Here is a 57,671-nt window from a genome sequence, read left to right on the forward strand (position 1 = left end):
GGAAAGCCGCGATGAACCATAAAAAAGGCACCGTTATCAACAGTGCCTTTACGGAAATTATTTATTATTCAGTCAATTACGCTTTGAATCTCATTGATAGGTCCATTGCTTTTAGGTGCTTAGTTAATGCGCCTACCGAGATGTAATCAACGCCTGTTTCAGCGAACTCAGCAATGGTATCTAGAGTCACGTTGCCAGAGTTTTCTAGTGCTGCACGTCCTGCGTTGATTTTCACAGCTTCGCGCATCATGTCTGTGGTGAAGTTATCTAGCATGATGATGTCTGCGCCAGCGCTGATCGCTTGCTCTAGCTCTTCTAGGCTCTCAGTTTCCACTTCTACAGGCTTACCCGGGTTTAGCTCTTTTGCTGTTGAAATAGCTTTCTCAATACCACCACAAGCGATGATGTGGTTTTCTTTGATTAGGTAAGCATCGAAAACCCCAATACGGTGGTTGAAACCGCCGCCACAAGCGACTGCGTATTTTAGTGCGCTGCGCAGGCCAGGTATCGTTTTACGAGTATCTAACAGGCGGCACTCTGTGTGTTTGATTTTGTCCGCGTAGGTAGCCGTCGTAGTCGCACAACCAGATAGCGTTTGAATGAAGTTCATTGCGTTGCGCTCACCCGTTAATAGCGCGCGTGCTGGACCTGTTAAGGTACAAAGTGTTTGGTTTGGTTCAACCTTGTCGCCATCTTCTACATTCCACTCGATAGTCACTTCACCGCCCAGTTGCTTAAACACTTCATCAGCCCAAGCTTTACCACAGAACACACCGTGCTCACGAGTAATGATGGTTGCGCTGTTGATTGCGTCTGCTGGGATTAGACTTGCTGTGATGTCAGCCGCTGGATCTAACGTGCCACCTAGGTCTTCTTTGATAGTCTCGGCTACTGCACGAGTGATCTCTAGAGGCAGTTGCTCTTTTAAGTAGTCAAGGCGTTGGTGGCTGTTATGTGTGTTTTTCATCGCAAATCTAATCTTGAAAGGGAGTGGGAATGGAATGATACTCTTGCTTAACTTCAAATTAAAGAGGCTAGCGCGACTGCTCTATGGGCAAGGTCACATCTTATTGTGCTAGCAGAAACGAAAGTGAGACCAAGATGACGATCAGCTCTAACGGATGGTACGACAACGCTCGGCATGTTCCTTCCCCGTATTTTGATGCTAGGCCGAGTGCCGACGATATCTCTCTGCTGGTGGTGCACAACATTAGCTTGCCTCCGGGTCAATTTGGTGGCCCTTACATCGAACAGTTTTTTACGGGTAAGCTAGACCCGTCGGAACACCCGTTTTTTAAGGTGATTCACCAAATGGGCGTATCAGCGCACTGTTTGATTCGTCGAGATGGGGAAGTGGTGCAATTCGTTTCTTTCTTCGACCGAGCTTGGCATGCTGGCCAGTCGAGTTTTGCAGGGCGTGAAAGGTGTAATGACTATTCGATTGGTATTGAACTGGAAGGCAGTGACTTTGTGGCTTATAGCGAGCAGCAGTATCAAGCGCTTAGCCAACTAACAGCAACGATCGTATCTACGTTCCCTCAAATCACCAGCGAACGTATCACTGGCCATCAATACATAGCGCCTCTGCGTAAAACTGACCCTGGCTTGGTGTTCGATTGGCAGAAGTTTAAAAAAAATCTCAAAGTTTAAGCCTCCGTTTTTGACGATGGCCTTACCGCTGGTGGGCGTTGAATAGTCAACGCCTGGCATAATGACTTGTGAATTTTTGTTGTTGCGATGTAAAGAAAGTGGTGGAGAGAAGCGCATCAATAAATTGAGAGTGTGACGAACTTATCAAACACTCATTTATTAAAATTTATGAACAGAATTTCCACCCTAAATGTGCGCTTGGTTCGGTTTTTAAACAAGTGACGCTAATCTTTCTGAAACAATTCATTTTTATCCTGAAACTTTCTAGCACGAACACTCCCCAAAAGTATTACCCCTGTAAATGGTAAGACCAATTTGGTTGCTGTTTTAAATTTCATTTGTTAAATCATGGTTAATTCACGCTGTATTCTATGATGCAGGTCAATTTTAGGCTGGACAGTGGCGTTTTAATTATGTTAATTTCTGCCCAACTTAAAATTGGTATTACCAATTGTCAGCGAAGAAAAAGAAGAACAACAAACTATGGCTTATCAAAGGATTCGTCAGCCAAAACTCTCCGATGTTATCGAACAAGAGTTAGAAAGGTTGATAGTGGAAGGAACACTGGCTCCAGGGCAGCAGCTGCCGCCTGAGCGCGAACTGGCGAAACAGTTCGATGTGTCTCGTCCTTCAATCCGAGAAGCGATACAACGTTTAGAAGCAAAACGCTTGCTTACTCGCCGTCAAGGTGGAGGTACGTTTGTTAGCGAAAATATCTGGAAAAGCTTTTCAGATCCTTTGCTTAATTTGTTGTCGTCCCATTCTGAAACCCAACTAGACTTGTTGGAATCGCGTCATGCGATGGAAGGGATTTCGGCTTACTTCGCGGCATTGCGTGGAACTGATGAAGACTTTGCTCGAATTCAAGCATGCCAAGAAAAAATTCGCGGTGCGCAAGAAAAGGGTGATATTGAAGCCGAATCTGCAGCGGTGATGGCTTTTCTTATTGCTTTAACAGAGGCAGCGCACAATGTGGTGTTATTGCACATTGTTCGTAGTTTGGCTCCGTTACTCGAACAAAACGTCTTAGAAAATTTAAAGCTGTTGCATCGTCGTAAAGACGTTGTGGAGAAAGTGAGTATACATCGAGCTAACATTGTGGATGCGATCGTTTCAGGACAGCCAGAACAGGCACGTGAAATGTCACACTCTCATTTAGCTTACATCGAAGAAACATTGATGGATTTGACCAAAGAAGAGTCGCGCCGCGAACGTTCTTTACGTCGAATTCAACAGGGTAAATAGCCGTAATACTTCGGCTATTTACGTGTTTAGTAGAATCCAACTAACAAAAAGGATAGATCGCCATGTCTGACATGAAGCATGACGTTGATGCTCTGGAAACTCAAGATTGGTTAGAAGCTCTTGAGTCAGTAGTACGTGAAGAAGGTGTAGAACGTGCACAGTTTTTACTAGAACAAGTTCTAGATAAAGCGCGTTTAGATGGTGTTGATATGGCTACAGGCATCAACACAAACTACATCAACACAATTCCAGCAGCACAAGAGCCAGCTTACCCTGGTGACGTAACTCTTGAGCGTCGTATTCGTTCGATTATTCGCTGGAACGCAATCATGATCGTATTGCGTGCTTCTAAGAAAGACCTAGACCTTGGTGGTCACATGGCTTCTTACCAGTCAGCAGCAGCGTTCTACGAAGTATGTTTCAACCACTTCTTCCGTGCTCCAAACGAGACAGACGGTGGCGATCTAGTTTACTACCAAGGTCACATCTCTCCAGGTATCTACTCTCGTGCATTCGTTGAAGGTCGTCTAACTGAAGAGCAGCTAGATAACTTCCGTCAAGAAGTTGATGGTAAAGGTATCCCTTCTTACCCGCACCCTAAACTGATGCCTGAGTTCTGGCAATTCCCGACAGTATCTATGGGTCTTGGTCCTATTTCTGCGATCTACCAAGCGCGCTTCCTTAAGTACCTTGACGGCCGTGGCCTGAAAGAAACTTCAGCGCAACGCGTATACGCGTTCCTAGGTGACGGTGAGATGGATGAGCCAGAATCACGTGGTGCTATCTCTTTCGCTGCGCGTGAGAAGCTAGACAACCTATGTTTCCTAATCAACTGTAACCTACAGCGTCTAGACGGTCCTGTAATGGGTAACGGTAGCATCATTCAAGAACTTGAAGGCCTATTCAAAGGCGCAGGTTGGAACGTTGTTAAAGTTATCTGGGGTAGCAACTGGGATTCACTACTGGCTAAAGACACTACTGGTAAGCTTCTTCAACTAATGAACGAAACTATCGATGGTGATTACCAAACATTTAAATCTAAAGATGGCGCATACGTACGTGAGCACTTCTTTGGTAAGTACCCAGAAACAGCTGCACTCGTTGCTGATATGACTGATGACGAAATCTTCGCTCTTAAGCGTGGTGGTCACGATTCTTCTAAACTGTTTGCTGCATTCAACAATGCAAAAGAGACAAACGGTAAGCCAACGGTAATCCTAGCTAAAACTGTTAAAGGTTACGGCATGGGTGATGCAGCTGAAGGTAAGAACATTGCACACGGTGTTAAGAAAATGGACATGACTCATGTTCAACACCTGCGTGATCGCCTAGGCCTTGAAGACCTACTATCAGATGAGAAAATCGCTGAACTTCCATATCTAAAACTGGAAGAAGGTTCTGCTGAATACGAATACATGCACGCGCGTCGTAACGCTCTACACGGTTACACTCCAGCACGTCTTCCTAAGTTTACACAAGAGTTCAAGGTTCCTGAGCTAGACGCATTCGCACCTCTACTAGGTGAGCAGAAGCGTGATATCTCTACAACTATGGCTTATGTACGTACGCTAAACATCCTCCTTAAAGATAAGAACATTGGTAAGAACATCGTTCCTATCATCTGTGATGAAGCACGTACATTCGGTATGGAAGGTCTATTCCGTCAGGTTGGTATCTACAACCCACACGGTCAAGATTACACTCCAGAAGATAAAGGCATCGTTTCTTACTACAAAGAAGCAACGTCTGGTCAAGTTCTTCAAGAAGGTATCAACGAACTAGGTTCTATGGCTTCATGGGTTGCTGCTGCAACGTCATACAGCACAAACGATCTACCGATGATCCCGTTCTACATCTACTACTCAATGTTCGGTTTCCAACGTATTGGCGACATGGCATGGCTAGCAGGTGACCAACAAGCTCGTGGCTTCCTATTGGGTGCTACTGCTGGTCGTACAACGCTAAACGGCGAAGGTCTACAGCACGAAGATGGTCACTCGCACATCATGGCGAACACAGTACCTAACTGTATCTCTTACGACCCAACGTTTGCTTACGAGTTAGCGGTAATCATGCAAGACGGTATCCGTCGCATGTACGGTCCTGAGCAAGAAAACGTTTACTACTACTTAACAGTAATGAACGAGAACTACGCAATGCCAGCAATGCCAGAAGGCGCTGAAGAAGGCATCCGTAAAGGTATCTACAAGCTTGAATCTCACGCTGGTGCTAAGGGCAAAGTTCAACTAATGAGCTCTGGTACTATCATGAACGAAGCGCGTAAAGCGGCTGAAATTCTAAGCGAAGAGTACGGCGTAGCATCTGACGTATTCTCAGTAACGTCGTTCAACGAACTAACTCGTGACGGCCAAGCGGTAGAGCGTGACAACATGCTTCACCCAGAAGCTGAAGAGAAAGTACCGTACATCACGACTGTTCTTGGTAAAGAACCTGCAATCGCAGTGACTGACTACATGAAGAACTACGCTGAGCAAGTACGTGCGTACATGCCAACTGAGTCTTACAAAGTACTTGGTACAGATGGTTTCGGCCGCTCTGACAGCCGTGCAAACCTACGTCGTCACTTCGAAGTTAACGCTGGCTACATCGTAGTTGCAGCTCTAACTGAACTGGCTAAACGTGGTGACATCGAGAAATCTGTAGTTGTTGAAGCAATTGCTAAATTCGATATCGACACTGAAAAAACTAACCCGCAATACGCATAAGACTGGCATTAAGGTAGGTAAATACAATGACAATCGAAATTAATGTACCAGACATCGGTGCTGACGAGGTTGAAGTAACTGAGATTCTTGTAAACGTTGGCGACAAGGTTGAAGAAGAGCAGTCACTGATCACTGTTGAAGGCGACAAAGCTTCAATGGAAGTTCCAGCGTCTCAAGCGGGTATCGTTAAAGAAATCAAAGTAGCAGAAGGCGATTCTGTTTCTACTGGTTCTCTTATCATGATCTTTGAAGAGGCAGGCTCTCCTGCGGAAGGTGCTGCAGCAGCACCGGCTGCTCCAGCAGTTGAAGCGGCGGCACCAGTTGCAGCTGCTCCTGCAGCGGCAGCTGAGCTTAAAGAAGTTCACGTTCCTGACATCGGCGGTGATGAAGTTGAAGTAACTGAAATCATGGTTGCTATCGGTGACGCAGTAGAAGAAGAGCAATCTCTTCTTACTGTTGAAGGTGACAAGGCTTCAATGGAAGTTCCTGCACCATTCGCTGGTATCGTTAAAGAAATCAAGATCGCTTCTGGTGACTCAGTATCGACTGGTTCTCTAGTAATGATTTTCTCTGTAGAAACAGGTGAAGTAGCGGGCTCTGGCGCTCCAGTTGCAGCAGCTCCTGCTCCAGCGGCGGCACCAGTTGCAGCGGCTCCAGCAGCATCAGCTGAAAAAGAAGTAAACGTTCCTGATATCGGTGGTGACGAAGTAGAAGTTACTGAAATCATGGTAGCGGTTGGCGATACAGTAGAAGAAGAGCAATCTCTAATTACTGTTGAAGGCGACAAAGCTTCAATGGAAGTTCCTGCACCATTCGCTGGTACAGTAAAAGAGATCAAGATTGCAGCTGGCGACAAAGTGTCAACTGGCTCTCTAATCATGACTTTCGTCGTGGCCGGCACTCCGGTTGAAGGCGCAGCGCCTGCTCCTGTTGCAGCACCTGCACAAGCAGCAGCTCCAGCGGCGGCACCTGCTCCTAAAGCAGAAGCACCTGCAGCAGCTGGCGACTTCCAAGAGAACGGTGACTACGCGCACGCTTCTCCAGTAGTTCGTCGTCTAGCTCGTGAATTTGGCGTTAACCTTTCTAAGGTTAAAGGTACTGGTCGTAAGAGCCGTATCCTTAAAGAAGACGTTCAGTCTTACGTTAAAGATGCACTTAAGCGTCTTGAGTCTGGTGCAGCTGCATCTGGCAAAGGCGGCGACGGTTCTGCACTTGGTCTACTACCATGGCCAAAAGTTGACTTCAGCAAGTTCGGCGAAACTGAAGTTCAGAAGCTTTCTAAGATTAAGAAGATCTCTGGCGCTAACCTGCACCGTAACTGGGTAATGATCCCTCACGTTACACAGTGGGACAATGCAGACATCACTGAGCTAGAAGCATTCCGTAAAGAACAGAACGCAATCGAAGCGAAGAAAGACACTGGCATGAAGATCACTCCACTTGTGTTCATCATGAAAGCTGTTGCTAAAGCGCTAGAAGCATTCCCAGCGTTTAACTCTTCTCTTTCTGAAGATGGCGAAAGCATCATTCTTAAGAAGTACGTAAACGTGGGTATCGCTGTTGATACACCAAACGGTCTAGTTGTTCCTGTCTTCAAAGACGTGAACAAGAAAGGCATTTACGAGCTATCTGAAGAGCTAATGGCTGTTTCTAAGAAAGCACGTTCTGGTAAGCTAACAGCGGCAGACATGCAAGGCGGTTGTTTCACAATCTCTAGCCTTGGTGGTATTGGCGGCACTGCATTTACTCCAATCGTAAATGCTCCAGAAGTAGGTATCCTAGGTGTATCTAAGTCTGAAATTAAGCCAGTTTGGAATGGTAAAGAGTTCCAACCACGTCTACAGCTTCCACTGTCTCTATCATACGACCACCGTGTGATCGATGGTGCTGAAGGTGCACGCTTCATTACTTTCCTAAACAGCGCACTATCTGACATTCGTCGTCTAGTACTGTAATTGAGAAAGTAATTATTAAGGTGACTTTCGGGTCACCTTAATTCTTTATATAAAGACTATTTTTAGACAACAGTTTCCTGCATTTCTCATAATCTGATGGGGAATTGTTGTCTAGCTCACAGGCTAACTTAAAGCTACTTTCACACTGTTAACATCTCTGTAAAATGTTTCCTGTTTGAAAGCCCAATAATTTTAAGAACATCTACTCAGCCTGTTAGGGATAATGACTACAAGAGGTCACAATGAGCAAAGAAATTAAAGCCCAAGTTGTTGTACTTGGTTCAGGTCCTGCTGGTTACTCAGCGGCATTCCGTTGTGCGGATTTAGGTCTAGAAACAGTACTAGTTGAACGTTACAGCACTCTTGGTGGTGTATGTCTAAACGTTGGTTGTATTCCATCAAAAGCACTTCTTCACGTTTCTAAAGTAATCGAAGAAGCTAAAGCGATGGCAGAGCACGGCGTTGTATTCGGCGAGCCACAAACGGACATCAACAAGATCCGTATCTGGAAAGAAAAAGTAGTTGATCAACTAACTGGCGGTCTTGGCGGTATGGCTAAGATGCGTAACGTTACTGTTGTTAACGGTTTCGGTAAGTTCACTGGTCCTAACAGCATTCTTGTTGAAGGCGAAGGCGAAGCAACAACTGTTAACTTCGACAACGCAATCATTGCTGCGGGTTCTCGCCCAATCAAACTTCCTTTCATCCCACATGAAGACCCACGTATTTGGGATTCTACGGATGCACTAGAACTAAACGAAGTACCTGAAAAACTGCTTATCATGGGCGGCGGTATCATCGGTCTTGAGATGGGTACGGTTTACCACTCTCTAGGTTCTAAAGTTGAAGTTGTAGAGATGTTCGATCAAGTTATCCCTGCTGCGGATAAAGACATCGTTAAAGTTTTCACTAAGCGCATTAAGAACAAGTTCAAGCTAATGCTTGAAACTAAAGTGACTGCTGTTGAAGCAAAAGAAGACGGTATCTACGTTTCAATGGAAGGCAAAAAAGCACCAGCTGAAGCTGAACGCTACGATGCTGTTCTTGTTGCTATCGGTCGTGTTCCAAACGGTGCACTTATCGACGCTGAAAAAGCGGGTATCGAAGTTGATGAGCGTGGTTTCATCAATGTTGATAAGCAAATGCGTACTAACGTTCCTCACATCCACGCGATCGGTGACGTTGTTGGTCAACCAATGCTTGCTCACAAAGGTGTGCATGAAGGTCACGTAGCTGCTGAAGTTATCTCTGGTAAGAAGCACTACTTCGACCCTAAAGTAATCCCATCAATTGCGTACACTGAGCCAGAAGTTGCTTGGGTAGGTAAGACTGAGAAAGAAGCGAAAGCGGAAGGCATCAACTACGAAGTTGCTACTTTCCCTTGGGCTGCTTCTGGTCGTGCAATCGCTTCTGACTGTGCAGATGGCGTTACTAAGATGATCTTCGATAAAGATACTCATCGCGTAATCGGTGGTGCTGTTGTTGGTACTAACGGTGGTGAACTTCTTGGCGAAATCGGCCTAGCAATCGAAATGGGTTGTGATGCAGAAGATATCGCACTTACTATCCACGCTCACCCAACTCTACACGAGTCTGTTGGTCTAGCTGCGGAAGTATTCGAAGGTTCAATCACTGACCTTCCAAACAAGAAAGCAGTGAAAAAGAAGAAGTAATCCTTCTTTAGCCACTCGCTAATGTTTTTAAAAGCCGCTGATTCGTCAGCGGTTTTTTTATGTCTGAAGAAAAGAGCAGGAACGTTTCACTCCGAGATGCGAGTACGCTGCGCTTCGGGATGCGAAGAGACATTCCATTCTACAAAAAAGGGTTGGCCCATTAGGCCAACCCTTAAATTATTTACTCGAATCTCGAATCTCGAATCTCGAATCTCGAATCTACTTATAAATGCACAGCATGTTCAAGTAGCTATCCGTTAAGCTTGAAAGCTCTTCTGGCGTTTCTACACGTTTTGCTTGGATGAATAGCGAGTAGCAAATGCCGTGGAATAGATTGGCTAGATGTTTAGGATCGTGATCGTCACAAACTTCGCCACGTTCAATCGCTTTGCTAAACATGTTTTGTACTAACATTTGGTTAGTGCGGTTCGTTGTTACGAATAGCGGCCATACTTCATCACGAGTCGAAGCGCTCCATTCGAACCACACATTTAACCAATGGCTATCTTGAGCCACTAACGTCACCATTTCAGTCGCAATATTATGTAGGTTTTGTTTTGCGTGAATATCCAGATCGATATTGTCTGAAAGGAAGTTAGAGAATTGGCGTACAACGTGATTTAGTACTTCATCAACCAGATCTTCACGGGTAGGGAAGTAGTTAAATACAGTTGCGACAGACACCTGAGCGATGTCTGCAATATCAGCGTGTCCACCACGACCGATACCGCGGCGAGAGAATACCTCAAGAGCGATTTCCATCAATTGAAGTTTTCTTTTTAAAGGTGAAAGCCTAGTTCTAGGTCTCTTAGATATTGAGTCCATTTTATTTTCCTTGCCAACGAAATTTTTATATTAATGATTTTATTATTATTTAAGCCAAGATGAGTGTAATGGTGCATATGCGAATGGTCAATCCTTTCAGCTTGTTTTATAGACAGTTACATCAAACTTGATACATAAAGCGTGATCCACATTGATGTGAAAGGAGACGAGTATTGGATAAGGCACCAGCGCACATTTCGTGGAGAATCTGACAGTAAATTCGAACCATAAGGTGGTGTGGGTATTTGAGCAGTGCTAGACTTACGCACAAAATTGAGCGACACAACTGACGAAACTGTCAACATTCGTCGCAATCACCAAATAGAATGAGAGCAGTATGAAGCATACAGTTGAAGTCATGATCTCTGAGCAAGAAGTTCAGGATCGAGTGAACGAACTAGGCAAACAGATCACGGAACACTACAACGGTAGTGAAGATCTAGTTTTAGTTGGCTTATTGCGTGGATCTTTTGTCTTTATGGCAGATCTTGCTCGTGCTATCGATTTAACTCACCAAGTTGATTTCATGACCGCGTCTAGCTACGGCAACGGCATGGAAAGCTCACGTGATGTTCGTATTTTGAAAGATCTTGATGATGATATCCAAGGTAAAGACGTTCTACTTGTAGAGGATATTATCGATACAGGTAACACGCTGACTAAAGTAAAAGAGATTCTGAGCCTACGTGGTCCTAAGTCTATCGAAATTTGTACGCTATTAGACAAGCCTTCTCGCCGTGAAATGACTGTAGATACAAAATGGATTGGTTTTGAAATCCCAGACGAGTTTGTTGTTGGTGTTGGTATCGACTACGCACAAAAATATCGTCACCTACCGTACATCGGTAAGGTAGTACCTCAAGAGTAATCATTACGCTTGTGGTTTAGAAGTCATTAAAAAGCCCGCATCAAGCGGGCTTTTTGTATATATGACGGAATGGGTTAGCTTTGTTGACTAAGAAGAGGCGTCGTTAAGATCTTGTTTAATGCATCTAAGTGACTGTTCTCTAAAGTATCGTTACTTGAGCAACGTACGCCAAGGTCCTGCAGCTTGCCATCGCCAATACCATAAACCACACCATGGATTTCAACGTCTTGGCCACGCTCCCACGCATTTTGCATAATGGTTGAGTTGCCTAGGTTATAAACCTGTTCTGCGACGTTAATTTCGCACAACTTGTCACCCCATTGCTCACGAGGAAGCCCCTCGATTTGCTTACGGTATTTTAGGTAATTGTCACGGATGTGCAGTAACCAGTTGTTGATAAGACCAAGTTTAGGGTTATCAATCGCCGCGTTAACACCGCCACAGCCATAGTGACCGCAGACAATAATGTGTTTAACTTTGAGTACATCGACGGCGTACTGTACCACTGAGAGGCAGTTTAGGTCGGTATGAACCACTTGGTTTGCCACATTTCGGTGAACAAACAGTTCGCCAGAGTACAAACCAGTGAGACGCTCGGCCGGAACACGGCTATCTGAGCAGCCAATCCATAGAAAACCAGGGCTTTGACCCTCTTCAAGCGTTGTAAAATACTCAGGTCGTTGAGATCGAATTTCTTCTGACCATTTAGAGTTGTTTTCAAAAAGCTGTTTAATCTCTGGCATTTTGCGTCTTACATCCCTTAATTAAGAATCTCAACTATACACAATGTTACAAATTCAATCTCGTAAAAACTGTGTCAAATAGTACTCATCTGACGTGTACTCATCGTTAAAATCATTAACTTAGCGTAGAAGCTATGATCCGGTTATAAGACATGAATAATGTGATTGAATTAACACTTTCTGAACACTTGATACATTTGTTAAAGTGATAAGGTTTGTCATTTCATCATCAGGAAGGTGTGTTTTGTTTGGAAGTCGTTTTACGGATATCAATCTCAAAGGGGATATGTTTGGTGGTGTTACTACAGCCATCATCTCATTGCCTTTAGCATTGGCATTTGGTGTTGCTTCTGGTGCGGGCGCGGAAGCTGGCCTCTGGGGCGCCATCATGGTTGGTCTATTTGCGGCATTGTTTGGTGGCTCGAGCAGCCTGATCTCTGAACCGACTGGCCCGATGACGGTGATCATGACAGCCGTAATGACCAGCATGGTCGCCAAGTATCCTGAAACCGGAATGGCAATGACCTTTACCGTGGTAATGATGGCAGGTGCTTTTCAGATATTACTCGGTACATTAAAGCTTGGAAAATACGTTACTTTGATGCCATATAGCGTGATCTCCGGATTTATGTCGGGTATCGGTGTTATTTTAATTATTCTTCAGTTGTCTCCTTTATTAGGACATGCCGCACCTTCTGGTGGGGTGATGGGCACGCTCTCTGCACTTCCAGATACATTGGCTAATCTTAAAATCAGCGAGCTATTTTTAGGAGCATTGACGCTCGGTATTCTTTTCGGTTTTCCAGCCAAATATCGTAAGTATGTGCCTGCTCAACTGGTCGCTTTGGTTGCTGTGACACTCTTGTCCGTCATTATTTTTGATACCGACTCTATTCGCCGTATTGGTGAAATCCCAGCTGGTTTGCCTACTCTCGTTATCCCTACGATCAGCGCTGAACAGTTCACTACTATGGTTATTGATGCCTTGGTGCTTGGTACATTAGGTTGTATTGATACGCTTTTGACCGCGGTTATCGGAGATTCATTGACTCGTAAAGAGCATGACTCAGACAAAGAGCTTCGTGGCCAAGGCATTGCCAATATGATCTCTGGCCTGTTTGGTGCACTACCTGGCGCGGGTGCCACTATGGGGACTGTAACCAATATTCAGGTGGGAGCGCGTTCTCCGCTTTCAGGTGTTATTCGAGCTTTAGTACTTGCGCTCGTGGTATTGGTTGCAGGTGGTTTAACAGAACCGATTCCTATGGCAGTGCTGGCTGGTATCGCGATGTATGTTGGTTTCAATATCCTAGATTGGAGCTTTATCCAGCGCGCGCACAAGGTTAGCTATGCCGGCATGGGCGTGATGTACGGCGTGATGCTATTGACTGTGTTTGTTGACTTGATTATTGCCGTTGGACTGGGTGTGTTTATCTCGAATATTCTGATTATTGAAAGATTAAGCCGAGAGCAAGCCAGACAAGTTAAGGCGATCAGTGATGGTGATGATGAAGACGATATCCCATTGACTGATAGCGAACGTCAGTTACTCGATAGTGCCAATGGTAAGGTGCTATTCTTCTACCTATCAGGGCCGATGATATTCAGCGTTTCAAAGGCGATTTCACGTCAGCACTCAAGTATCTCTGACTATGAAGCGATGATTCTAGACCTGACAGATGTACCTATGATTGATGTCACTGTTGGCCTAGCGCTAGAGAATGCGATTAAAGATGCATTGGATGCGCAGTGTGAGGTGTATCTGCTGTGTCCTAATGAGAATACTCGTCAACAACTAGAGAAGTTCCACGTGATTGACCTAGTACCTGAATCCAACACTTATCGATTCAGATATGAAGCCCTGACGGCAGCAACAAGCTATGTCGACAGAGATGAGCATCAATTTGAGTCAGTTTAATTTTTCAGTAATAAGCTGATATGAATGACCTGATATGAATAAGCCATAGACGCTCACTTCAAGACTGATCATTAATGCCGTTAAGTGAATCACTTAGCGGCATTTTTATATTTATTGAACGTTGATTTAGTCTTCACGTAGCCAAGACGCTTATTTGTTTTCGAAAGAAACTCTCACACGATATTTGTATTCATCGTCAATCAACGATAAACTTGTTCGCAAAATGGCCGAGTAAACAAATCTTGGGTTAGCTTTCAGCTAGTTCGTTTTAAGCATTACTCTCTTCCTCAAGCTCGGCCGTCTACATCTTATCTATAGCAAATGGCAGTCTATCTCTATGTATGCATTAGAAATTGAGCAATTAAGAAAAACTTATGCTGGGGGCTTCGAGGCTCTTAAGGGCGTTAGTTTACAAGTAGAAAAAGGCGACTTTTACGCACTACTTGGTCCCAATGGTGCGGGTAAATCAACCACCATTGGTGTTATCTCTTCACTGGTAAATAAAACGTCAGGCAAGGTTAAAGTGTTCGGCTACGACATTGATACCGATCTGGAATTGGCGAAGCAGAACTTAGGCCTTGTGCCTCAAGAGTTTAACTTTAACCCGTTTGAAACCGTTGAACAGATCGTGCTGCAACAAGCGGGTTATTACGGCGTGCCAAAAGCATTAGCGAAAGAGCGAGCGAAAAAGTACCTATCTCAACTCGATCTGTGGGAAAAGCGTGGCGAACGCGCGCGTAACTTGTCTGGTGGTATGAAGCGTCGTTTGATGATCGCGCGTGCATTGATGCATGAACCTCATTTGTTGATCCTTGATGAACCGACAGCAGGCGTTGATATTGAACTACGTCGTTCAATGTGGGAATTCCTAAAAGAGATCAATGAGAAGCAGGGCATTACCATTATCTTGACCACGCACTACCTAGAAGAAGCAGAAATGCTGTGTCGCAACATTGGTATCATCAATCGCGGTGAGCTGATTGAGAACACAACAATGAAAGCGCTGTTGGGCAAATTGAGTGCTGAGACCTTTATTCTGGATCTGGAAGAGGGCACGACTGAACCTAAGCTTGAAGGCGTGAATAGCCAAGTGATGGTCAATGGCTCGCTAGAAATCGAAATCGACAAGAACCTAGGTTTGAATACCATCTTTGCTCAATTGAGCGAGCAACAGGTTAAAGTCCTCTCTATGCGTAACAAAGCAAACCGTCTAGAAGAGCTATTTGTGAGTATCGTCCGTGAGGGGAGTAAATAATATGTACAGCCTATATTGGACCGCTTTCTGCAGTTTGTTGACCAAAGAGATCAATCGCTTTACTCGTATCTGGGTGCAGACTCTGGTGCCGCCAGCGATTACCATGACGCTTTACTTCATCATCTTCGGTAACCTGATTGGTGCGCGTATTGGTGAAATGAACGGCTTTAGCTACATGGAATACATTGTTCCAGGTCTGATCATGATGTCGGTGATCACCAACTCATATTCCAACGTTGCTTCATCGTTCTTTAGTACCAAGTTCCAGAAGAACATTGAAGAGCTGCTTGTAGCGCCTGTTCCTAACTACGTGATTATCGCCGGCTTCGTAATGGGTGGTGTGGTTCGTGGCTTGTTAGTGGGTACCATAGTAACCTTCGTGTCGTTGTTCTTTGTCGACTTACAAGTTGACCATTGGGGCGTGATCATTGCGACGGTATTTTTAACGTCGGTAGTATTCGCTTTGGGTGGCTTGATTAACGCGGTATTCGCACGCACGTTTGATGATATCTCTATTATCCCAACCTTTATCTTAACGCCGCTGACGTACCTTGGTGGTGTGTTCTACTCGATCAGTCTATTGCCTGAATTCTGGCAAGGTGTATCGAAGTTGAACCCTATCGTGTACATGGTTAACGCGTTCAGATATGGCTTCTTGGGTGTGTCTGATGTGGGGATAGTGACGTCGTTTGGCGTACTAGGTGTGTTTATCGTGCTGTTGTATGGCATTGCACACTACCTAGTGACAAAGGGTATTGGCTTACGTAGCTAACCTTTGGTTCATCTAAGTAACAGGTAAAGAAAAAGGTCGATATAACATCGACCTTTTTTTGTTTTGCGTTAAGAGCAGAAGCCGACTATTCAGTCGTTTCTTCTTTCACTTCTTCTTTGGTTTCCGTTACCAAATCGAGAACTTGGTTATCGATAAGACGCGTCTTACCTAGGAAAGCCGACATTAGAATCACTGCTTGAGTTGATTCTGAAGTGATCGCTTGCAGAGTTTTAGCATCACAAATGAAGATTTCGTCAGGTTGAAGATCTGCAGCGCGTAGCTGGTCAGTAGCATCTTCAATCACTGATGCGTAATCATCGCGACCACCACGAATAGCGCTGCTGATCCAGCGCATAGTACGCGCTAAAACGGGCGCTCGTTGGCGCTCGTCAATCGTTAGGTTGCTATTGCGAGAGCTCATTGCCAAACCATCCATTTCACGAACGGTCGCAACGCCGACAACTTCAATGTCTAATGCTAAATCAGTGGTCATCTGGCGAATAACAGCAAGTTGCTGAAAGTCTTTCTCGCCGAAGCATGCAAAGTCTGGCTGAACGATATTAAACAGTTTAGTGACAATGGTTGATACACCACGGAAGTGACCTGGACGAGAGGCACCTTCAAGCATGTGAGATATGCCAGGGACCTCAACAAACGTCTGCTTGTCTAATCCATCTGGGTACATCACCTCTGGCGTTGGTGTAAATACTAGCTCAACCCCTTCACCTGTTAGTTTGCTTAAATCTGCTTCTAACGTTCGAGGGTAGTTGTTTAGGTCGTCTGCACGGTCAAACTGCATTGGGTTTACAAAGATGCTTACCACAACGATGTCGGCCAGTTCACGAGCTTTCTTTACCAGAGTCAGGTGGCCTTCATGCAGGTTTCCCATTGTCGGTACAAAAGCAACCGTACGTCCATCACGCTTAAACTGTTTAATCTGCTCACGAAGAGCCGCTATTTCAGCAAAAGTTTGCATACTTACTCCTAAGCGATTGTATGAGCTTCATCAGGGAAGCGCGCGCTCTCTACTTCTTCTTTGTATAGAGCTACTGCCTTACGCATATCACCTGTTTCTGCTAGGAAGTTCTTAGAGAACTTCGGCATGTAGTTCGCAGAAATACCGAACATGTCATGCATAACCAAGATCTGACCATCGGTAACATTACCTGCGCCGATACCGATAACCGGTACGTCACAAGCTTCTGTAATTCGTTTTGCCAATGAAGCTGGCACACATTCAAGTAGAACGATTTGAGCGCCTGCGTTTTGCAGTGCTAACGCGTCAGCAACCATTTTGTCGGCTTGCTCGTCGTCACGACCTTGAATCTTGTAACCACCAAAAATGTTCACAGACTGGGGCGTCAAGCCTAAGTGTGCACATACTGGTACTGCACGTTCTGTTAGCATCTTCACAGTATCAACCAACCAGCTTCCGCCTTCGATTTTTACCATGTTCGCACCAGCACGCATCAAAGTCGCTGCGCTCTCACAAGCTTGTTCTGGCGTCGCGTAGCTCATGAAAGGCATGTCAGCCATAAGAAGACAATTTGGGCTACCAGCACGCACTGAGCGAGTATGGTAAGCAATGTCTTCAACGGTTACTGGTAATGTATCGTTATGGCCTTGTAAAACCATACCCAGTGAATCACCGACAAGCAGAACTGGCATTTCTTGGCTTTCGAATAATTGAGCAAAGCTCGCATCATAAGCTGTCGAAGTCGCAAATTTACGGCCTTCACGTTTGCATTTGATCAGGTCGTTAATGGTTACTTTTTTCATTGGTTTTCCTTAATGCGCTTGGCTATTGTTGCCAAACATTGAGCCCGTTCTTATCTACTATTTTCAGTAGTTCTGTCAGCTCAGTCCCATCAGGGAGTTGTAAACTTGGTGCGATTTCAGCAAGCGGGTAGAGTACAAACTCTCGTTCTTTCATTCCATAATGAGGAACGATTAAGCGCTCTGAATCGATCACCTCATTGCCGTATAGCACAATGTCGAGATCCAAGGTTCTTGGTCCCCAACGTTCGTCTTTACGGACGCGCCCTTGCTCTAGTTCGATCTTTTGAGTGCAATCAAGCAGTTCAATTGGCGTTAATTCGGTTTGGATAGCGACTACCGCGTTGATGTAGTCTGGTTGATTTTGCGGTCCCATTGGAGTGCTACTATATAGCTGAGAGGTCGCAATAAACGTTGATCGCGGTAGGCTTTTTAGCGTTTCGATAGCCAAATTTGCTTGGCTAACTGGGTCGGCAAGGTTGCTGCCGACCGCAATGTAAGCAGTTATCATTCGGATTGCTTACTCTTTTTGTTTCGGTAAGTCTTACGGCGACGATGGCCTGACTTTGATGGTGCTGCAACGTCGTTAGCCATTGCTTGACGCATGTTGCGACCCGCAGTCTGATAACGCTCCCACCATTTTGCTAACTCTTTGGTTTCGCCACCTTCAATCTCACCACGCATTTCTAGGAAATCGTAGCCTGCACGGAACTTGTTGAGCTCCATTAGACGAACAGCGCGTTTACCGTTACGGCGAGGCAGTCGAAGTTGCAGTTGCCAAACTTCGCGAATGGTGGCGGTGTGACGACGAGGAATCGCAATAGATTTTACTTGCTGATCAAGAATGATGTTACTCGCTTCCATGATCGCATCGTAGTGTGCCATACCCTGTTCAGCGACAAGTTTGTCTGCCAGCTTGTTCATTGGGTACCAAAGCATCGCTGCGAACATGAATGCTGGGTTTACTCGCTTACCATCTTCGATGCGAAGGTCGGTTGAATCGAGAACCAAATCAAGCATCTGCTCTGTGTGAGAGTCGTAATCTTCGGTGAAGTGCTCAGCTACCGCTGGGAACATCTGTTGGAATAGATTGTACTCGCGCATCAGGTGGTAGGTTTCTAAACCGTGACCTGATTGCAGTAATTTCAGAGACTCTTCGTAAAGGCGCGCTGCTGGGATATCTCTTAGAAGGTGAGCTAACTCTTCAATCGGGTCAGCCGTGTCTTCTTCGATGTCGAAATCCAGTTTAGCGGCGAAGCGCATTGCACGTAGCATACGCACTGGGTCTTCGCGGTAACGCGTTTCTGGATCGCCAATCAGGCGGATCAGTTTATCTTCTAAATCTTCTACACCACCCGCGTAATCGTGGATGCTGTAGTCTGCAATGTTGTAGTACATCGCGTTGATTGTGAAATCACGACGCTCTGCATCTTCATCAACACTGCCGTACACGTTATCGCGAAGTAGCATGCCTTCTTTCGATTGTGCAGAAACGTTTTTTGATGGTTCTTGGTGGTGACCACGGAAAGTTGCCACTTCAATGATGTCACGACCAAACATGATATGTGCCAAGCGGAAACGGCGACCGATAAGGCGACAGTTTCTGAAGAGGTGTTTGATCTGCTCTGGCGTTGCGTTGGTCGCAATATCAAAATCTTTTGGCTGAGAGCCTAATAAGATATCGCGCACACCACCACCGACTAGAAATGCGTCAAAACCCGCACCATTCAGGCGATATAGCACTTTTAGTGCGTTGTCGCTGATCTGCTTGCGTGAAATATTGTGCTCTTGACGAGTATAAATATTCAGAGCTAATTCGTGGAATCCGCGTTGTTCGCTTGGGGTATTGTCGTTTGTATTCATTAGTTTAGAACAAAGTAGGTATCGCCAACTTTGTTTTTCTCTTAGTCCAAAGTGGTAGTGCAGAGTTTAATTGCGGCTAATAATAGCTTAGCGCGAGCCATTTGAGAACATCGTCTGCTTAACCACATTGGTTGGTTATGGCATTTTTATGTGTCGTTTTTGCTATTTGCCGTGAGTTTCGAGCTAATTACAGTGCTCTTTTTGTAAACTATCAGGTAACTGACTGACGTTCCATTGTTGGCAGCCCCACAATAAAATCTCATCCATTGAAGCCTCATAAAGGGCCGTCGGGATATCAAAACCTAAGAATCGCATCGCGTTGAGTAACGTTGGTTTTGGGTTGTCTAGATCTATCGCGGTGGCATGGTTCTGTTTTGACAGTTTATTCCCCAAGCCATCGGTTGCCAATGGTAAGTGCAAGTAGCTCACTGTTTTTTGCTTGAGCGTCTTATACAAACTGATTTGTCGACCTGTTGGTTCTATCAGGTCTGCGCCTCTTACGACTTCTGTTACTCCTTGGTCGATGTCATCAAGAACAACGGCCAAGTTATAGGCAAACAATCCATCTCTGCGTTTAATAATAAAATCTTCTTCAGCTAGTGCTTTAGGGATTTGAATGGTGCCGTGGCGAACATCATCAAAGGACTCCACTGGAAAGTCCATGCACAAGCGCACCGCCTGTTCACCTGAATCGATTAGGCCTACATCTCGACAGTGACCATTGTAAAAGCCGCCCAAAGCCTTTATCTGCTTGCGGGTGCATTGGCAGTAGTAGGCTTGATTGTCAGCAACCCATTGATCGATTTGAGCTTGATACAAGTCATGACGTTGGCTTTGATAGACGACTTCACCATCCCAAAATAGATGGTAAGCCTCAAGCGTCTTAAGAATGAGGTCTGCAGCGCCGGCCATTTCTCTTGGCGGGTCGAGGTCTTCCATACGAACTAACCATTTTCCTTGGTTAGATTTCGCTTGAAAGTAGCTACCAAGAGCAGCAACAAGTGAGCCAAAATGAAGAGGACCTGACGGTGATGGTGCAAAGCGCCCGATATAATTCATGAGTGAACAACCTAATCTAAATGGTACCGCAGTAGCCGATTCTTAAGACGTTTGACAAGAGCTTTAATGCCTAGAACTAAGCTTCAATCTATAGAACAAGGTTTGATGTATAGAACTAAGGCTTAAAGCTGCTATTTACTATCAAGCGTGTGAAATACTTCGCTTGGATAACAAACAAAAAAGGGAGCCAAGGCTCCCTTTCTTTACATCTGCAAGAATTAACCTTGCATCTGTTTTTCTTTGATCTCTGCAAGTGTTTTACAGTCAATACAAAGATCAGCAGTTGGACGAGCTTCAAGGCGACGAATGCCAATCTCGATACCGCAAGAATCACAGAAGCCGAAATCGTCTTCTTCGATCTTGTCTAATGTCTTCTCAATTTTTTTGATAAGACGACGTTCACGGTCACGGTTACGTAACTCTAAGCTGAATTCTTCTTCTTGAGAAGCACGGTCAACTGGGTCTGGGAAATTCGCTGCTTCGTCCTGCATGTGGTGCACAGTACGATCAACTTCTTCCCTGAGCTGGTTGCGCCAAGCTGCTAAAATTTTTGTAAAATGTTCCGTTTGCTCAAGTGACATGTACTCTTCACCTGGCTTCTCTTGGTACGGTTCAACACCTGCGATGGCTAGGATGCCTAGCGCTTTTTTCTTAGATTCTGGCATACAGCATCTCCTATTTACACCTAGTCAACTGCAAAGCAGCTAATTTTAAGGCGGGTATCTATAGCAGAAAGAACGAATGGTGGCAAATACTCTTATTCAAACTTGCAATCAATGTGATTAGTTCAGCATCTTTGCTTAGCTATTGATAAATTCAACAGCTTGTTTTAGTTGTATTTGAGTACTGCTGAGCTCTGCTTTATAGCAAAGCACTTCAACTCCAGCGTCTTGTGCTTGTTTTAGTAATAACGAATATTTGGCGTCTATATGGTGTGCCGCAGACACTTTTTCAATACCTGAATGTAAAACAGTGAATAAAAGTACGGCTCTATTTCCAGATTCGACCATTTCTGTGAGTTCACGCAGATGTTTTTGGCCTCTGGTTGTGACCGCATCAGGGAAAAAACCTTGCCCTTTAGTTGACGTTTCTTGCTCGTCGAGCAAAGTGACGCTTTTCACTTCGATATAGCAAGGCGGCTTTTCGTTATCTTCAAGCAGAATATCAATGCGACTATTCTCACTGCCATATTTCACTTCGGTTCGTAACGCGTTATAACCTAAGAGTTCAACTATAGTCCCATTTTCAATTGCTTCCACTGCTAGCTGGTTTGCCCGCGCAGTATTTACACAAATACGATGACCTTTGTCTGTTTCTGAGATCTCCCAGCTGTTTGGGTACTTTCTCTTTGCATTATCGGAGGTTGAGTACCACACCGTATTGCCAGGAGTCGCACATCCTGTCATCGCTCCAGTGTTAGCGCAGTGGATAGTGCGCTCGCTACCGTCTGGAAGTTGGATGTCAGTGAGAAAGCGTTTATAGCGTTTAATAAGAGTCGCTGGCTCTAATGGAGGATTGAAGTGCATATTACTTATTTAGACAGGTAGGTTTTTATGTACAATGTTGCCAACATTACACCACAAGGTTCTCCCATTGCCACAACTGCCCATAGAAGCTGTGATGCCAGATCTGCTCGCTGGCGTAGAAACACACACTCAACTTATTCTAAAGGCCGCTCCCGGTGCGGGTAAGTCAACATTCTTCCCTTTACAGTTAGTTAAGACCAACGCCGTTCAAGGCAAAATCATCATGCTTGAACCGAGGCGTTTGGCTGCAAGGAATATTGCTACTTACTTAGCGAGCCAATTGGGAGAAAAGGTGGGAGAGAGCATTGGCTTTAGAGTTCGTGGTGAATCTAAAAGCAGCAGTGCGACTCGCTTAGAGATTGTTACTGAAGGGATCATGACAAGAATGATCCAAACCGACCCTGAATTAACTGGGGTTGATATGGTGATCTTTGATGAATTTCACGAGCGCAGTATTCACGCCGATACCGCATTGGCGTTTAGCTTAGAGATCCAAGAGGCGTTGCGTGACGATCTGAAAGTGGTAGTGATGTCGGCAACTTTAGATCAACAAGCTCTGCAAACTTTGCTGCCGAATGCCAAATACGTTGAATCACAAGGTCGCACCTTTCCGGTCGATTTCCGTTATCAGCCTCTTAGTGCAAATGAATATCTAGCCCCTAAAATGGCTAACGTGATTCGTTCGCTGATGGAGAAAGAGTTAGGCTCACTTCTGGCCTTTTTGCCGGGCGTTTCTGCGATTAAGCAGGTGGAATCTCAACTAGAACAATTCGCCAATGATATCGATGTGTGTCCTCTGTATGGGCAACTCAGCTTTTCTCAGCAGCAGAAAGCGATCGCGCCATCAGAGAAAGGGCGTCGAAAGGTGGTGTTAGCGACCAATATTGCTGAGACTTCTTTGACGATTGAAGGTATTCGATTGGTGGTTGATTCTGGGCTTGAACGTGTGGCGAAGTTCGATCTGAAAACCGGTATTACTAAGCTTGAGCAAGTGAAAATCTCGCAATCTTCAGCTGAACAACGAGCGGGCCGTGCGGGACGAATTGAAGAGGGCTTGTGCGTTCGTTTGTACAGCGAAACGCAGCTGATGCAGCAACCAGCTATACCAGAACCTGAAATTCTTCATTCTGATTTGTCTTCGCTGGTGTCTGAATTGACGCAATGGGGCGCTGCGAGTGCTGATGAACTGCAATGGTTAGACGTTCCACCCAAAGCTTCTATCGGGCAAGCCAAGCGACTCTTACAGACTCTTGAATTGTTAGACGATAATGGTCAATTTACGGCATTAGGAAAACAGGTCCAACGTTTAGGTCTAGAGCCTCGTATTGCCAGCATGTTGGTTAAAGCGCAGCAAGGTAGTCCTGCTCTGTTGAATGTCGCGATTGTTGCTGCTGCTTTGCTGGAAGAGCCGGAGCGCAATGTGACGGATATTCAACACTCTTTGCATCGACTTAAGCAAAGAAAACATTCCAAAAATAGCGTTGTGATGCAGCGAGCGAAAAGTCTCGCGAGCAAACTCAATCATCACTTAGATTTGTCACAAGCTGACGAATCATTGCTACCATTAGTGCTTTGTTTTGCCTTCCCAGACCGGATTGCACAAGTGAGAAGCGCGACCAGCAGTGCTTTCCTTTTGGCGAATGGCCACGGTGCTGAGGTTCGTGATGATGATCCACTGGCGAACAATAACTATATCGTAGTGATTGATTTGATGCGCAGCACAGGGCGAGCCAGTCAGATTTTCTTAGCCACCGCGGTTGATATCGCACAGTTAGAAGCTGAATTTCCAAAACTGTTTGTGCGTTCCGATTACGCCGATTGGGATGAGAAATGTGGCCGTTTAGTTGCTGAGCAGCGTGTATCTCTGGGCAAGTTGATTATCAGCACCAAAGCTTTACCTGATCCCGATGCGAATCAGGCGAGCCAAGCGCTGCTCAATTATGTCGCTCGATGTGGGTTGGATCGCTTAAATTGGACAGCTTCGGCTAAGCAGTTGGTTGAGCGTGTACGCTGTGCAGAGCTTTGGATGCCTGAGCATGATTGGCCAGCGATGGACGATGCGAGTTTGATTGAACACCTTGATGAGTGGCTATCTCCCTATCTGAATGGCATTAAGTCGGCAAAAGGGCTGGCTAGTGTTTCGATTGAGCAAGCATTGTCGGCTTATCTTGGTTGGCCTTTGAATCAAGAAATCGACCAATGGTTGCCAACGCACTATCTGATGCCAACAGGCAGCAAGAAGGCCATTCGTTATCAATATCAATCTGAACCAGTGATCTCAGTGCGAATGCAGGAAGTCTTTGGCGAACAAGACTCGCCATTGATCGCGCAAGGGCGTAAAAAAGTAGTGCTTGAGCTCCTTTCTCCAGCACAGCGACCACTACAAATTACTCAAGATTTAGCTGGCTTTTGGGCTGGCGCGTACAAAGAAGTACAAAAAGAGATGAAGGGCCGTTACCCAAAACATCCTTGGCCGGATGACCCTGCTAACCATGTAGCAACCACTAAAACCAAACGACAGTTGAATCGATGATGACCAAAATGTTAACGCCAAAAAAGGCACCACCTAAAAAAGCGCCAGCAAAGAAGTCACCAGCGACCAAAGCCAAGCCAAGAAAACCAAGAGCGGCTGCGAAAAAGACCAAACCTAAGGCTAAGAAATCTGGCAAAAGAGGTTGGTTGAAGATCCTATGGGGCATTTCTTGGAAAGCGGGCTTAGCGCTTGCGGCATTGCTGTTGTTCGTCGGTATTTATCTTGATTCTGTGGTCAAACAGCGCTTTGAAGGTCAGCTGTTTGATTTGCCAACCGTGGTTTATGCGCGAGTGCTAGACCTGTCTCCGGGAACTCCGGTGAGTTTGGTTCAGGTTAAGAATGAGCTCGATGTACTTAATTACCGTAAGGTGAACGCGCCTCGTCACCCAGGCGAATACTCTTCTTCTTCGACCAAGATTGAAATGATTCGTCGTCCGTTCGAGTTTGTTGATGGACCGGAAGCGGATCGTCATGTGATGCTGCACTTCAATGGTAACGAATTAACTCGTATTCAGTCGCTGGAGAAGAAAGGCGACATGGGCTACCTGCGTGTTGAACCGAAAATGCTTGGCATGCTTGAGAAAAGTAACGATGAGCAGCGCCTGTTCTTAAAACGCAATCAGTTCCCAGAAGTGATGGTTGATGCCTTACTGGCAACCGAAGACCGAAACTTCTATCAACACGATGGTGTGTCGCCACTGGCCATCGCTCGTGCAATGGTCGTTAACGTCAAAGCTGGGCGAACGGTACAAGGTGGTAGTACGCTGACACAACAGTTGGCAAAAAACCTGTTCCTGTCCAGTGAACGTACATTGTGGCGTAAGGTTCGTGAAGCCTACATTGCACTTATCTTAGACCATCGTTACAGCAAAGACCGTATCCTAGAGGCTTACTTAAATGAGGTTTATCTTGGACAGAATGGTGGGCAAGCGATTCATGGCTTCGGTTTAGCGTCTCGTTTGTATTTTGGTCAACCTATTCAAGAGCTGCGCATCGATCAGCTAGCACTGCTGGTGGGTATGGTGAAAGGACCGTCGTATTACAATCCGGTTCGCTATCCTGAGCGTGCTAAGACTCGACGCGATCTGGTTCTTCGCTTATTGATGCAACAAGACATCTTAACTCCGCGACAATACGAAGAGGCGGCGAGTCGTGATTTGGATATTCAAGACAACCCACGCATTGCTAGCCGTCAGCCCGCTTATTTCCAACAAGTAAACATTGAGCTTAAGAAGTATGTCGGCGATCGATTTGAGGCGAAAAAAGGGATTCGAGTCTTTACCTCTCTGGATCCGGTATCTCAAGACAAGTTAGAGAAGTCGATTGCTCGTAAGGTGCCTGATTTATCGAAAACCGCAGGTAATAAGCTGGAAGCAGCAGCTATTGCCGTGGATAGAAATACCGGTGAAATCCGGGCGATGGTCGGTGGTAAGCGTACTGGCTACGATGGCTTTAACCGTGCCTTGAACGCGAGTCGCCCAATTGGTTCTTTGGTCAAGCCTGCAATTTACTTAACCGCACTAGAGCAGCCTCAGAAGTACACGTTGGCGACAACATTGAAAGACACGCCACTGAGCTTGAAAGGCAGTAAAGGTAGCGTGTGGAGCCCGAGAAACTTCGATCGTAAGTTCCGTGGCGATGTGCCTTTGTATGTGGCGCTTTCTAAGTCTTACAACGTACCTACTGTTCGTTTAGGCATGCAATTAGGCATTGATAGTGTCTCGGATACGATTGGAAAACTGGGGGTCGATAAAAATGAGATTCGCCCAGTGCCGTCGATGTTTTTGGGTTCGTTCTCACTGACTCCGTTCCAAGTTGCGCAGATGTATCAAACCATTACCAATTCTGGGCGTATAGCACCTTTGTCTGCGCTTCGCTCAGTTGTTGATAACGATGGCGAGGTTCTGTATCAGTCGATCCCTCGTGTATCACAAAGCGTTGACCAGCAAGCCGCTTGGCTTACAACCTATGCAATGAAACGTGGCGTGTCGGAAGGCACGGGCCGTTTCCTACAAGGTCAGTTTGCATGGGCAGGATTAGCCGGTAAAACGGGCACCAGTAATGACAGCCGAGACAGTTGGTTCGTGGGTGTTGATGGTCGCGAAGTCACTACCATCTGGCTAGGGCGCGATGATAATAAGCCGACTAAACTCACGGGCTCTAGTGGTGCGCTACGTGTTTATGCCGATTATCTGAAACATCGAACTCCAGAGCAGTTACTGTTGCCTTGGCCGAATGGCATTACGACGGCAAGTTTTACTCGAACTTCTCAAGGGGCTTTAGAGTTTGACTGTGACGGTACGGTTAAACTGCCGGTTTGGGATGAGAATGGAAACATTAAAAAGGGTTGTGAAAGTCAACCAAAACAGTGGCTAAAAAAGCTTTTTCAGTGGTAAAGTCGTAAAAGAAAAGAATGACAAGGATAGTTTAAAGAATGATTTCTCGTTGGATGGTGAGCGGCTTAGGCATTGTCGGTACTGTGATCAGTTTTCAGCTGTTTGCATCTACTGTGACACCGGTGGAACAATCTCAGCAAGCTGGACAAGCTCATAAAAGACCAACCGTTGCTGTTGTGCTTGCTGGTGGAGGAGCCAAAGGAGCGGCTCACATTGGTGTACTTAAAGCGCTAGAAGAGATGCAAATTCCGGTCGATTACATTACCGGTACCAGCATGGGCTCTTACGTTGGTGGGCTTTATGCGACAGGGATGAGTGCTGATGAGATTGAAAGTTTTATTTATACGGTTGATTGGAATCGCGGCTATCGTGATCGCGTTAACCGTAGTGATCGCCGAGTGCGTGACAAAGAATATGAAGACCGTTACCAACTGAACACCGATCTCGGTTTAGGTTGGGGCGAAATCAAAGCTAGGAAAGGCGTGGTTCAAGGTCAGAATATGTTGCGTATTCTGCGTGAGACTACAGGTAACCTATCTCCACTCGACTCTTTTGACCATCTTGCTATTCCCTACCGTTCAGTCGCAACCGACATTATTGAGCTTGAAGAAGTGGTCATCGACCATGGTCACCTTGTTGATGCGATGATGGCCAGTATGTCAGTTCCCGGAGCGCTTCCCCCTTATGAATTAGATGGCCGAATGCTGGTTGATGGTGGTGTCACCAATAATATGCCAGTCGACGTTGCTAGAGCGATGGGCGCGGACATCGTCATTGCGGTGGATATCAGTACCAATTACAAAGGCAAAGAAGACTTCACGAATTTTCTAGCGGCAGCTGACCAACTCTCGAATTATTTGGTCCAACGCAGCACTCAAGAGCAAGCTGAAACACTGACTGATGATGATGTTTTCCTGCGTCCTGATGTTGGGCAAATGGAGACGACTGACTTTGATAAAATGCCATCGGCTTTCCTCGCGGGCTATGAAGCCGCTAAGCAGCATACTGATGAACTTTCTAAGCTATCGCTCTCAAATGCCGATTATCAGCATTATATCGAGGACAAACAAAAAGCACGCAGACAGCTGAAACATGGCGATAAGACTGTCGTCGATAGGGTTGTCATCAACAACAACACCCACTATTCAGATAAGTTGATCGAAAACCGCTTAAATCTCGATTCTGGTGAGGTTTTGAAAACCAGTGAAATCGAATCTAAAGTGAAAGATCTCTATGCACTGGATAGATTTGAGTTGGTCACTTATGAATTTGACAACGTTGACGGTGAAGATCAACTTCAAGTCGATGTGAACGAAAAGTCTTGGGGCCCAAACTACCTCAACTTTCGATTCTTTCTTGAAGATGATTTCTCTACTACCAGTCAGTACTCGATCGGTGTCTCAGCCAACTTTACCGATATTAATAAGCATGGTGCAGAGCTAAGAACTAACGTCGAGATGGGTACTGACAAACGAATTGAAGCGGAACTTTACTCGCCCTTCTTTTCGAGTCAAAAACTGTTCACTTCTGCATCGATTGTTTACAGTAAGGAAAACAGAAATTTGTCCGTGGTTGAGGGGGAGGTTGGAGAACCGACATTAGAAGCGACTACAGACTATGTCCCACTGATTTATAGTGAATATGTCGGTGAATTGGCATTAGGCTATCAACCGACGTTGTGGCAAGAACTGAAATTTGGTGCTCGTTATACTGATGGGGGTTTGGAGGTTTCTTCGCTACCATCTTTTGGTAACGGAGCGTATACACGTATAGGCGGGTTTATTAGTTATCGACTCGATACTTTAGATAATTTTAGTTTGCCAACGAAAGGTTACTTTGTCGATTTAGAATATCTTGTTTCCCATGATGACTTTGAGGACAACACGTCTGGAGATACCCCGGATCTAGGGTCTGAAAGCGATACTGTTTATGAGTTTTCGGCTAATTTCATGGCAGCAAAGAGTATTGAGAAGCATACTTTAGTCGCAAAGCTTGATTACGGAATTGTAGAAAGTAAAAACTCTGTTTTTCCAATCGACCCCAAAGAGCTTGGTGGCTTCTTAAACCTGTCAGGTATTCCAAGGAATAGTATGATAGGTCAGAACTTGGCCTACACCAGCCTTATCTATCGTTATAAGTGGTTTGAAAATGACTTCGGCCTCTTTAAATCACCGTTCTACGTAGGTGCATCCATAGAACATGGTGGTGTTTGGTCGAACAATGATTTAACCATTGATGAAGCACCAATGTACACCGCAGGTTCTGTTTTTGCTGGTGTTGATTCGCCAATAGGACCGATCATTTTGGCTTATGGCCGAACTGAAGATAACTATGATTCGGTCTATTTGATTGTCGGTACTTCCTACAAATAATCATGCGTAGAGCAGCCATTTAAGTGCGTAATTAGGCAAAATAGTGGGACTTTCGTCTTAACTTGCTATGTTGGTCAAAATGATAAGATTTTAATTTAACGTTAAATTTGCTATTCTACCGCCCACAGTTTGGCCTCTATGACGCCGCTCATCAATACAAATTGAATGACAAAAATGGCAATGGAGAGCCAAGTTTCCAAGGATGTTCACTTCTTTATTTTACTAACAATTATGAAGGGAAGAAGTGAACCGCAATGAGAGGAAAAAAGTCGTGCTTGAAGCCTACCGTAAACACGTCGAAGAACGTGCTGCCGAAGGAGTTGTTCCAAAACCACTAGATGCTGAGCAGGTAGCTGGCCTAGTTGAACTTCTGAAGAATCCACCTCAAGGTGAAGAAGAAATCATTCTTGACCTACTAGAAAATCGCATTCCACCGGGTGTAGATGAAGCTGCTTACGTAAAAGCTGGCTTCCTTACGGCTATCACTAAAGGTGAAGTAGCTTCGCCACTAGTAAGCAAAGCAAAAGCTGCAGAACTGCTTGGTACCATGCAAGGCGGTTACAACATCGAATCTCTAGTATCTCTACTAGACGATGCTGAGCTTGCTCCAATCGCTGTTAAAGCGCTATCTCATACTCTACTGATGTTCGATGCGTTCTATGACGTAGAAGAGAAAGCGAAAGCTGGCAATGCTGCTGCACAACAAGTACTTCAATCTTGGGCTGATGCTGAATGGTTTACAGCGAAAGATAAAGTAGCAGAAAAAATCACAGTAAAAGTATTTAAAGTCACTGGTGAAACGAACACCGATGACCTATCTCCAGCGCCTGATGCATGGTCACGTCCTGACATCCCAGTACACGCGAAAGCGATGCTGAAGATGGAACGTGATGGCATTACTCCTGATGAACAGGGTAGCGTTGGTCCAATCAAACAAATTGAAGAAATGCAAAAAGATGGCATTCCACTGGCTTACGTTGGTGATGTTGTTGGTACAGGTTCTTCACGTAAATCGGCAACAAACTCAGTACTTTGGTTCATGGGTGAAGATATCCCATTCGTACCAAACAAGCGTACTGGCGGTGTTTGTCTTGGTGGTAAAATTGCACCAATCTTCTACAACACAATGGAAGATTCAGGCGCACTACCCATTGAACTGAACGTACAAGACATGAACATGGGCGATATCATTGATATCTACCCGTACGAAGGTGTTGTTCACAAGAACGGTTCTGTGATTTCAAACTTTGAGCTAAGCAAAGTACTTCTTGATGAAGTGCGTGCTGGTGGCCGTATTCCACTGATCATCGGTCGTGGTCTAACGGGTCGTGCTCGTGACGCTCTAGGTCTAGCTGAAACGGATCTGTTTGCTAAACCAATCGATCCATCTGCATCTGATAAAGGCTACACGCTAGCTCAGAAGATGGTTGGTAAAGCATGTGGCGTTGAAGGTGTTCGTGCTGGTCAGTACTGTGAACCTAAAATGACGACAGTCGGTTCTCAAGATACGACCGGTCCTATGACTCGTGATGAGCTTAAAGATCTGGCGTGTCTTGGTTTCTCTGCAGACCTTGTAATGCAGTCTTTCTGTCACACATCGGCATACCCTAAACCAGTCGATGTAAACACTCACCATACGCTACCTGATTTCATCATGAATCGTGCGGGTGTTTCACTTCGTCCGGGTGATGGCGTTATCCACTCATGGCTAAACCGTATGCTTCTTCCTGATACTGTAGGTACAGGTGGTGACTCGCATACTCGTTTCCCTCTAGGTATTTCATTCCCTGCGGGTTCTGGCTTGGTAGCATTTGCTGCAGCAACAGGCGTTATGCCTCTTGATATGCCTGAATCTATCTTGGTTCGCTTTAAAGGTGAAATGCAACCGGGTATCACGCTACGTGACCTAGTACATGCCATTCCTCTTTACGGCATCAAGCAAGGCCTACTAACGGTAGAGAAAGCAGGTAAGATCAACGAATTCTCTGGTCGTGTACTAGAAATTGAAGGTGTTGAGCACTTATCTGTTGAGCAAGCATTTGAGCTTTCTGATGCATCTGCTGAGCGTTCTGCTGCAGGTTGTACCGTTAAGCTTTCTGAAGAGTCTATCTCTGAGTACTTGAACTCGAACATCGTGATGCTGAAGTGGATGATCGCTGAAGGTTACGGTGATGTTCGTACGATTGAGCGTCGTATTACAGCAATGGAAGAGTGGCTAGCTAACCCTGAGTTGCTGTCTGCTGATTCAGATGCGGAATACGCGCACGTTATCGAGATTGACCTTGCTGATATCGATCAACCAATCCTATGTGCACCAAACGATCCAGATGATGCTCGTCTTCTATCTGACGTTCAAGGCACAGAGATTCAAGAAGTGTTCATCGGTTCTTGTATGACCAACATCGGCCACTTCCGTGCCGCTGGTAAGATGCTAGAAGAGTTTAACGGCTCGCTAAATACTCGCCTATGGGTGGCTCCGCCAACGAAGATGGATAAAGACCAACTGACAGAAGAAGGCTACTACGGCATCTTCGGTCGTGCTGGGGTACGTATCGAAACTCCTGGCTGTTCACTATGTATGGGTAACCAAGCTCGTGTTGCTGATGCTTCGACGGTTATGTCGACGTCAACGCGTAACTTCCCGAACCGCTTAGGTAATGGCGCGAACGTTTATCTGGCTTCTGCTGAGCTTTCTGCTGTTGGCGCGATTCTAGGTCGCATCCCAACGAAAGAAGAGTACTTAGAGTACGCTGAGAAGATTAATGCAACCGCTGCTGATACATACCGTTACCTGAACTTCCATAAAATGGGTCAGTACACGGAAAAAGCAGACACGGTTATCTTCCAAGAGCCTGCGTAACGTCTGATTTTGTTGTAAATATAATTAAGGCCGCTGTGAATAGCGGCCTTAATTGCTTTTAGCATACAGCGAAAATTGCTTTTAGCTTACAGAGAGCTCGATTAGTGCTTAATCGTATACATTGCTGCAACATTGCGAGCAGTAAGTTCAATATTTTCAGCCGCTTCAGCCAAAGCTGTCGGCAAGTCTACTGAACGGTTCACTACCGCAAATACCGCGTCGATACCATGCTCATGAACCACACCACAATCACTGGCTAGACAGCCGGCAATACCGATGACAGGCAGTTTATGTTTTTTGGCTGTGCGAGCGACACCAATCGGTGTTTTGCCATGAATGGTTTGGCTATCAATGCGCCCCTCTCCTGTAATCACAAGATCAGCATCTGAGACTATTTCATCTAAATTGACGGCGTCCATTACGATGTTAATACCAGGGCGAAGCTCCGCATTTAACAGGCCAACAAGTGCCGCGCCTAGACCGCCTGCCGCGCCAGCACCAGGGAGATCAATGACATCGACGCCTAACTGGTTTTTCATGATACTGGCATAATGAGCAAGGTTAGCATCTAACAGCTCAACCATTTCTGGTGTTGCGCCTTTTTGCGGACCGAATACCTGTGATGCCCCTTTTGGTCCGCATAATGGATTATCGACATCACAAGCGACCTCTAAGCGTACGTTTTGTAGGCGTGGGTCGAGGTTGGTGAGATCAATGGTTGTCAGTTTTGACAGTTCACCACCACCAAACACCAGCTCGTGACCCTCTGCATCTAGCATACGAATGCCTAGCGCTTGAGCCATTCCTAAGCCACCATCATTGGTCGCACTACCACCAATGCCAATAATAATATGCTCAACACCTTTATCTAATACGGCTTTGATCAACTCACCCGTACCATAGGTAGTGGTTTTTAGTGGATTACGTTGTTCTGGAGAGACTAAATCTAGGCCGGAAGCGGCCGCCATTTCAATAATGGCAGTTTTACCGTCACCGAACATACCGTAGAAGCCTTCGACAATTTCACCTAATGGACCAATCACTGGATGTTGGATGATAGAGCCATTGGTCGCATCCACCAGAGATTGTACTGTGCCTTCACCACCATCAGCCATTGGTAATTTTACGTATTCGGCGTTTGGTATTAGCTGTTTAAAGCCATCTTCAATCGCTTGAGCAACGCCCATTGCTGATAGGCTTTCTTTATATGAGTCAGGAGCAATTACAATTTTCATTTTGATACCTTTAAACTTAAACAAACAGACCAAATACACCGAAGATCATTACTGAGACGAAGGTGATAACAAGACCGACCGCTGACTCATGAGGGATGAGTTTTAGACGTTCATGAATACTCATATGTACCGCACCACCCGTGGCATGGAAGAAGCTACCATGTGGCATATGGTCAAGTACTGTCGCACCAGAGTGGATCATTGCTGCGCCTGCGAGAGCTGGAACACCTAGCTCAAGAATGGTGCTGGCAAATACATTCGATGCCACTACTGTTCCGGCAGTTGTCGATGCGGTTGATAGTGCCATCAGTGCGCCAGAAAACGGAGCAAGTAAGTAAGAAGGCAGCCCAGACATCGTCAGCACTTCAATCAGATCAGCTTTTAGTCCTGAGTTAGCAATGATGCCTGCAATGGTTCCTGTGCCCAGTAGCATTACAGCAACCGGTGCCATACGTGACAAGCCTGAAACCGCAAAGCTATTGGCTTGTTTGAAGCGACCCATAGCCAGTGCACCCAGCAATCCACCCAAGGGTAATGCAATTAGAGGATCAACATTGATATCAGCGAGTGGTCGCAGCGCGAGTAGGGCAATAGCCACTAACGGTGCAACGATTGAAGAAGAAAAGCTTGGCAGTGAACTTTGATCCGCTTTGACCACTTCACTTTCCGCTACTTTTGAACCTTTATTGACGAGGCGCTTTGCCAAGAAGTAGGCGAAAAGCAGCCCAAATAGACCCGGAATCACGCCTGCAGCCATCACAGAGGTTAACGGAACATTGAACGCATCAGCCGCCGCAATGGCATTTGGGTTAGGCGACATGACATTACCTGCTTTACCGCCGCCCACCATCGCCAAAAGGATCGCGGTTTTAGAAAGGTCTGCGCGGCGAGCAATAGCCAGTGCAATAGGAGAAACCGTGATAACGGCCACATCAACGAAAACGCCAACAGCGGTTAAAATCATGGTCGCAATGGCAAGAGCAAGTAAGGCGCGAGTTTCGCCTACTTTTTTGATGATGGATTCTGCAATCGAGGTAGCCGCCCCTGATTCAATTAGTACGCCGGCCAACACACCAGCGGCGAGAATTCGCATCACTGAAGTGACGATCCCTTGGGCACCACCTATCATTAACTCAACGGTTTCGGTGAGAGAAACGCCGCCAACCACGCCGCCAACCAAAGCACCGATGATCATGCCGTAGGTGGGTGGCACTTTTTTAAGAATGAGCGCGATAGCAACAATCAATGCTGAAAGTGCGCCAAGAGTTGAAACTTCAATCATGTTCTATTTCCCAGATAACGATGTGTCATTTTCGGCAAATATAAAGATATAGGGTTGGTAAGTCTTTGTCATTCTCTACAAATAAGTGCTCAAATCGGTCCTTTTAAATTGTGCAGTTGCACATTTTTTAGCTCGACCAGTGGAATAGATTTATTGCAATGTAGAGTTGAAATAGATCGTCTATATTGTTGATATTTAATGATGTTATTTGGTTTATCTTGTCTGTTCGATAGCGTAGCGTATTGCGATGGATATGTAGTTCGTTACAGGTGAGAGCTGAATCACAGTTCTGCTTTAAATATGTCTTCAAAGTTTTGATCAGTATCCCTTTACTGTCCTGTTGTTGAAGATGTAGGTAAGACTGCTCCAGTTGCTCACGAATCCATGGATCTTGTAACAGGCTACTCATAATGGCCGGCAGTCGATAGTCTTGATAGAAAAACATGTCTCCGGGGCGGTTACCGACACTGCGCATAGTGAGCTCAGCGGTATCATATGAGCGTGCTAAACCAGAAAGTCCGGTAAAGTAATCCCCAAGCGCAATCTTGATTTGAAACTTAGCTTCTTTCTTTATTCTTTTGAGTAGCAATTTCACGCGCTTGGCTTCTGCATCCTTGGACCAGCTGTTCCCTATCAGGGTTATAGGCTTGAGTACCACCACTTCGTTTTGTGAAACAGACAAGATACCGACTAAATTATCGCGCTCGGGATATTCAAGTAAATGTACTAATTGCTGTAAGTTTTCCAATGAAGGCGCAGTGTCTCCTATCGGTAACACCTTGACGATGGCGGCAATCCGCGGTTGTGCAAGGTCGAGATCCAGACGCTGTGCGATGGATTGCAGTTGCATGTCATTAAGCGTGCTACCTCGGATTAATTGCAATACCAATTCTTCACGATGCCTCTTATTCCATTCTACTTGAGACATAAGTACAGCTTGTTCAACAATAAGCTCAGCGGTCATCTTCACCAGCTCACCAAAATGATGAACTTGCTGCAGTGTCCCAGAAACCCCAATCGCCCCAATGACATTATCCTGAAATAGAATCGGTAAATTAACTCCAGGCTTAACCCCTTTTAGGTGTTCGGCAGTGGCTTCGTCAATATTAACGACTCGTGATTCGGTGATGGCAAGTACCGCTCCTTCATGTTTTTGGTATAAGCGAGTAGGATCACTGGATCCAATAATGCGACCTTTATTATCCATCACATTAATCGAGTGTGGGATGATCTTCATGGTTCGTTCGACAATTTGTTTGGCAATCATTTCGTTCAACTGCATAGAGCCCTCCTCTTCATTGACTGTGTAGGTTGGATCGTAACGATAAATTCGTCAATACGCTCGTTTCTGACAAGACAATGGTATACTCAGAAATAGTATCGCTTGAGTATTAATGCAGTATAGGTTGAGTTATGGAGTTTGAATTTACTAGAAACACTCTAATGGGTGAATACTATGTGAAATGCAGCATGGGCCATGAGATTGTTGGCCGTTGGCTTCAAGAAGAGATCGGTAAAGATAAGCAAAAATTAGATCATGTGATGGCGTTGATTGAGCAATCTCGACAGGACTTGAGCAATGAAGTGACGTTGCTTGGCAAAGAGATTAGCCTTGCGATTAATGAAGACGAAGTAACGATTCAAGAAAACGTGTTAGCGCATGAGCAAGAGATGGAAGAGGGCAGTGAGTTCGACTTCTATAACTGTGAAAGCCAAGCAAGCTGTGGAATCGACGATTTCGAACTGCTCATCGAACGCTGGATGGATTTTTTAGGTTACTAGTCCTAAGACCTATTTGTTAGTCATTCAGAGCTTTGAAGGCTCCGTTGCCCAAAACTGGAGCAATAAGAGCATCGCGCATTAAGATAGTGAAAAGGCTGCACCATGTTGGTGCGGCCTTTTTCGTTATTACGACCTTATTATCTTCATCTTATTTAAAATCAAGCACTTAACTTTTTGGCACGCTACTTGGATTGTAATAAGAGAATTAACGGATTAAGTAAGAATTTAAGGAACGAATATGAAATTAATAAATGCCATTGTTAAGCCATTCAAATTAGACGATGTACGCGAAGCGCTCTCTGATGTGGGTATTGAAGGTATGACTGTTTCTGAAGTGAAAGGCTTTGGTCGTCAGAAGGGACACACTGAATTGTATCGTGGTGCAGAGTACCAAGTGGATTTCCTACCAAAGGTGAAGCTAGAGATTGCTACCCAAGCTGAGAATGTTGACCGAGTTGTTGAAGCGATTAGCCAAGCGGCACACACCGGAAAAATCGGCGACGGCAAAATTTTTGTGTATGACCTAAGCCAAGCCGTACGAATTCGTACTGGTGAAATGGATGCTGAAGCACTTTAAAGAATTACAAGGACTGGAGACTTTAATATGGAACTTACAACAACAGTAACGGAACTACGTTACGCACTAGACACTTTTTTCTTCCTCATTTCAGGTGCGTTGGTAATGTGGATGGCAGCAGGCTTCGCGATGTTAGAAGCTGGCCTAGTTCGTTCAAAGAACACCACAGAAATTTTAACTAAGAACATCTGTTTGTACGCAATTGCTTGTACAGCTTTCTTAGTGGTTGGTTACAACATCATGTATGTCGACAACGGTGAAGGCGGTTGGTTGCCATCATTTGGTACTCTAATTGGTACACAAGGTGAAGGCGCAGATCACTCTCTAGAATCAGACTTCTTCTTCCAGGTAGTATTCGTTGCAACAGCAATGTCTGTAGTATCTGGTGCGGTTGCTGAGCGTATGAAGCTTTGGTCATTCCTAATCTTCTCTGTAGTACTAACAGCGTTCATTTACCCTGTTGAAGGTTATTGGACTTGGGGCGGTGGTTTCCTATCAGAAGCGGGTTTCAGTGACTTCGCAGGTTCAGGTATCGTACACATGGCTGGTGCAGCAGCAGCGTTAGCTGGTGTTCTACTACTCGGTGCTCGTAAAGGTAAATACGGTAAGAACGGTGAAATCTACCCGATTCCTGGTTCAAACATGCCACTTGCAACGCTAGGTACATTTATCCTTTGGTTCGGTTGGTTCGGTTTCAACGGCGGTTCTCAACTGATGGTTTCGGATTTTGAGAACGCAACAGCAGTAGGTCAAATCTTCCTTAACACCAACGCAGCAGCAGCAGCAGGCGCAATTGCAGCACTACTAGTATGTAAAACAACTTGGGGTAAAGCAGACCTAACAATGATTCTTAACGGCGCGTTAGCTGGCCTAGTAGCAATCACTGCAGACCCTCTATCACCATCACCTCTATTTGCTGTAGCGATTGGTTCGGTATCTGGTGCATTGGTTGTATTCAGCATCATCGCTCTAGACAAAGCTAAGATTGATGATCCAGTAGGTGCTATCTCTGTACACGGTGTATGTGGTTTCTTCGGTCTAATGGCTGTGCCACTAAGCAACGCTGATGCAACGTTTGGTGCTCAGCTAATGGGTGCAGCAGTCATCTTTGCATGGGTATTCGGTGCTAGCCTAGCAGTATGGGCGGTGCTTAAAGCAACAATCGGTATCCGAGTAACGGAAGATGAAGAACTTGAAGGTATGGACATGCACGATTGTGGTGTCGGCGCTTACCCTGAGTTTGTATCAGTAAAATAATCAACAGTCGTCGCCTAATCTGAATGGGTTAGGTTGGACAAAGAAAGCCCCGCAACTCTTGTTGCGGGGCTTTGTTGTATTTACGGTTGCACAATATATAAACACGAACGTTGAAGTTAGGCTCATTGTTTAAAGGGAACGACAAGACACAAAGTTGAAATGGTTTGTTACAAAAGTGAGAGTTTGAATGGTCTGAGTAGACGGATTTTTTGTTGGTCGTCATTGTAATTATGTTAATGATGAATATAATAACGCAACTGATAGACATTATCATTTCGATATAAAGGATTTTACAATGAAGAAACTGCTAACACTTTCAGCTCTAGCGTGTGGTGTAATTGCTCCGACAGCAATGGCTGCGGAAGAAGTAAACGTATACTCTTACCGTCAACCTTTCCTTGTTGAGCCAATGTTCAAAGAGTTCACAAAAGAGACTGGTATTAAAGTAAACGTTAAGTTTGCTAAAAAAGGTTTAGCAGAGAAGTTAGCTCAAGAGGGTGAATACAGCCCAGCTGACGTTGTCTTAACTGTAGATATCAGCCGTCTATCTGAATTAACTAAACAAGGTCTAGTTCAATCTGTAGAGAGCGATGTACTTGAAAAGAACATCCCAGCTCAATACCAAGATACAGATAACGAGTGGTTCGCTCTAACAACTCGTACACGTAGCGTTTATTCTTCACGTGACCGTGTTGGTCGTCTAGGTGAAGAGTTCACTTACGAAGATCTAACTAAGCCTGAATTTAAAGGCAAAATCTGTACTCGTAGTGGTAAGCACCCATACAATGTTTCTCTAGTATCTTCGATGATTGCTCACAAAGGTGAAGCTGAAACGAAAGAATGGCTAGAAGGCGTAAAAGCAAACCTAGCACGTAAGCCTCAAGGTAACGACCGCGCGCAAGTTAAAGCGATTAAAGAAGGTCTATGTGATGTTGCTCTTGGTAACAGCTACTACCTAGGTAAGATGGTTAATGATAAAGAGCAAAAAGCTTGGGCTGACTCTGTTTACATTAACTTCCCTAACCAAGAGACTACAGGTACTCACGTAAACATCTCTGGTATGGCAATGGCTAAATACTCTCCAAATGAAGAGAATGCCGTTAAGCTGATGGAATTCCTATCTGGTGACACAGCACAAAGCATGTACGCAGAAGTGAACTACGAATACCCAGTGAAAGCAGACGTTAAACCTTCTGAGCTTGTTGCTTCATGGGGCGAGTTCAAAGCGGATACTATTTCTCTAGACGAAATTGCAAACCACCACGCGGCTGCAATCAAGCTATTAGACGAAGTTAAGTTCGATCTATAATTTATTACGGTAGGCTTCGGCCTAAGTAAAATGACAACCTCAAGTCGCCATTTTGGCTACTTGGGGTTGTTTGTTATTGGAAAATCACTTTTTGATACAAAGCACCCCGTTGATCCCTTGAGTTATTAGCATCTCACCTTGAAGTCATTAGAGTATATGGGTATAAATAACCCCACCATTAAAAGGATATGAGATGTATTTGCAAATGCATTTGTGTTTCATTAAGCCTCGTTGTAGTTAGGCGATGAAAGAAAAGAATTATTTATGGAACACCAGTAGCGGCATTATTGCTGTATTACTGGTTTTACCGATCTTAGCGATTTTTACGACGGCTGTTGGAGAAACAGATGAGCTATTTTCTCATCTGATGTCCACAGTGATGCCTACCTATGCCTACAATACGGTGGTTTTAGTCATAGGAACCATGTTCCTGTCTTTAGTTTTTGGTATTCCGTCGGCTTGGGTTATGGCAATGTGCCGTGTTCCGGGAGAGCGTGTTTTGCAGTGGGCACTCGTCCTGCCATTAGCAATGCCAGGCTATATTGTTGGCTATATCTTTACCGATTGGTTCGACTTTGCCGGCCCTGTTCAGGTTCTACTGCGAGATCTTACTGGGTGGGGACCCGGTGAGTATTGGTTCCCGGATATTAGAACCTTATCCGGCGCTATTATTGTTCTGTCTCTCGTTCTCTATCCTTATGTTTATTTGCTGTGCCGCGCGGCATTTATGGAGCAAAACGTCTCCTTATTACAATCTGCTCGTTTGCTAAAATGCTCGCCTTGGGAAAGCTTCCGTCGTATCTCCTTACCACTTGTTCGTCCATCAATGGCGGTCGGTTTATCGCTTGTTGCTATGGAGACCATCGGTGACTTTGGTACCGTGAGTTACTTTGCGGTAAATACTTTAACGACTGCGGTTTATGATACTTGGCTAGGCTACTCAAGCTTAACGGCAGCTGCGAAAATATCGGCAATCATGCTGGTTATCGTGATCCTACTGTTGAGCTCAGAGCGATACAGTCGCCGTAAGCAGAAGCTATTCCAGAATCAGTTCAGCAGCCGCGAAGATTTTCGTTACGACCTTTCTGGTTGGAAAAAATGGCTGGCACTATTCTGGTGCTGGGGATTAGTTTGCGTTGCGTTCTTATTCCCTCTTGGCCAGCTCATTATTTACGCCTACAAATATTTTGCTCAAAGCTGGACCCCTGAATTCAGAGAATATGCCATCAACAGCCTTTACGTTTCGGTAGCTGCTGCGATTATTGGCGTGATTATCGCGATGATTGTTAACTTTAATCAACGCGTTAGTCCGAGTAAGAAAAATCAGGCTTATATGCGTCTCGCTTCGATGGGCTATGCCGTTCCAGGCACCGTGTTAGCGATTGGGGTGATGGTACCTGTTTTGTTCATGGATCACTTGGTCAATGACATTGCGAAAGTGATGGAGTGGGGGCGACCTGGTTTGATCTTCTCTGGCTCCATGTTCGCGCTAATTTTTGCCATGGTCGTACGTTTCTCTGCAGTGGCAATTGGCAGTATTGAAAGCAGCTTGAGTAAAGTATCCCCTTCATTGGATATGGCCTCAAAAACCATGGGTTGCAATACCAATCAGATGTTACGCCGTGTTCATTTACCTTTGATTAAACGTGGCGCATTGATCGCTGGCTTACTGGTGTTTATCGAATCAATGAAAGAGTTGAATGCGGCCTTGCTGCTGCGTCCTTTCAACTTCGAGACATTGGCGACTTATGTTTATAACTATGCCTCAGATGAGCACCTAGAATTGGCGGCGATGCCTGCTGTATTATTGGTGTTGGTGGGTTTAATTCCTCTGATCATCGTTAACCGTTCTTTGGAGCAGAAACACTAATGAGTTGTGCATTATCAATTAAAGATCTGACTTGTAAATATGAGTCGCAAACCATCTTGGAATCGCTCTCGTTAGAAGTTGAGCATGGTGAAATTGTTTGTCTTCTTGGTGCCAGTGGCTGCGGAAAAACAACTTTGCTTAAGGCGGTTGCAGGGCTGCTTCCATTAAGTAGCGGAATCATGAGCTTGAACTGTCAAACCATTGATGATGGTGATAATTGGTTGCCACCAGAGCAACGAAACATCGGTATGATTTTCCAAGATTACGCCCTGTTTCCGCACCTGACGGTAAACCAAAATGTCGGTTTTGGCCTTAAAGATCTCTCTGATCAGCAAAAGAAAGAGAAAGTCCAAGAGATGTTGGAGCTGGTTCATTTAGATGAATTCGGTGACCGATACCCACATCAACTTTCTGGTGGTCAACAGCAGCGCGTAGCGATTGCTCGTTCTTTAGCATACAAGCCAGATTTATTGTTATTGGATGAACCTTTCTCAAACATCGATACTCAGGTTCGCCATGAGTTGATCTCTCAGATTCGTAAGATCTTTAAAAAGCAGGGTGTGACAGCTATTTTTGTGACTCACAGTCGTGAAGAGGCGTTCGCGTTTGCAGATAAGATGGCAGTAATGAACCATGGTGTGATTGAACAGTATGGTTCGGCATCGGAGCTTTATTTCCATCCATCGAGTAAGTTTGTTGCAGACTTTTTGGGCGGCGGCAGTTACCTCAATGCAAAGCGTATTTCAGAGCTGGAGTTTGAAACCAGCTTGGGTGTGGTTGAAGCTAAACCACAAACGGAGATTGAATTCGGCAGTGCGTGTGAGCTTCTTTTAAGACCACAGCATATTCAAGCTAGTTATGAACAAGACAGTGCTATTTCAGTACTAGAGCAGCAATTTATGGGCGACCATTGTCGTTATGTTATTGAAGCTCATGGTCAAAAGCTATTGGCAACCTCGCCAGAAGCGCTTGAAGTTGGTATGCCGGTCAACGTAAAAGTGGATACCAAAGGCGTATTGGCTTTCTAATTAGGTACAACTCATAGTACCGATAATTCGTGATGAACCATAAAAAAGCCCAGCACTTTAATCGAAAGTACTGGGTAAAAGTTCTTCATCTATAGGGGTTAACAAGGCAGTGATTTGTTAAGTCCCATACAAGACTGCTGCGCTCTATAAGCCTATAGAGAGAGGAAGTCTTTCACTTTTTGAAGAACATGTTCTGCTGTGTCTTTATCTTCCATTTCAGCGAAGATTCGTAGCAATGGCTCAGTTCCTGAGAAACGAGCAATCACCCAGCCGCCATTCTTGAAGTACACCTTGGCGCCATCTTCATAGCTGACTTTTTCAATTTCGTATTCAAATTCAGGTAGTTGTTTCTCTACGTAAATCTTGGTGTAGAGCGCTTCCTTCTCTGAAGGTTTAAACTTGCAATCGCCTTCCGCCGTATACGCATAGCCATACTTAGAGTAAATCTCATCAAGCAGCTCAGACAGCTTCTTGCCTGTCACACTGATCATCTCAACCAGTAAGCTCGATGCGAACACGCCATCCTTACCTTTGATGTGACCTCGAATGGTTAAACCGCCCGAGCTTTCACCACCAATCAGTGAATCATCGGCTTCCATTTGAGAGCTGATATGCTTAAAGCCTACAGGAACTTCAAAGCTCTTCTCACCATGATCTGCCGCCACTTTATCCAGTAGGTGTGTGGTTGCGATGTTACGAACGACAGAGCCCTTCCAGCCTTTGTATTCCAGCAAGTAGTAGTAAAGCAGGAGTAGCACTTCGTTAGGGTGAATGAAGTGACCTTTCTCATCGATGATTCCCAAACGGTCAGCATCGCCATCAGTACCAATACCAATGTCATAGCCTTCTGCTGCAACTAAGTGCTTCAAGCGATACAGCGTTGCAGCATTTGGCGACGGCATTAAGCCACCAAAATCTGGGTTTTTGCCATCGTTGATGACGTCGACATCACAGCGACCGTTAATCAGCACGGTTTGCAGAGCATTTTTTGCAACGCCAAACATTGGGTCGATCAGCACGCGTAGGTTAGCTTTCTTGATCGAATCGATATCGATGAAGTTGATGATTGAATCAACAAAGTCGTTCATCGGGTTGATGATCTCGATTTCTTTGTCGTTTAATGCTTGCTCGAAATCGACACGAATAATATCTTCGTTGGTCAGTGTTGCGATTTGCTGTTCGATCTTCTCTGTGATGATCTCATCAGCATCACGGCCACCTTCAATGAATACCTTGATGCCATTGTAATCGGCTGGGTTGTGAGAGGCGGTAATACACGCCGAGTAGGTGCATCCCATCTCTTTTGCTTGGAACATCACGATAGGTGTTGGAACAAACTTATCGATGAAGCTTACTTTGATGTTGTTCGCCGCAAGTACTTCTGCAAACCAACATGCGGCTTTATCGGAAAGGAAACGACGGTCATAGCCGATCACAAACCCATTCTTGGCTGCATCTTCGTTGTTGATGATGTTAGCGAGTGCTTGCGCTACCAAACGGACGTTTTCTCTAGTGAACTCCTCACCAATGAAAGCGCGCCAGCCACCTGTACCAAATTTAATCATTAGAAAATCCTTTTAGTCTCATTGTCTCAAGCCTGTAAAGACTTGAGACAAGAGCTGTTCGTTAAATTGCGTGACTAGCCTAGAACAACGACAACATCGTTCACGCTGCCTTCTGCTTGTACTGGGATTGCGCCTTCAACTGACTCACCATTGATAGTGATAGAGGCAACGCCTTTGCTTACTGCATTCGGGTTTTGCACTGTGATGTTGTAAGTCGCGCCACGCCATTGACGAGTAACCTCGAACTCTGGCCAATCCGTTGGGATACAAGGATCAACCGTTAATCCTTCGAAGCCAGTACGAACACCTAGAATGAAGTTGGTTACCGCAAAGTAAGCCCAACCAGAGGTGCCTGTTAACCATGGGTGGTTTGCACGGCCGTGGTCTTGGTGATCTTTACCCATGATGAACTGCACGTACGAGTATGGTTCTGCGTAACGCGTTTCAATCATGTCGTTTTGGTTGTATGGGTTCAGTGCGTCATAGAATTTCATCGCACGGTCACCACGGCCTAGTTTCGCTTCTGCTACCCAGGCCCATGGGTTAGGGTGAGAGAAGATTGCGCCGTTCTCTTTTACGCCTTGGTAAACGCGAGTTACGAAACCGATATCATCGTTTGGTGTTGCAAATGAAGGAGAGTTTAGGTGTAGGCCGTATTCTGAGAAAAGGTTCTCATCAACAGCGTCCATCGCTTTCTCACCGCGTTCTTGAGATACAGCACCAGATAGAACGGCTAGCGTGTTTGACTCAAGGTGTACACGACCTTCAGCTTGTTGAGCGGTACCGATCTTGTCGCCATTTTTAGTTAGACCACGGATGTACCAGCCGCCTTCGTCATCCCAAAGGTGCGTTTCACACGCTTCGCGAACGTTAGCTGCCATTTCAGTGTATTTCGCAACATCAGCATCGTTATTACGGAACTTAGCAAGATCTAGGAATTCTTGTAGCGCCCAGAAGTGTAGGAATGAAACCATTGAAGATTCACCACCACCTAGGTTCAAACAGTCATTCCAGTCAGCTCGAAGACCTTTACAGATACCCGTTTGACCCACGTATTCAGCAGAGAAGTTCAGTGCCGCTTTCATGTGTTCATAAACTGTCGCCTCGCCACCGTCTGCGTATGGAATCACTTCATCGAAGAAGTCGTGCTCACCGGTTTCCATTACGTATTTGATAATGGTCGGAACGATCCATAGGTGGTCATCAGAACATGTGTCTTCAATGCCGTGGATCTTGTCGTCATCTGACGGTGTTGGAACAACTGTTGGTGATTTTGATGGCTCAACGTCGGCTTTCTCTGGATCGAACCAGTCAGGATCGAACAAGTGTAGACCGTAGCCCGCTTTCACTTGGCCGCGAAGCAGGTCGATAATACGTTTCTTGGTCATTTGTGGGTTGGCATGGGGTACTGAAATAGCATCTTGAGCCGTATCACGGTAACCAAGACCAGTACGACCGCCAACTTCGATGAATGATGCAAAGCGTGACCAAACCACACAGGTTTCCGCTTGGTATAGCGTCCACGTGTTGATCATTGTGTCTAAGCCTTCGTTTGGCGACTTAACTTGGAATTTGTTGCAACGCTCGTCCCAGTGATCTTTGATGCCTTGGAAAGCGGCGTCTACGTTTGCTGTGTCTTGGTACTTCTCACGTAGGCGTTCACCGTTGCCTTTACCGATACCGAGTACATACGCAAAGCGAACTTCTTCACCGGGTTGAATCGTAAATTGCTTGTGCAGAGAACCACAATGGTTGTAACAAGTTTGAGCGCTGTTAGAACACTTACCGTTTTCAACCGCAATTGGATTTGCTTCATCACGGTACATACCAAGGAAGTTGTCACGTTGGCCATCGTAGCTGTCTGGTGAGAAAGTTGAAGCTAGGTAGTAGAAGCCTTCAAAGTCGTTAGTGTTGTAGTACAGGTCGTATTCCAGAACACCTTCTTGGTAAGACGTGCCCGCAGAGTACAAAGACATCTGATGGTTTTGATTGTCTGATTGAATATGGCTGAAAGAGAACTCAACAAACGAGAAAGTGCTGATAGTACGTGGCTTGTCAGTGTTGTTCTTTAATACAACGTCCCAAACTTCTGCATCTTCACCCTTAGGTACGAATAGCGTCTTGGTTGCGGTAATGCCGCTGTATTCACATTTGAATTTTGAGTATGACAGGCCGTGACGAACTTCGTAGTTCGCTTCATCTAGGCTCTTGGCCACTGGTTGCCAAGAGATAGACCAGTAATCACCTGTCTCATCATCACGCAGGTACACATAGTGTCCAGGACGGTCAAAGGTGCCGTTTGGACGGAACTTAGTAACACGGTTGTATTCCGGAGAATTGTAGAACGAGTAACCGCCCGCATTGTGCGAAATCACGGTACAAAACTTTTCAGTACCTAGGTAGTTTGTCCAAGGTGCTGGTACATCAGGGCGAGTGATGACGTATTCGCGATTGTCGTTATCGAAATAGCCGTATTTCATTGTCATTTCCTTTTTAACAAACTGCATCTATGCAGCTAATTTTTAAATAGTGATGCTGAGTCGTATCTAACTGAGCACCTTAATTTGAGTCAGCAACCACTCGATATGAGTGTCGCTTTGGTTTGTTTTATTGAGCTTTCCAAGGGTTGCGATAATCAACATTGAGTTTGTCGAGTAATGGCAGATGCCCCTTTAGGCGAGATAGGTAATCTAGCCAGTTTCGGTTGTTTTTATGTGTCCAACATCCTTCAGCTAAAGCGCTAATTCTTGGGAATACCATGTAATCCATACGCTTTTGGTTGGTGACGATCTCACACCATAGAGCACACTGAATTCCGCGGATCCGCTTACGAATTGGGTCGGTGTCGGATACCTCAGCAAGTGCTTCGTAGGTATAAGCTTGTTCTAATGGGATAACGGCAGCCCAATCTACGCCCGGTTCTTCCGGTGCATAATCTTGGGTCATGTCGAGATAGGTAAACTGTGCAGGTTGCAACACCACATCAAAGCCTTGGCGAGCGCAATTGACAGCCGCTTCTTCACTGAGCCATGAGTAGATGATGGTCTCTTTACTCACTTTGTCGCCGTGCTGTGCTTCTTCCCAGCCGACCATGCGTTTGCCGAGTTGCTTAAGCTTGTTTTCGGCATAGCGGAATAGGTGGCCTTGTAGGTCTTTGCTGTCTTGGTACTGGTGTTCTTTCATCAATGCTTGAGCAGCAGGGCTGTTGCTCCACACTCCCGGTGGCACTTCGTCTGCACCCATGTGAATTAATTCGCTCGGGAACAGCTCTGCGACTTCTTCAATAACTGCATCTAGAAATTGGTAAGTGCCTGGTAAACCTGGGTTTAGGACGTTGTCGTTGTAGTGCTGAATGCTTTTGTATTGAGTAGTGTCAGCTTGCTCTACCAACATGTCAGGCAGTGATTTGATTGCGGCACGGCAGTGTCCCGGAATATCGATCTCTGGGATCACCGTGATGCTGCGTTGCTCTGCATATTCAATGACTTCACGAATTTGTTGTTGCGTGTAGAAGCCGCCGTAGTTTTCCGCAATGTGGGTATATTGCGGCTCTAGTGCATGATCAGGGCCACGCCAAGCGCCAATTTCTGTTAGCTGTGGCAGGCTCTTTATCTCAATTCTCCAACCTTCATCGTCAGTTAGGTGCCAATGAAATACGTTGAACTTGTAGTGCGCCAGTTGATTGATTAAACGCTTCACTTGCTCTACTGAGTGGAAGTGACGAGCGCAGTCCAACATCATGCCGCGGTACTTAAAGCGCGGTTGGTCGGCTATCTTGCAACATGGTAGAGAGAAGTTCTCTGCGTCCAGTTGTTGAACTAGTTGAATCAAGCTTGCCACAGCGTGTGTAAAGCCCGACTGGCTGCCTGATTCAGCAATAATCTGTTGTGCAGTGATGGTCAGTTTGTATTCGGCTTCATCTAACGTCGGGTTGCTGCGAAATAGAATGTTGCCGCTTTCGTCTTTTGAAAGTTCAGCTGAAAGCGCGGTCGAAAGAGACAGCTCAAAGGTCGAGAGCAACTCTTGCTGGAACCAAGAGACTGCCTTATCAGCAAGATGAGATTGAACCTCAATTCTGCAGTCGTTATTTAGCGCGAAGTTACTTAGCGCGAAACTACCTTGCTGAAATTCGATCTGATTAGGCTGAGGAATCAATGCAATCTCAGCAGCGTTAACTTCAGGTATTTGATTGCGTTCACGGTATGGCGAAGCCAGTACTATGGGTGATATCGCGACAGGCAGTACCGATGTTTCTCCATCATTATGTGACTGGATAAAGGCATCGTTAAGGCCATCAGAATAGAAGCGGAATGGTGCGCTTTGAATACTGAATTCAAGGTAGTAATGGTTGTTGGCCTTTAACACTGACGAACTTGGTGTGAATGAGCAAAAGCTGCCAACTTGAGTCAGCTCTCCTTGCGATAAACTCTCTGGAAGGATGAAACGATCAAATGCAAAGTGCAGAGACCAATCTTTTACGTCGAGGTCACTTAAGTTATGTACCGTAAGGCCAAATCGGCAGTTATTTTTTTGTTCAGAAAGAACAGCTAAGTCGATGCGATAATTCATATAACTTCCCTGCTAAGCCTGTTGATACAAGTTGTGTTGTGGTTTTCCGGCAAACATCAATGCGCCTTCAATAGCGTCGAATTGAGGTTTAACGATCCATTGTTGTACTGGTGGTGATAGCCAGTTGAGAATACGCTCAGCGATACTTCCCATTAAGCACACCTTGTCAGCGCCTTTTCGATGCAGTGCTAAGACAAACATTTCGATATCAGCCGCGGTTTGCTTGAGCATATCGATAGCCAGTTCGTCACCTTCGTTAGCGAGTTGAAAAATAACTGGTGAGAATTGACCGTAATCCTTTGGAATAGCACCTTTTGACCATTCGACAATGGCATCCACATCATTATTAAAGTGATTCATCACATGTAGAGTCAGCGGGGTTTTGTTGCGAATACCGTCTTCTGCAAGCAAGACTTGTTGAATCAAACGTAAGCCCATGACTGCGCCGCCGCCTTGATCTGAAATCGGAAATTCACGACCGCCAACCACATGTTGCTCACCGTCTTTTAGGAAGATACCGCAAGAACCCGTACCACCGATCATGATTGCGCCGTCTTGGCCATTGTGAGCACCAATGCAAGCGCCATAAGCGTCGGTATTTAGTGTCATGCTTGCGAAAGGGTGTGGTTGAGCCATGAAGTCGAACCATGCTGATTTTTGCTCAGCGCCAGCCAGCGCTAGGCCAACATGCATATTTGAAAAATGGTCTGAGTTGAGTTGCCCTTGTTGTGCCGCTTTTGTGATGGCATCAATAATTGAGCTCATCGCAACATCAACACCCAAAAGGATGTTGCCACTGCCACTTTTCGCTTCACCAATCAGTTTGCCTTGAGCGTCACGAATACGAGCACGACAAGAAGTACCACCACCATCAATACCGACGTAGTAAAGAGTCATTATTATTGCTCCTTACGCTGAGCTAAGAAGTTGAACTGTGCAGCGGTTGCTAATAAGAACCACGCACCATGAGGGATCCATTGCTCACCCCAGCGCCAGTTTTGAAGCATGTCATCTTTTTGTGCTGGTGGATTGAACGCAATGTCTTGTTCATCTTCAAAACCAGCTGTGATGCCATTACAGATACCGCCTTTCGCATTGAAGAACCCAAGCTGAGGTAGGTAGTCTGGGTTGTTATGGCCATGACCATCGAGCATGCACATGTGGTATGGGTTGAGGCCCAAGATCCAATCAAGGCTATTTTGTGAAAGCTGGATTAAGCGCTCTTGAAGTTCGCTATCTTTAATGTGCGGTTGAACTAGGTAAGCCATGGTTGCGAGTGAGCCAAGGCGTGCGTTCTCGCCTTGCCACCAGTAACCGGTTTCGTTCTGTTGAGCGACGAAGAAGGCATCACGTTTATCACCATCGACAGATTTAACGTATTGTCTTGGATAGCCAAATGGGTTGGTGACTTTGTCGGTGATGTTGATTTCGAACTGACAAGCTTGTTCAACAACTGTGCGCGCCTGTTCTTTTAATTCAGCATCGGTTTCGTTGTCGATGTATTCACATAGTGCAATCACAGGAAGACCGGCTTCAGCTGCGTGAAAGTATGGACGAGAGCCATCAGAGTTTGCCGACCAGAAGTGCTCAAATGAATCATCGGATTGCTGACGAGAGATTAAACGAGTCGCCCAAGTTCTTGCTTCTGATAGGTATTGCTGGTCTTGTGTTACGCGATACAGCTCATTGGCTGCGAGTAGGGCGCAATACTCATCGATGATGTTCTCTTCACCATCGTTTAGATACTGGAGGTTGTACTCTTTTAGATGCCAGTAACCCTTAACCGCCATTTCAAGGTATGTGTGGCTCGAGTAGCTACCAGAGATTTCAAGCTCAGAAGCTGCGGCTAATGCTGCGATAGCAACACCTGCACCTTGTCGGTAGCCCGCTTGTAAGTCCGTTGATTTATGACCTTCTTGAGTCGCATAAGCGCAGATATCGCGTTGGTTGATATCTTTGCTCCATTTGTCGAATACCGTCATATAGAAGTATCCGTCAGCGTCTTGCATACGCACTAAGAAGTCGGCACCGAACAGAGCCTCTTCCGTTAGACGAGTCATGGAGAATTTCGGGAAGTCTGGGTTATGGCCAGTCAAGCGTACGCTTTTTAGCATGTTCCAAACGACCATCGGAATTTGTTGTGGGTTTAGGTAGTTACCATAAGACAGGTGGCTAAAATACTTACTGACATCACCTGATGCGTCATACCATCCACCGTGGACATCGACGTATCGGTCGGTACCTAGAATTTGTGCTTGTCGATCTTTTTTGTCGAAAATCCCGCCACAGCGTTGTGACTTAAAGTAATGAAGCACATCAGAAAACGTGTGGTTCATTAATAGGTTGCTACCAATCTCAAATACTTCTGAACGCAGGTTGTCAAAACGTAGGTAGTAGCGACCAGATTCAGTGACTGAACTGAAATCAATAGTGAAGAATTGCCCTTGATGCCAATTTGCTACGCGGCCTTGTTTAACCACATCAAAATTTCCGACAGTCATATGGTTGTCAGCACAGACGAGTAGAGCCGTAGTGCTTGATAGGCGAGCTTTCTTAGTTTGTAGGATAGCTTGCTTCGGGCCTGTGGACTCATAGCCAATATGGTTGGTCAATAACAGCATCAATATTCTCCGACAGTCCTAGTTTCTATTGGCTAGGTACTTGAATGTTTTGGATATAAATAGTTAGGGTCCGAAGACCCTAACTTGGGTTTTATTGCTTAGCTTTCGTGTAGGTAACAGCGCACAAAGTGGTTATCAGCGAGCTGCGTAACCCCTGGTAGCTGCTCTTTGCACTTATCCATTGCGTGAGTACATCGGCCTGCAAATGGGCAGCCTGCTGATACTGGTGTCCACAGAGGAATCTCACCTTTGTTGCCTGCAAGTTGCTCGTGGATCGACTTCTTAGGATCTGGAACGGCCGAAACAAGCAATTGGGTGTATGGGTGCTGAGGGTTAGCAATCACGTCATCGGTATCGCCCCATTCCACCATGTGTCCCACGTACATCACCGAAAGGTCTTCAGCGATGTAACGAGCGGTTGCGATATCGTGAGTGATGTAAAGCAGAGACATTTGCTTCTCGAACTTCATCTCTTCCATCAGGTTCAAAACACCGGCACGAATCGATACATCAAGCATTGAAGTTGGCTCATCGGCTAGTACAACTTCGGCACCTACCGCGATGTTGCGGGCTAGGTTGACACGTTGACGTTGGCCGCCAGACAGTTGGTGAGGGTACTTCTTCGCCGTCTCTTTTGGTGGGATCAGGCCCACTTGCTCTAAAAGATCGTAAACACGTTCTTCTAGTTCTCTCTTATTGCCCGGGGTTACCTTCTTGTGGATCAACAGTGGTCGAGCAATGTGGTGGAAGATATTGTGTGTTGGGTTCAATGAACCAAACGGGTCTTGCCATACCATCTGCACACCTTCACGGTAGTGCATAAGATCTTTTCTGCTTGAGATCTCTTGGATATCACGACCTTTGTATTCGATCATGCCACCTGAAGGTGCGTACATTTTTGCGATCATTTTTGCGGTTGTTGATTTGCCTGAACCAGACTCACCAACCACTGCTAGGCCACGGCTTTTGTACATCTTGAATGACACGTCGTTAATCGCACGCATCATTGGGGTTTGAATGGTGGTACTGCTTATTGGGAAGTCTTTTACGACATTCTTGCCTTCTACCAATAATTGACCGAAATCTTTGCTCATAATTGTCTCCAGAATCCTTATTCGCTTTGCTTGTTTTTAGGCGGTCGAGCCGCCTTGTTCGTTATTCACGCTGAGTCAGCGTGCAAGCTATAGCTTCCTTTGTACTATTGGGTCACCGTACAGGTGGCAGTTAGACAAATGTCCCGGGTCGATAGAACGCAGCTTGGTTGGCACCTTGGTACACGTTTCATGTACACGGTCACAACGAGCTTGGAAACGACACCCTTCAGGGATCTCTAACAGGTTCAGAGGGTTACCCGGAATACCTGCTAACTTTGTCTTTGGCCCTGTCAGTGGAGGGAAAGAACTTCCCAACCCTTTGGTGTAAGGGTGGTAAGGGTTTTCTAGAATATCTTGAGAGTTAGCTACTTCGATTAGCTCACCTGAGTACATGATGCCGATGCGGTCAGAGAACTCGACCATCAATGACAAGTCATGGGTGATGAACAGAATCGAGAAGCCAAACTCTTCTTTCAGTGCATAGATCTTTTGTAGGATTTCGCGTTGCACAACCACATCAAGTGCGGTTGTCGGCTCATCCATAATGATCAGCTTTGGATTCAGTGCTAACGCGATAGCAATAACCAAGCGCTGACGCATGCCGCCAGAGAATTGGTGAGGATAGTCACTCAATCGGCTCGGGTGAATATCGACGATTTCAAGTAGACCTTCAGCACGCTGCTTAGCTTGCTCGCGAGTCATGTTGGTGTGACGCATGATTACGTCACAGAACTGCTCTTCCATCGGTAGTACTGGGTTGAGTGCGTTCATCGCGCTCTGGAATACCATCGACATCTCACTCCAACGGAACGACTGCATACGGTCATCACTGTATTCAAGGATGTTCTCACCGTTGAAGATAACCTCACCACCACTGATGTAAGCGGGCGGCTTATGAAGACGCATAAGAGAGAAAGCGACCGTTGATTTACCACAGCCAGATTCACCAGCTAGGCCGAATACTTCACCTGGAGCGATGTCGAAACTTACGTTGTTACACGCACGAACATCGCCTGACTCTGTGATGTAATCCACGCATAAGTTGCGGATAGAAATTAGTGGTTCAGACATGATTATTTATCTCCGCTCCAAAGTGCATTTTGTGGTGGTAGTTCTGGTTCACGTTCTTCTTTGTCTTGTGCTGCTAGTTTCTTCCAACGCTTCATGCCTTTGTGAGAACGCAGTTGCGGGTTAGCAATTTCATCGACCGCGAAGTTAAGTAGAGCAAGGCCAGTTACAAGTAGTGTCAGTGCGATACAAGGAGCCAGCAGTTCCCACCAAGCGCCAATCAGCATTGATGAAGAGGTTTGAACGTTGTAAAGCATGATGCCCCAGCTGATTGTGTTCGGGTCACCAAGACCTAGGAACGAGATGGTTGCTTCCATCATGATTGCGTACATCACCGAACCGATGAAGCTTGCGCCAACGATAGAGATAAGGTTTGGCAGAATCTCTACGAAGATGATGCGGAATGAAGATTCACCCAAAACTTCAGCGGCTTTTACAAACTCTTTTTCACGCAGTGCTAAGGTCTGGGAGCGAACAACACGGGCGCCCCAAGCCCAGGACATAAAGCCGATAACCAAGGTTATGGTGAGTGGCCCTGCCTCACCGATAAAGGCTGCTACTACGAACAGTAATGGGTATTGAGGGATTACCAGCATGATGTTCATTGCGGCTGTTAGAACGTCATCGACACGGCCACCGAAGTAACCTGCAGAAACACCAATAACAGTTGCGAGTAAACATACGGTTAGACCCGCACCAAAACCTACAGCAAGAGATACGCGTGCGCCGTATACCACTTGAGACCAAACGTCACGACCCATACGAGTTGTACCTAGTACGTGGTCTGCTTTTTTAGACATGATCAATGTACGACGGTCGTCTGCTAGATTTTGAGCAACCCAGCCATCAGGGTTAGTTTGTGCAGACTTCACCACGAAACCAGGATATTCGTGTGGGTTACCTGTACGCTTGTCTGGTACATGTTTGGTGATTAATGGAGCTGCAATCGCGCCAAGAATAAAAATACTTAGGATGATGACGCCTGTTAGGGCCATCGGGTTACGCCAAATGAGTTTTAGAAAGTCTTTCATGATTATTTACCACCCTTACGAAGACGAGGGTCAAGAACAACGTAAAGCATGTCTGCAACTAGGTTAAAGAACAGCATGAATAGCGTCATGATAAGCAGCTGACCTTGCAGTACTTGGTAGTCACGAGCGTTAATTGCGTTGAAAAGTACGCTGCCAAGACCCGGGTAGTTAAAGATGATTTCGATAATTAACTGACCACCGATTGCCATACCTAGCGACATTGAAAGGGCTGTCACACTAGGTAGCATCGCGTTACGAGCTGCGTAGTTGAATACCACTCGGTTTTCGCTCAGGCCTTTGCCTTTCGCCATGGTGATGTAGTCTTCGGCTAGTAGGTTGATCATGTTGTTACGCATGTTTACTAGGAAGCCACCAATTTGAACAACCGAAGCACATACCAGAGGCAAGAAAGCGTGGTAAGCAACGTCTTTGATGAATGCCCAACTTGTCCAGTCAGGTATCGTACCAGCGGTATAGGCGTAGCCAGTTGGGAACCACTTCAAACCAATTGCGAAGGTAAATAGCGCAAGCATTGCAATAACAACTTGAGGAACGGCTTGTAGAATAAGCATCCCTGGAGTAACAAAGGCATCGTATTTACTGCCACGTTTCCACGCTGCAAAAATACCTAGGATTGAGCCAATCGAGAAAGAAAGAATAACGGCAGTGCCTGCTAAGAATAGCGACCAACCGAATGCGCCACCTAACAGTGTATTTACTGAAAGTGGGTAGAATTGAATTGATGTACCAAGCTCCCAGCTTAGAATGTTCTTCATGTATGCGCCGTATTGAACCAGTAAGCCACCATCAACGAAGCCTAATAGTTCTTTCATTGCCGCAATACGCTCAGGAGTAACTTGTACAGAAGCGTTCGCAAACATCATGGTAACTGGGTCACCAGGCATTGCTCTTGGAATAATAAAGTTTAACGTCGCTGCAACTAATAGCGCGACAAAATAAAATGACAAACGTCTTAAAAAATAACCCATAACTCACACCTTACTCACCCAGATTGTTTCCCTGTTTCTGGATTCAGGTCGCTCCTAGCGAAATTTGGAACGAAAAATCCCCTGACGACTAGCGCCATACTTTCAATTGATAGTGTGGGGATTTTTATAAGCGGCGTAAGAAGTTACGCCGCAAAGATTGAACGATTACTTATTTAACTGGTTTTAGGTCCAGTACATGAAGTAGACGCTCTGGAATACCAGCCCAAATGTTTGGACGGCCTTTTGGATTTTCTTCGTTCCACCAACCAGTGAAGCGAGTCGTGTTGTATTGGTACATGTAAGCACCAGACATCACTGGGATTGTCACTTGGTCTGCAGCGATGATTTGCTGGATACCGTGTGCAATATCTAGCTGCTCGTTCTTGTCAGCTGTTTTGTAGAAGCTGTTTAGAAGACCATCTAGCTTGTCGTTTTGGTAGAAGTGCATCGCGAAACGAGGCATACCATCACCAGATTGAAGTGATGAGTTGTAAGCACTGTTCCAGTACGTGTATGGATCCGCACCGTGGAAGTAGTTTGTGTATGCTACGTCGTATGTACCTTCAAGCATTGCTTGGTTGTAAACAGAGAAGTCAGGTGTACGAGCTTTCGCTTTAATACCGATTTCGTTTAGCTGTTCTACCGCTAGTTGAACTGTGTTGTTGAAGTCAGTCCAGCCGTTTGGCGATTGAATCATTAGTTCGAAAGACTTGCCTGATGGAGTGTCAACAAAACCATCTTTGTTTACATCTTTGAAGCCAGCGTCAGCAAGAAGCTTCTTCGCGCCTTCAGCGTTGTAAGTGTTGAAGCCTTTGTACTTGTCATGAGTTTTTTCATCAGACCAAGCTTCAAATGCGTAGCCAAGACCCGATGCGAAATCGTTCACAGTACCGCCACCGTAGAATGCGATATCGATGATAGTTTGACGGTCAAGAGCCATAGAGAAAGCACGACGGAATTCAACGTTGCTCAATGCTTCATGCTTCGCAGCATCAGGGTGCTTGAAGTTAACTATGAATGCCTGTGTACCTGCTGGCGGGTACCAGTAGTGGTGTTTAGGGCTAGCTGCAGCGTATGTACGATCGATATCTGGAACGAAAGAAGACGTCCAGTCCATTTCACTGTTTACAACTTTACCTAGGAACTGGTCGTTGTTCGCAATTTGTGGAACACGTAGACAGTCAACATCTAGGTTGTCTGCATCCCAGTAGTTCGGGTTAGCACACTGGATGTATAGCTGAGCTGTAAACGTATCGATTTCTGTAAACGGACCAGAACCTACTGGGTTCTCATTGGTAAACGTTGATGGATCTTTCACGTCTTTCCAGATGTGCTTAGGTACTACTGGTACTTTAGCAATCTCGTAAGGTACGTTCGAGTTAGCTTCTGTTAGGCTGAACTTAACTTGGTAGTCGTTCAGTTTTTCTACAGAAGTTACCCAAGAGTTGATGCCAGATTGGTCAAGCTCTGGTTTCTCTTTTACAAGGTTGAAAGAAAAAACAACATCATCAGCAGAGAAAGTTTCTCCGTCAGACCATTTAACACCCTTACGAATGTCGAAAACTACGCTCATCAGATCATCTGACATTGTGAAGTTTTCAGCTAGACGGAACACAGGAGTGTTACCGTGCATTTCGTTAAATACTACTAACGGCTCATAAAGGAAGTCGGTTGTAGTATGTAGGTTGGTAGCACCAAGGTACGGGTTAAAGTTACGTACAAATGTAGTGTACTCTTTCGGGTGAATAGTCAACTCACTGCGTTCTGCAGCTGTTGCTACTGATGCAAAACCTGTTGTAGCAGTTGCAATAATTGCTGTTGCTATTGCTGTTTTTTTTATATTGGCAAGCATAGCTGTTCCTTACTATTTGCTTTCATTTCACTAATGGATTGAATGTTATCTGTCGCTAAATTGTTTAGTAGATACACACTCTAGTTAAAGGCCTACCTCTTCTTCATTGCTCCAGATTCATCGTTGATTCTGAGAAGTGGTAAGAGTGGCCTGTAGGCCTTTGGCAGGAGTAAGAAAACACCTTATCGATGAATTAATCAAACTCGTTTCCCGTCAAAAACGTTAAAAACAAGCAATCCCACGTCATTAACGTCAAAATGGGGTGCTTTGGTGGTTTTTTGTGCGCAATTGTTAGGGTGATGTGACTCGCATTTGGTTTTGCTGTATCGGCTGGGTGTGAGTGGTCACTAACTACCTGGGCTTTTTATTATAAAGCTTTAGGCTAGGATTTTGTAATTGTAGATCTTGGTCACTTGCCGATTTTACGTTAAATTTCCCTAGAAAATTAAATCTGCCGTTCTGTTGTGACTCGCTTCTCAAACTGCAACAAAGAGTCAGATATGATTGAGAATAGAACGAAAAGTACT

42 protein-coding genes are annotated in these 57,671 nt (G+C 45.5%); 19 read left to right on the plus strand and 23 right to left on the minus strand.

What is annotated here, in order from left to right:
• Nucleotides 1-76: 76 nt before the first annotated feature.
• Nucleotides 77-967: a carboxylating nicotinate-nucleotide diphosphorylase gene (nadC, locus tag AB4323_RS11480; RefSeq protein ID WP_372056204.1), complete on the minus strand. Its 891-nt coding sequence runs from the start codon at nt 965-967 to the stop codon at nt 77-79.
• Nucleotides 968-1,050: 83 nt separating this feature from the next.
• Between nadC and ampD the strand changes: the two genes are divergently transcribed.
• From ampD to lpdA, 5 genes are all read left to right on the plus strand, one after another.
• A complete protein-coding gene (gene ampD / locus AB4323_RS11485) occupies nt 1,051-1,650 on the plus strand; it encodes a 1,6-anhydro-N-acetylmuramyl-L-alanine amidase AmpD (protein ID WP_372072860.1) in 600 nt (199 codons plus the stop codon).
• 483 nt (nt 1,651-2,133) lie between these two features.
• A complete protein-coding gene (gene pdhR / locus AB4323_RS11490) occupies nt 2,134-2,895 on the plus strand; it encodes a pyruvate dehydrogenase complex transcriptional repressor PdhR (protein ID WP_050620023.1) in 762 nt (253 codons plus the stop codon).
• Nucleotides 2,896-2,957: 62 nt separating this feature from the next.
• Nucleotides 2,958-5,621 carry a pyruvate dehydrogenase (acetyl-transferring), homodimeric type gene (gene aceE, locus AB4323_RS11495; protein WP_372152506.1) on the plus strand — a complete coding sequence of 888 codons (2,664 nt, stop codon included), beginning with the start codon at nt 2,958-2,960 and terminating at the stop codon, nt 5,619-5,621.
• A gap of 26 nt (nt 5,622-5,647) precedes the next feature.
• A complete protein-coding gene (gene aceF / locus AB4323_RS11500) occupies nt 5,648-7,576 on the plus strand; it encodes a pyruvate dehydrogenase complex dihydrolipoyllysine-residue acetyltransferase (protein WP_136973774.1) in 1,929 nt (642 codons plus the stop codon).
• A gap of 242 nt (nt 7,577-7,818) precedes the next feature.
• Nucleotides 7,819-9,249 (plus strand): dihydrolipoyl dehydrogenase, encoded by a 1,431-nt coding sequence (gene lpdA / locus AB4323_RS11505; protein WP_017059440.1) that lies wholly within the window; start codon nt 7,819-7,821, stop codon nt 9,247-9,249.
• Nucleotides 9,250-9,468: 219 nt separating this feature from the next.
• Here the strand turns inward: lpdA and AB4323_RS11510 are convergent, their stop codons facing one another.
• Nucleotides 9,469-10,074 (minus strand): LuxR/HapR/OpaR family quorum-sensing transcriptional regulator, encoded by a 606-nt coding sequence (locus AB4323_RS11510; protein ID WP_019824386.1) that lies wholly within the window; start codon nt 10,072-10,074, stop codon nt 9,469-9,471.
• A gap of 337 nt (nt 10,075-10,411) precedes the next feature.
• Between AB4323_RS11510 and hpt the strand changes: the two genes are divergently transcribed.
• Nucleotides 10,412-10,942, plus strand: coding sequence for a hypoxanthine phosphoribosyltransferase (hpt, locus tag AB4323_RS11515; protein WP_372152509.1), 531 nt, complete (start codon nt 10,412-10,414; stop codon nt 10,940-10,942).
• A 74-nt stretch (nt 10,943-11,016) separates the two neighbouring features.
• Here hpt and can read toward each other — a convergent pair whose 3' ends face one another.
• Entirely contained in the window at nt 11,017-11,685 is a 669-nt protein-coding gene (can, locus tag AB4323_RS11520) for a carbonate dehydratase (protein WP_017059437.1), read from the minus strand.
• A gap of 286 nt (nt 11,686-11,971) precedes the next feature.
• Between can and AB4323_RS11525 the strand changes: the two genes are divergently transcribed.
• The 3 genes from AB4323_RS11525 (at nt 11,972) to AB4323_RS11535 (ending at nt 15,630) form a co-directional block, all read left to right on the plus strand.
• Nucleotides 11,972-13,603, plus strand: coding sequence for a SulP family inorganic anion transporter (locus tag AB4323_RS11525; RefSeq protein WP_017059436.1), 1,632 nt, complete (start codon nt 11,972-11,974; stop codon nt 13,601-13,603).
• A gap of 337 nt (nt 13,604-13,940) precedes the next feature.
• Nucleotides 13,941-14,858 carry an ABC transporter ATP-binding protein gene (locus AB4323_RS11530; protein WP_017059435.1) on the plus strand — a complete coding sequence of 306 codons (918 nt, stop codon included), beginning with the start codon at nt 13,941-13,943 and terminating at the stop codon, nt 14,856-14,858.
• Nucleotide 14,859: 1 nt separating this feature from the next.
• The gene (locus AB4323_RS11535) at nt 14,860-15,630 is read left to right on the plus strand and encodes an ABC transporter permease (RefSeq protein ID WP_372152511.1); all 771 of its coding nucleotides are present in this window, start codon (nt 14,860-14,862) and stop codon (nt 15,628-15,630) included.
• A gap of 85 nt (nt 15,631-15,715) precedes the next feature.
• On the opposite strand, the gene panC is transcribed toward AB4323_RS11535, so the two are convergent.
• The 7 genes from panC to sfsA form a co-directional block, all read right to left on the minus strand.
• Nucleotides 15,716-16,606, minus strand: a complete 891-nt coding sequence (panC, locus tag AB4323_RS11540; RefSeq protein WP_017059434.1) for a pantoate--beta-alanine ligase — start codon at nt 16,604-16,606, stop codon at nt 15,716-15,718.
• Nucleotides 16,607-16,614: 8 nt separating this feature from the next.
• Nucleotides 16,615-17,409, minus strand: coding sequence for a 3-methyl-2-oxobutanoate hydroxymethyltransferase (panB, locus tag AB4323_RS11545; protein WP_017059433.1), 795 nt, complete (start codon nt 17,407-17,409; stop codon nt 16,615-16,617).
• Between the two features lie 22 nt (nt 17,410-17,431).
• A complete protein-coding gene (gene folK, locus AB4323_RS11550; protein ID WP_004735459.1) occupies nt 17,432-17,917 on the minus strand; it encodes a 2-amino-4-hydroxy-6-hydroxymethyldihydropteridine diphosphokinase in 486 nt (161 codons plus the stop codon).
• Nucleotides 17,914-19,269, minus strand: a complete 1,356-nt coding sequence (gene pcnB / locus AB4323_RS11555; protein ID WP_017059432.1) for a polynucleotide adenylyltransferase PcnB — start codon at nt 19,267-19,269, stop codon at nt 17,914-17,916. The genes folK and pcnB overlap by 4 nt, the downstream gene beginning before the upstream one ends.
• Nucleotides 19,270-19,452: 183 nt before the next feature.
• The gene (gene gluQRS, locus AB4323_RS11560) at nt 19,453-20,328 is read right to left on the minus strand and encodes a tRNA glutamyl-Q(34) synthetase GluQRS (RefSeq protein ID WP_017059431.1); all 876 of its coding nucleotides are present in this window, start codon (nt 20,326-20,328) and stop codon (nt 19,453-19,455) included.
• A 218-nt stretch (nt 20,329-20,546) separates the two neighbouring features.
• Nucleotides 20,547-20,993 (minus strand): RNA polymerase-binding protein DksA, encoded by a 447-nt coding sequence (gene dksA, locus AB4323_RS11565; protein ID WP_017059430.1) that lies wholly within the window; start codon nt 20,991-20,993, stop codon nt 20,547-20,549.
• Nucleotides 20,994-21,128: 135 nt separating this feature from the next.
• Nucleotides 21,129-21,854, minus strand: coding sequence for a DNA/RNA nuclease SfsA (gene sfsA / locus AB4323_RS11570; protein WP_017066814.1), 726 nt, complete (start codon nt 21,852-21,854; stop codon nt 21,129-21,131).
• 34 nt (nt 21,855-21,888) lie between these two features.
• Here sfsA and hrpB point away from each other — a divergent pair, with 34 nt between their 5' ends.
• The 4 genes from hrpB (at nt 21,889) to acnB (ending at nt 32,015) form a co-directional block, all read left to right on the plus strand.
• Nucleotides 21,889-24,387, plus strand: coding sequence for an ATP-dependent helicase HrpB (hrpB, locus tag AB4323_RS11575; RefSeq protein WP_372152514.1), 2,499 nt, complete (start codon nt 21,889-21,891; stop codon nt 24,385-24,387).
• Nucleotides 24,384-26,783, plus strand: a complete 2,400-nt coding sequence (mrcB, locus tag AB4323_RS11580) for a penicillin-binding protein 1B (RefSeq protein WP_102331931.1) — start codon at nt 24,384-24,386, stop codon at nt 26,781-26,783. Before hrpB ends, mrcB begins: the two co-directional genes overlap by 4 nt.
• Before the next feature lie 38 nt (nt 26,784-26,821).
• A complete protein-coding gene (locus AB4323_RS11585) occupies nt 26,822-29,155 on the plus strand; it encodes a patatin-like phospholipase family protein (RefSeq protein ID WP_372152516.1) in 2,334 nt (777 codons plus the stop codon).
• A gap of 271 nt (nt 29,156-29,426) precedes the next feature.
• On the plus strand, nt 29,427-32,015 hold the full coding sequence (gene acnB / locus AB4323_RS11590) for a bifunctional aconitate hydratase 2/2-methylisocitrate dehydratase (protein ID WP_017059425.1): 2,589 nt from the start codon (nt 29,427-29,429) through the stop codon (nt 32,013-32,015).
• Between the two features lie 101 nt (nt 32,016-32,116).
• Here the strand turns inward: acnB and AB4323_RS11595 are convergent, their stop codons facing one another.
• The 3 genes from AB4323_RS11595 to AB4323_RS11605 all read right to left on the minus strand — a co-directional run bounded on the left by AB4323_RS11595 (nt 32,117) and on the right by AB4323_RS11605 (nt 35,814).
• Complete coding sequence (locus AB4323_RS11595; RefSeq protein ID WP_017059424.1) at nt 32,117-33,250, minus strand: glycerate kinase; 1,134 nt, start codon at nt 33,248-33,250, stop codon at nt 32,117-32,119.
• Nucleotides 33,251-33,266: 16 nt separating this feature from the next.
• Complete coding sequence (locus AB4323_RS11600) at nt 33,267-34,532, minus strand: GntP family permease (RefSeq protein WP_372152519.1); 1,266 nt, start codon at nt 34,530-34,532, stop codon at nt 33,267-33,269.
• Between the two features lie 127 nt (nt 34,533-34,659).
• Entirely contained in the window at nt 34,660-35,814 is a 1,155-nt protein-coding gene (locus tag AB4323_RS11605; RefSeq protein WP_017066809.1) for a sugar diacid recognition domain-containing protein, read from the minus strand.
• Nucleotides 35,815-35,945: 131 nt separating this feature from the next.
• Between AB4323_RS11605 and AB4323_RS11610 the strand changes: the two genes are divergently transcribed.
• The 6 genes from AB4323_RS11610 (at nt 35,946) to AB4323_RS11635 (ending at nt 42,355) form a co-directional block, all read left to right on the plus strand.
• Complete coding sequence (locus AB4323_RS11610) at nt 35,946-36,314, plus strand: YacL family protein (RefSeq protein WP_019824378.1); 369 nt, start codon at nt 35,946-35,948, stop codon at nt 36,312-36,314.
• Nucleotides 36,315-36,552: 238 nt separating this feature from the next.
• Complete coding sequence (glnK, locus tag AB4323_RS11615; protein WP_004738200.1) at nt 36,553-36,891, plus strand: P-II family nitrogen regulator; 339 nt, start codon at nt 36,553-36,555, stop codon at nt 36,889-36,891.
• A 27-nt stretch (nt 36,892-36,918) separates the two neighbouring features.
• Nucleotides 36,919-38,148 (plus strand): ammonium transporter, encoded by a 1,230-nt coding sequence (locus tag AB4323_RS11620; RefSeq protein ID WP_017059420.1) that lies wholly within the window; start codon nt 36,919-36,921, stop codon nt 38,146-38,148.
• A gap of 295 nt (nt 38,149-38,443) precedes the next feature.
• Nucleotides 38,444-39,457: a Fe(3+) ABC transporter substrate-binding protein gene (locus AB4323_RS11625; protein ID WP_017059419.1), complete on the plus strand. Its 1,014-nt coding sequence runs from the start codon at nt 38,444-38,446 to the stop codon at nt 39,455-39,457.
• Between the two features lie 244 nt (nt 39,458-39,701).
• A complete protein-coding gene (locus tag AB4323_RS11630) occupies nt 39,702-41,327 on the plus strand; it encodes an iron ABC transporter permease (RefSeq protein ID WP_017063258.1) in 1,626 nt (541 codons plus the stop codon).
• Entirely contained in the window at nt 41,327-42,355 is a 1,029-nt protein-coding gene (locus AB4323_RS11635; protein WP_372152521.1) for an ABC transporter ATP-binding protein, read from the plus strand. Before AB4323_RS11630 ends, AB4323_RS11635 begins: the two co-directional genes overlap by 1 nt.
• Nucleotides 42,356-42,507: 152 nt before the next feature.
• Here the strand turns inward: AB4323_RS11635 and AB4323_RS11640 are convergent, their stop codons facing one another.
• The 10 genes from AB4323_RS11640 to AB4323_RS11685 all read right to left on the minus strand — a co-directional run bounded on the left by AB4323_RS11640 (nt 42,508) and on the right by AB4323_RS11685 (nt 57,144).
• The gene (locus tag AB4323_RS11640) at nt 42,508-43,920 is read right to left on the minus strand and encodes a phosphoglucomutase/phosphomannomutase family protein (RefSeq protein ID WP_372152524.1); all 1,413 of its coding nucleotides are present in this window, start codon (nt 43,918-43,920) and stop codon (nt 42,508-42,510) included.
• 74 nt (nt 43,921-43,994) lie between these two features.
• The gene (locus tag AB4323_RS11645; RefSeq protein WP_017066806.1) at nt 43,995-46,400 is read right to left on the minus strand and encodes a GH36-type glycosyl hydrolase domain-containing protein; all 2,406 of its coding nucleotides are present in this window, start codon (nt 46,398-46,400) and stop codon (nt 43,995-43,997) included.
• A gap of 127 nt (nt 46,401-46,527) precedes the next feature.
• Complete coding sequence (locus AB4323_RS11650) at nt 46,528-48,489, minus strand: beta-N-acetylhexosaminidase (protein ID WP_372152527.1); 1,962 nt, start codon at nt 48,487-48,489, stop codon at nt 46,528-46,530.
• A 12-nt stretch (nt 48,490-48,501) separates the two neighbouring features.
• Nucleotides 48,502-49,386: an N-acetylglucosamine kinase gene (locus AB4323_RS11655; protein ID WP_102331935.1), complete on the minus strand. Its 885-nt coding sequence runs from the start codon at nt 49,384-49,386 to the stop codon at nt 48,502-48,504.
• A 2-nt stretch (nt 49,387-49,388) separates the two neighbouring features.
• The gene (locus AB4323_RS11660) at nt 49,389-51,110 is read right to left on the minus strand and encodes a glycoside hydrolase family 9 protein (protein ID WP_017063263.1); all 1,722 of its coding nucleotides are present in this window, start codon (nt 51,108-51,110) and stop codon (nt 49,389-49,391) included.
• A 98-nt stretch (nt 51,111-51,208) separates the two neighbouring features.
• Nucleotides 51,209-52,204, minus strand: a complete 996-nt coding sequence (locus tag AB4323_RS11665) for an ABC transporter ATP-binding protein (protein WP_136973785.1) — start codon at nt 52,202-52,204, stop codon at nt 51,209-51,211.
• 87 nt (nt 52,205-52,291) lie between these two features.
• A complete protein-coding gene (locus AB4323_RS11670; RefSeq protein ID WP_048605693.1) occupies nt 52,292-53,275 on the minus strand; it encodes an ABC transporter ATP-binding protein in 984 nt (327 codons plus the stop codon).
• A 2-nt stretch (nt 53,276-53,277) separates the two neighbouring features.
• Nucleotides 53,278-54,303, minus strand: a complete 1,026-nt coding sequence (locus AB4323_RS11675; RefSeq protein ID WP_017056648.1) for an ABC transporter permease — start codon at nt 54,301-54,303, stop codon at nt 53,278-53,280.
• 2 nt (nt 54,304-54,305) lie between these two features.
• A complete protein-coding gene (locus tag AB4323_RS11680; RefSeq protein ID WP_004734532.1) occupies nt 54,306-55,292 on the minus strand; it encodes an ABC transporter permease in 987 nt (328 codons plus the stop codon).
• Between the two features lie 169 nt (nt 55,293-55,461).
• Nucleotides 55,462-57,144: an ABC transporter substrate-binding protein gene (locus AB4323_RS11685; RefSeq protein WP_004734533.1), complete on the minus strand. Its 1,683-nt coding sequence runs from the start codon at nt 57,142-57,144 to the stop codon at nt 55,462-55,464.
• Nucleotides 57,145-57,671: the final 527 nt, after the last annotated feature.

It is taken from the genome of Vibrio sp. 10N.261.52.C11, from assembly GCF_041471405.1.
GTDB classification, from domain to species: Bacteria; Pseudomonadota; Gammaproteobacteria; order Enterobacterales; family Vibrionaceae; genus Vibrio; species Vibrio crassostreae_C.

What these genes read in the sequence shown, in the direction of transcription:
- gluQRS (WP_017059431.1), bottom strand. Translation starts at nt 20,328, where the DNA reads ATGAATTATATCGGGCGCTTTGCACCATCACCGTCAGGTCCTCTTCAT.
- can (WP_017059437.1), bottom strand. Translation starts at nt 11,685, where the DNA reads ATGCCAGAGATTAAACAGCTTTTTGAAAACAACTCTAAATGGTCAGAA.
- AB4323_RS11660 (WP_017063263.1), bottom strand. Translation starts at nt 51,110, where the DNA reads ATGCTGTTATTGACCAACCATATTGGCTATGAGTCCACAGGCCCGAAG.
- panB (WP_017059433.1), bottom strand. Translation starts at nt 17,409, where the DNA reads ATGAAAAAAGTAACCATTAACGACCTGATCAAATGCAAACGTGAAGGC.
- AB4323_RS11535 (WP_372152511.1), top strand. Translation starts at nt 14,860, where the DNA reads ATGTACAGCCTATATTGGACCGCTTTCTGCAGTTTGTTGACCAAAGAG.
- panC (WP_017059434.1), bottom strand. Translation starts at nt 16,606, where the DNA reads ATGCAAACTTTTGCTGAAATAGCGGCTCTTCGTGAGCAGATTAAACAG.
- aceE (WP_372152506.1), top strand. Translation starts at nt 2,958, where the DNA reads ATGTCTGACATGAAGCATGACGTTGATGCTCTGGAAACTCAAGATTGG.
- AB4323_RS11655 (WP_102331935.1), bottom strand. Translation starts at nt 49,386, where the DNA reads ATGACTCTTTACTACGTCGGTATTGATGGTGGTGGTACTTCTTGTCGT.
- AB4323_RS11585 (WP_372152516.1), top strand. Translation starts at nt 26,822, where the DNA reads ATGATTTCTCGTTGGATGGTGAGCGGCTTAGGCATTGTCGGTACTGTG.
- AB4323_RS11605 (WP_017066809.1), bottom strand. Translation starts at nt 35,814, where the DNA reads ATGCAGTTGAACGAAATGATTGCCAAACAAATTGTCGAACGAACCATG.
- folK (WP_004735459.1), bottom strand. Translation starts at nt 17,917, where the DNA reads ATGATAACTGCTTACATTGCGGTCGGCAGCAACCTTGCCGACCCAGTT.
- AB4323_RS11630 (WP_017063258.1), top strand. Translation starts at nt 39,702, where the DNA reads ATGAAAGAAAAGAATTATTTATGGAACACCAGTAGCGGCATTATTGCT.
- AB4323_RS11670 (WP_048605693.1), bottom strand. Translation starts at nt 53,275, where the DNA reads ATGTCTGAACCACTAATTTCTATCCGCAACTTATGCGTGGATTACATC.
- dksA (WP_017059430.1), bottom strand. Translation starts at nt 20,993, where the DNA reads ATGCCAGAATCTAAGAAAAAAGCGCTAGGCATCCTAGCCATCGCAGGT.
- AB4323_RS11665 (WP_136973785.1), bottom strand. Translation starts at nt 52,204, where the DNA reads ATGAGCAAAGATTTCGGTCAATTATTGGTAGAAGGCAAGAATGTCGTA.
- AB4323_RS11620 (WP_017059420.1), top strand. Translation starts at nt 36,919, where the DNA reads ATGGAACTTACAACAACAGTAACGGAACTACGTTACGCACTAGACACT.
- AB4323_RS11525 (WP_017059436.1), top strand. Translation starts at nt 11,972, where the DNA reads ATGTTTGGTGGTGTTACTACAGCCATCATCTCATTGCCTTTAGCATTG.
- pdhR (WP_050620023.1), top strand. Translation starts at nt 2,134, where the DNA reads ATGGCTTATCAAAGGATTCGTCAGCCAAAACTCTCCGATGTTATCGAA.
- AB4323_RS11680 (WP_004734532.1), bottom strand. Translation starts at nt 55,292, where the DNA reads ATGGGTTATTTTTTAAGACGTTTGTCATTTTATTTTGTCGCGCTATTA.
- glnK (WP_004738200.1), top strand. Translation starts at nt 36,553, where the DNA reads ATGAAATTAATAAATGCCATTGTTAAGCCATTCAAATTAGACGATGTA.
- AB4323_RS11625 (WP_017059419.1), top strand. Translation starts at nt 38,444, where the DNA reads ATGAAGAAACTGCTAACACTTTCAGCTCTAGCGTGTGGTGTAATTGCT.
- AB4323_RS11600 (WP_372152519.1), bottom strand. Translation starts at nt 34,532, where the DNA reads ATGATTGAAGTTTCAACTCTTGGCGCACTTTCAGCATTGATTGTTGCT.
- AB4323_RS11610 (WP_019824378.1), top strand. Translation starts at nt 35,946, where the DNA reads ATGGAGTTTGAATTTACTAGAAACACTCTAATGGGTGAATACTATGTG.
- pcnB (WP_017059432.1), bottom strand. Translation starts at nt 19,269, where the DNA reads ATGAATACAAACGACAATACCCCAAGCGAACAACGCGGATTCCACGAA.
- AB4323_RS11510 (WP_019824386.1), bottom strand. Translation starts at nt 10,074, where the DNA reads ATGGACTCAATATCTAAGAGACCTAGAACTAGGCTTTCACCTTTAAAA.
- AB4323_RS11645 (WP_017066806.1), bottom strand. Translation starts at nt 46,400, where the DNA reads ATGAAATACGGCTATTTCGATAACGACAATCGCGAATACGTCATCACT.
- AB4323_RS11595 (WP_017059424.1), bottom strand. Translation starts at nt 33,250, where the DNA reads ATGAAAATTGTAATTGCTCCTGACTCATATAAAGAAAGCCTATCAGCA.
- ampD (WP_372072860.1), top strand. Translation starts at nt 1,051, where the DNA reads ATGGGCAAGGTCACATCTTATTGTGCTAGCAGAAACGAAAGTGAGACC.
- AB4323_RS11650 (WP_372152527.1), bottom strand. Translation starts at nt 48,489, where the DNA reads ATGAATTATCGCATCGACTTAGCTGTTCTTTCTGAACAAAAAAATAAC.
- AB4323_RS11675 (WP_017056648.1), bottom strand. Translation starts at nt 54,303, where the DNA reads ATGAAAGACTTTCTAAAACTCATTTGGCGTAACCCGATGGCCCTAACA.
- nadC (WP_372056204.1), bottom strand. Translation starts at nt 967, where the DNA reads ATGAAAAACACACATAACAGCCACCAACGCCTTGACTACTTAAAAGAG.
- hrpB (WP_372152514.1), top strand. Translation starts at nt 21,889, where the DNA reads ATGTTGCCAACATTACACCACAAGGTTCTCCCATTGCCACAACTGCCC.
- mrcB (WP_102331931.1), top strand. Translation starts at nt 24,384, where the DNA reads ATGATGACCAAAATGTTAACGCCAAAAAAGGCACCACCTAAAAAAGCG.
- AB4323_RS11640 (WP_372152524.1), bottom strand. Translation starts at nt 43,920, where the DNA reads ATGATTAAATTTGGTACAGGTGGCTGGCGCGCTTTCATTGGTGAGGAG.
- AB4323_RS11530 (WP_017059435.1), top strand. Translation starts at nt 13,941, where the DNA reads ATGTATGCATTAGAAATTGAGCAATTAAGAAAAACTTATGCTGGGGGC.
- AB4323_RS11685 (WP_004734533.1), bottom strand. Translation starts at nt 57,144, where the DNA reads ATGCTTGCCAATATAAAAAAAACAGCAATAGCAACAGCAATTATTGCA.
- sfsA (WP_017066814.1), bottom strand. Translation starts at nt 21,854, where the DNA reads ATGCACTTCAATCCTCCATTAGAGCCAGCGACTCTTATTAAACGCTAT.
- lpdA (WP_017059440.1), top strand. Translation starts at nt 7,819, where the DNA reads ATGAGCAAAGAAATTAAAGCCCAAGTTGTTGTACTTGGTTCAGGTCCT.
- aceF (WP_136973774.1), top strand. Translation starts at nt 5,648, where the DNA reads ATGACAATCGAAATTAATGTACCAGACATCGGTGCTGACGAGGTTGAA.
- AB4323_RS11635 (WP_372152521.1), top strand. Translation starts at nt 41,327, where the DNA reads ATGAGTTGTGCATTATCAATTAAAGATCTGACTTGTAAATATGAGTCG.
- hpt (WP_372152509.1), top strand. Translation starts at nt 10,412, where the DNA reads ATGAAGCATACAGTTGAAGTCATGATCTCTGAGCAAGAAGTTCAGGAT.